The following is a 57671-nucleotide window of genomic DNA, read 5'->3' as shown; positions in this document are numbered from 1 at the left end:
GCAATTACAAACATCGCATTGGCATCATTCGGACTATATTTTAAAGCTTTTTTTCGGAAATTAATAGCTTCTATATAATCCGAATTTTGCGCAAAAGACAGACTCAATTTTTCATAAATAAATTCAGATTCTTCACCTAAATCAAGCAATTTCTGAAACCACACAATAGCATGTGTATAATATTCTTGATGATAATAAGCTTGTGCTTTTAAACTTATCAGTTTCACATTGTTTTTATAACTTTTTAAACCCCGATCTATATAACCATGAGCTTCTATAAAGTTCCGTTTTATTAAATGATGTTTCGCAATTTTAAAAATAGCTTTTTGATGCGTTTCATCTAGTTTATAAGCATCCATAAATTGCTCTAAAGCCGAGGTGTCTTTTTGCTTTTCTAGAACAATACCCAACTCGTAGTGATAATTAGGGTTTAAACTGTCTGAAGTAATTAAATTAGTGAATAACAAATTGGCTTTTTCATACTTTTTAGTACGTGCTAAAAGTTTTGCAAATTCATACTTTATTAAGAGATTATCTTCATTAGCTGTCACAGCTTTATCATAATAATCTAAGGCTTCATCATAGTTACCAATAGCAATATAAGCCTTAGCTATATCATCATAAACAACATCTAAATTTTTAAGAGATTTATAGGTCTCAATGGCTTTGGAAAAATTACCATTCACATAAAGATGATCTGCTTCCGCTTTTATATTTTGAGCATTTAAATGGATCACAAAAACACAACACAAGAACCCTAAAATTAATTTCATAAGCAGTAATTAGTCTTTTTTAGAATCATGAATTTGAAAAACAATGGGCACAGAAAAAGGCACTACAACCAATTTCCCTTTTTGTTTTCCAGGAATAAACTGAGGTAACATTTCTAAAACACGTTTGGCTTCTTCCTCTAATTCTGGACTTGGACCTCTAGCAACAATATGTTTAACAGTCCCATTGGTATCAATTTTAAACTGAACAAAAACACGTTTTCTCCCTTGACTTAGACTATCACCTATACTTGTATTAAAGTTTTTAGCAATGTGCTTATTCACAAAATTATTAAAACAGTTTTTTCGATCTTCATTGCTTTCTAAATCTTCACAATCTACAGTTGTTGGGCTTTCATCGACTACTGAAAATGGGACTTCTGCTATTTCGTACTTAATTACCTCTTCTCCCTCTTGTGAAATATAAGAATCTAACACTAAAGTTGACCTACCATCTGTAACCACTAATTTATTAAATGAATCATCGTTTTCTAATTGCTTCAAATAAGCATTATAGCGTTTAGTTTCTTCTTTTGTTTTATCCGCAACATCTTCAACAAATAATTTTAAAACTCCTTCTTGTCCATATAACTCCCAACGTTCTTTTTGTTCTTTTGTGTTTTTAAAAGCTTTAAATTCTTCATAAGTTTTGAATTTATCCATACTCATAAATTTTGATCCATCAATATCAACCTGAGTTAAAGTACCCCCTTCATATTTGTTTCTAATATCATCTTCTGAAAGATAAATCAAAAATGCTTTCATTTTCAAAAACTCTTTTTTTGACATTAAATATTTGATTGTCTTACCCTTACTAAATCCTGCATAATCTGAAATTTCAAAAAAGCTAGAGCCATTTTTTTTCATTGCTCCAAATTCATCATAATACTTTTTCACCAACTCTGCTTCAGTCAATTCTTGGTCAACAACTTGTTCCGTTGTTTTCTCCTGCGCTCTAACTTCAGTAGAGGTATAAATTAACATTCCAAATACCATAGGAATTAATAAGGCATACTTAATAAGATGAAGCTGTTTTGATTTTGTTTTTTGTAACATAACGATTCGTTTTTTGATTAATGATGTATTGAAAAATGCATTGGTAAAAGACACCTGATTAACATCTAAAACCTGATTGAGTAAACTTTTATAATATTCCGATTTCCCGCTTTGTTTTACAGCTTTGGCATCAGCAATATATTCGTGTAATTCTTTAATTCTATTTTGGTAGATATATACTAGTGGATTAAACCAAAATATGATGCGTAGCAATTCAAAAAATAATAAATCTAAAGAGTGTAGTTCTTTAATATGCACCATTTCATGTTCGTAAATGGTAGATTTTTCACTTTCAGAAATATGTTCTCCTAAAAATATAGTATTGAAAAATGAATAAGCTGCACTACTCTTTATTAAGTTAACAATAAGCACATTGCCTTTCCAACGCTTTGGGTTTTTATATTTCACCCAGTATAATTTGGTGATTTTAATAAGAAAAATGAGTGTTGCAATTCCAATTCCAAAAAGTGCTACAATTTGCCAAATTGGGGTTTTTGGTTGCTCTAAAATGATACCAACTTGTTCTGCTATTTGAATATCATAAGCCGTTGGTGTTTTAGCCCCTATAAAAACTTCGGGTAAATGAATTACCATATCTTTAGTGGCCAGTTTTTTCAATGTCGGGAACTTTACAAAAGGCAAAATGAGTGACAAAACGGAAGTCAACATTAAATACGCTCTATTATAATTAAAGAAGGTTTCTCGTTTTAAAAACAAATCGTAAACCAATAAAAACAAGGCTTGAAATGCAATAATTTGAAGTATCGTATAAAGCATAATTAGTTCTTTTTATTAATTTCATCTAATAAGACTTCTATATCTTTTATATCCACATCATTTTTCTGAACAAAGAAAGACACCATACTTTTAAATGAACCTTGAAAATAATTATCGACTAATTTATTAATGGATTGATTACTGTAAGATTCTTTAGCCACAACAGGAAAATACACATGCCCTTTTCCTTTTTTCTCATAGCTTACAAAACCTTTAGATTCTAAAATTCTAATTATGGTAGAAACAGTATTATAAGCAGGTTTAGGTTCTGGTAAAGTTTCTATAACCGATTTTACATTCGCTTTTTTAAGCAACCATAAGGCTTGCATAATCTCTTCTTCTGCTTTTGTTAACTGCTTCATATAACTAAGTTTTTAGTTTAAACCCACTACAAATATAACTAATTATTTAGTTTGAACTAATTTCATAGTTAATAATTGTAACAAATGCTTGTTTACAGCGTCTTATAAATAAATTGAACTTAATTTTATGGAACTATTTTTAGTCGTCATTGCTTTTCTATTAATGATTATTGGAATCTTAGGTAGTTTTCTACCCGTAATACCTGGACCATTGACAAGTTGGGCAGGTTTATTAGTCCTTCATTTTACAAAAGGTGTAGAAATGAGTCTGACCTTTTTAATAATAACCTTAATTGTTGCCATAGTTATTTATGTACTAGATTATATAATACCCGCTATAGGAACCAAACGTTTTGGAGGAAGTAAAGCCGGAATGATTGGCACAACATTGGGTTTAATAATAGGATTAATTGCTCCTATTCCCTTTGGTATCATCATTGGCCCTTTTGTTGGAGCACTTATTGGAGAAATGATGAATAAAAATGATTTTAACAAAGCTTTAAAGGCAGCATTTGGATCGTTTTTAGGTTTTATAGCTTCTACCTTTTTAAAATTTATCGTTGCTATAATTTACTTTGGCTTTTTTATTGCAAAATTGTTAGAACACAATGCAAGTTGGTATTAAACAGCTTAAATCAAAAAAGCCTAGTTACAATAAATGAAACTAGGCTAAATTTTCTTGCTATTAATTCAACAAAAACTTAATAAGGGATTAATTAACTCTTGCTGATGTTACAAATATATATATCACCTTTTACATTTTGCTGCGGAAAAACCGTATACCTTATATAAGATAGTAGATTCAAGCATATTTAAAGACTAAAAATATGCTTTTTTACGACTTTGTTTACAAATACCCCTTTTCTCGAGCTTCTTTTAATAAAGATTCATCTTTACTATCGTCTATACCAAATAAAATTTTAAGTTGCTTTTTTCTTTTTTCAATACCACTGGTAGAGATACCTATATATTCATTTAAACTTTTTGTTTTGACACCTTGAGATAATAAGTGTAAGATTTTTCGATTGATATCATCTACATAAATATCGCTGGAAATAGTTTTTTTAATATAATTTTTTACGGTACTACTATAATAGGGTGGTGATTTCATAATTTGTTGAAAACCATCAGCCAATTCCATAGAAGTTAAATCACTTTTAATAAGAAACCCATCTGGATTGATCTCTTTAATTATATTATGGATTCTGAAACTTTCATTAAACATCGTTAAAATTACAATCTTAGCCCTAGGCATTAATTTCTTTGCTAAAAGTGCCAGATCTTCACCCGAAAGATATTTACCATCCTCAGAACCAGGTAAACTAATATCAAAAAAACAGATATTATAGGGATACTTTTTTGAAGCTCGCTCTATCATTGTAACTGCAGTATCACAATTATTAGCAGTATCTATATATAAAGTTTCATCTTCTTTCTTAGTTGCCATTAACACATTTTGATAGCCTTCAATAATAATAGGATGATCATCTACCATTAAAATTTTTATGTGTTCCATGTGTAATTAATTTGAATAAGGAATTTTAACATTAACGCTTGTACCATTGCCTAATTTAGAAGTAAAAACAATATGACCTTGAATATCATCTACTCTAGAATTCATGTTTTTTAACCCAATTCCCTTCTTGCTTTTTAAAATATCAAAACCTTCACCATCGTCAATAATGTTAAGGCAAATTAAGTTTTTTTCCAGTAAAATACTAATTTGAATATGTTTTGCTTTAGCATGTTTATAAATATTCTGCATAGACTCTTGAATGATTCTATATATATTTATTTTGATTTTATTTGATACTAAATCCCAACTTATATCATCGGTATAATCAAATTCAGATTCTAGACCATATGCCGTAGATTGCACTTCTATAAGTTCTGAAACAATATCTATAAAACTAGAACCAGAAATAAAATCGATATTTAATTCATGAGAGATTTTACGAATATCTTGCTCTACAACTTGAAGTTGACTTATATATTTTGATCTAGATAACATAGCCTCTTTACCCTCTTTAAAGTTGATACTATCTAAGCTTAACCTCACACCAAAAAGTCGACCCAAAACACCATCGTGTAATTCTTTAGAGATTCTTAATTTTTCTTTAGCTCTAGCTTCATCAACTTTATCTTGCTGACCAAGCATTAAATTATAGATGTCTTCGTTTGCCGTCTGTTGAATTTGCATCAGCTCTAACTTTCTATTTTTTGCACGTTGAGAAATAACAATATAAACCAAGACAGCTGTTAGTAATATACCTACTGACAAGATCAGTAAATAAAGGTTTTCTTTTGATATTTGTTTGTTTTCGGCTTCGATTTGTTCTGTATCAAATTTTATTCTCGCAAATTTATTTCTAACTTTTCTATCTTCTGATCTAAGACTATCTGAGAGTTGGATATGTTCTAATAACAATGCTCTTGCCTTATAACCATCAACAGCCTTAGACATATTAAGTAAAGCCTGTAACCTAGTTTGATTTGAGCCCACTTTTCTTGCCATATTTAAAGCATTCTCACTGTATTTCACAACCGAATCGTTATACTGATTTTTCAAGTAAAACTCAGACAGGTCTAATGATAAGTGCATTAAAGTAATTTCATCATCTAAACTTTCTACAATTTCATAAGCCTCTTTGTAATCACTTTCAAGATCCTCAAAATCATACTTATCGGATTCAAATTTAGTTTTTATTATATTACTAAGAAGAACCGCATAAAACGTAGGATCTTCGTCTTCGTATTTTAATTTTAAAGGCAAGAGACTCTCGTATAAATCAATAGCCTCTTTATATTTTCCTATTTTACGATAAACATTTGCTTTGTTATTGATAGAATATATTTCATTAATAAATCCATTTTGCATCACTTTTGCATACTTAATCGATTCATCATAATACTCTATAGCTTTATTATAGTTTTCTAACTCATTAGAGTTCATAGCCAATAAGTTATAGAGACTCCAGTACATATCTAAGCGATATTCTGTTTTTGGTAATCTATTTAAAATTGAAAGTGCTTTTACAGCATCATCTTCAGCAGCGGTATAAATTTTTGCCATTTGCTGAAGGTCTGCCGAATAAAAGAGCGCATTTGCTTTTTTTTCTGAGACCTCTTTACTGCTATAAAATTTTAGTGCTCTAGAATAAAAAAAATAGGAACTATCGTTCTGTTGTGTATATCTATAGTACGACCCAAGATTAGAACCAGCCACTGTTACAGCTGAAGAATCATTAATTTTTTTCGCTAAATCTAAATTAGCTCTGTTTAAACTTACATATTTATCATATTCTTGTAAATAAAAATATTGGGTAGATAAACTCCTGTTTGCTTTTAAGACCATAGAGTCTATTTTAGCCTTCTTCGCTAGTTCAGATGCAGTACTCGCATATTTAAATCGTTCACCTAATGAATATGTATCGTCCTTAGATTTCAATATTAACGCATTCACCGAATCTACGACTTTACTTTGAGCATAAATGACATCAGTTGCAATCTGAATAATAAAAAATATAAAGAATATATGCTTCAACAAAGTTTAATGATTTGCATCAAAAATAGACTAAAATTAGAAATTACATAAAAATTAAAGCCCTCATAGTTATATGAGAGCTTATATTCAGTATTTGAAGAACAATATAATATTATCCTTGTGTTTGTAATTTCAATTTCTTTTTGTCAATAGCTAGTAAATCATTTGGACTATATTCTTTGTAAGTTGGTGCATCACTGCTTTTTTCAACACGGTCTGTTTTTACAACAGAAACTGTTAATAATAAAACTGCAACTAGAGATAAAGTAATTTTTAGGGTTTTCATAAAATATTTATTTAGGGTTAAAATTAGTCAATATCAAAATAGGTAAAGCTTACGCGATACACTGAGGGAGGGAAATGGATAATTAACTATTTTAGGGGTTACCCTAAAATGATACTAAAAATAAAACGAGGGATATTTTTAAAACATTAATTACATGCTTAAAGCACAATGATTAAATTGATCTTATTAAGCGTTACACAACACTCATAAGAAGTACAAATATATTATTTAAAATGAATTAAACAAACAAAAGCACGACAAAGAGAAACTTTTTACCGATAAAAAGAAAAAATACAGTTAATAACTCAGTTAACAACTTTAAAACACCGTTTGATTTTAGATAAATATAATTATAGTATCAGTAATAATAAACAAAAAAAAAGCTACGATTTCTCGTAGCTTAAATTTTCAATGATTAATAGCATTTATAAGACCTTATCTTTTTAAAAAAGTCACATTATTTTTTATTAAAAACTCCATAATAATAAAGCACTAACCCTATTGATTGTTCACTTCTTCAATATTTTCAAAAAATCGAACATCAAGACCGCTAAAACGATTAGAAAACAAATAACGAGTAAACATTATTGAACTACATGAAGACATAGATATTGAGTTATATTCTCCAAATACTATCATCCTCTCTAAAATTTAGCTTTAAGCTCTTAAATTACCCCAATAAACCTTAGAGACGTAATTTTTGATATTTAAATTAGGCAAGCAACAAAAGTCTTAGAAAGAAAATAAAGCAATACTCTTTACAGGATACCGTTTTTTAGAACAAAAAGGCTTAAAAACAAAAAAGCATCCCGATCTTCTTATTCAGAAAAAAGGAAAGCCTTTCATCGGTAAGTTCCTAAACCTAGTTAGGACTCTTACAACTACTCTAGGATATCTCCTAGAACAACACAACATCTTTATAGTCGCCAAAAAAAAGCCTCAATTTCTTGAAGCTTTAGATTTGCAATTTTAGCGGTCTGGACGGGACTCGAACCCGCGACCTTCGCCGTGACAGGGCGACATTCTAACCAGCTGAACTACCAGACCGTTGCGTTATTGCGAGTGCAAATATACAACCCTTTTTCAAACCCACAAGAAAAAAATGAAAAAACTTTAAATAAATTTTTGTCGCTCTATCATATAGGTCGTCAAAACACTATCAAAACCCGCATTAACATTAGCTTCTACGTACTTAATTCTGTATTGACCACATTTTATTTTCAAATCTGTAAAATATTTATTTACAGCCTTTTCATAGCTGTTTTTTATGTTATCTGCATATAAATTAATATAATCTCCTGTCTCAACATCAATAAAACGCTTAGGTCTATTATCAAAATCAAAATAAAGTTCTTTTTCTTTATCAAAAACATGAAATAAAACAACTTCATGTTTATTATGCTTTAAATGCCGTAATGCTTCAAATAATTTTTCATCATCTTCTGACGTTTGAAACATATCTGTAAATACAAAAATTAAAGATCTACGGTGAATCTTTTCTGCTATCTGATGCAAGTATTGGTAAGTTTCTGTTGTTTTGGTATCCGTTTTAGAAATCACAGCTTCACTTAATTTATGCAATAACATCTGATGGTGACGCTCGCTCCCCTTTTCTGGAGAATAAAAATCATATTTATCACTATAAATACTTAAGCCTACAGCATCGCGCTGTTTTTTAAAAATATACATTAATGAAGCACTTGCTAAAGCCGAAAACGCCACTTTATTAAGATTACCTAGAGTTGTTCCTGCCGTTTCAGGATAATGCATAGAACTACTATTATCTAAAATAATATGGCAACGCAAATTAGTTTCCTCATCGTAACGTTTGGTATATAAACGATCTGTTTTCGCATAGAGTTTCCAATCTATATGTTTTGTACTTTCACCTTGATTGTAAATTTTGTGTTCAGCAAACTCTGCAGAAAATCCATGAAACGGACTTTTATGCATCCCTGCAATAAACCCCTCAACAACCTGTTTAGCTAAAAATTCTAGATTTTTAAATCCACCCGTTTTATTCAGTTCTTTTTGTAAATCCATAAGCTATTTTAACTTTCCGCACTAAGAGATTAAATAATTTTACAGTCTAAGGATCATCCTCTCCATTAAACTCAAGAAGTAAAAGACATAAAACGTGTACAAACTAAAAAAGGTTTGCCATTTAGGCAAACCTTTTTTAATATCTTTTAGAATACAAACTATAAAAGTGCGTCAATAGCATCTGAATAAGCATTCTTAGGAGCTACACCAACTTGGCGACCTACTACTTCTCCGTTTTGAAAAACTAATACTGTTGGTATGTTTCTTACACCATATTTCGCTGCAAATTCTTGGTTTGCATCAACGTCTACTTTACCAACAACAGCTTTACCTTCGTATTCTGTACTAATCTCATCAATGATTGGTCCAACCATACGACAAGGTCCACACCAAGCAGCCCAAAAATCAACTACCACAGGCTTATCACTCTTTAATACTGTTTCTTCAAAATTTGCATCTGTTATCTCTAATGCCATAATATTTATTTTTTAAATGTATTGTACTTATCTTTCTTTTTCCATGTTTATATGGAATTACAAAATTAGTCAAAATATTCCGCAAACCTTACAAAGCCTGTATATGTTTTGATTATAGCGATATAGAGGCGTTATATGCTTACTGTTTTGGGCGCATAAACCAGGCTGTCCGTTATATCTTTTTTGCATTTAATGACAAAAAAGGATGCCACTTCCATCCTTTGCGCAAATTTGGTATAACAATAAACCTTTTCCTTTAATATAAATAGGCCACAACTATTTAACTCACTATCATATCTCAATCTTAGACAAAAACTCTAGAATAAGTTTTGCTATCTCTCTCGTTTTTTCTTCAGCTGCAAAATGACCTGCATCTAATAAATGTAACTCAGCATTGGGTAAATCTTTTAAATAAGCCTTCGCTCCATTAGCATTAAATTTCAAATCCTTTTTACCCCAAGTAATTAATGTTTTGGGTTGATTGTCTCTCAACATCTTTTGCCATTTAGGGTATCTAATCAAATTGGTGTTGTAATCTTTAAATAGCTGCACTTGGATTTCTCTGTCTTTTTGAGATTTTAGAAATGCTAAATCGTGTGTCCAAGCATCCGGACTTTGAATATTGATATTTGTAGTGTCTAAATCAAATAAATACTGCTTATTTATTATGGCATCTTCGCCTGTTAAGCTATATAAAAAATTATGCTTAGTTTGAGACGTATCTATTTGTGCGGTTATAAAAAAATCTTGTCGTTTAGGCGTTAAACCTTCCAAATAAGCATTGGCGTTCTGAACAATTAAAGCTTCTATTCGTTTTGGATTTTTCATCATCATTCGATATCCTACAGGAGCACCAAAATCTTGCATGTACATCACATAGTTTTCAATTTGAAGTGTATCGATAAGCTTTTCTGTATAAGTTGCCAACAAATCAAACGTATACGTTGTAGTTTCAGGATCTAAATGTGTGCTATAACCCGAGCCTAAATTATCTGGAGCAATAACATGGTAATGCGTCGCCAACATAGGAATTAGGTTTCTATATGAATGTGAAGACGATGGGTAACCATGTAGCAATACAATCGTTGGCTTACTTTTATCTCCTGCTTCTCTATAAAACAGTTTTACACTATCTATTACTGCATAATTATACGTTGTAGCTGGCGGTAAAAAAAACTGTTTTTCATTCTTTTCAGTTGTATCCTGACAACCAAATAAAGAGGCTATAATAATTAATGTTAGTGCAAATTGTTTCATTCGGTATGTCTATTTATTCAGGTTTCTCATGAAAACTCGCATGTTTTCAATAATAGCGTCACCATCTTCTTCTAAAGCAAAATGACCGGTATCGTAAATGTTGTAATCTATGTTTTTTACGTCTTTTTTAAACGCTTCGGCACCACTTTCAGGAAAAAAGGCATCATTTTTACCCCAAACGACTAATAATGGTGGTTGATAGTCTCTTAAATATTGTTGCCATTTTGGATATAGTTTTACATTATTCTGATAATCATAAAACAAATCTAAATTTACGGCATGTGCATTTGGTCTAGACAATCTTAAGAAATCTAAATTATAAGTATCCGGATCTACAGTTTCTATATCTCTAACACCATGTGTGTATTGCCATTTTAAACCTTCTAATGAAAAAGCAGGTAATAACGCATCTTCGGTTTCTTTAGTTCTATTTTTCCAAAGTGCTCTTATTCCAGACCAAGCTTCACCTAAACCTTCTTCATAAGCATTTCCGTTTTGGTTTATGATTGCTGTAATTCTTTCAGGATGAGCTGTTGCTAATCTAAAACCAATAGGAGCACCATAATCTTGAATCATTATCGCATAAGAATTAATCCCTTTTTGTTCTAAAAATGTATCAATAGTAACTGCAATATTATCAAATGTATAGGTAAACGTTTCCGCATCTGGAAAATCACTATTACCAAAACCAGGATAATCAGGTGCAATTAAATGAAACTCGTTAGAGAGTTGTGCTAACACTTTTCGGTATTGATACGATGATGCCGGAAAACCATGTAGTAAAACGATGGTTGGATTTTTAGGATTACCAGCTTCTCTATAAGCTATGTTTATTTCGTTTACAGCTAATGTTTTATATTTTAAAGTTGATTTTTGATTTTCACTAATCGCCAGTGAAGTGTTAGAACCTTTTTTCGTTTCTGATATTACCTGCTCTTTACAAGAGCTAAAAAGCAAAACGATACTTAAGGTTAGGACTACGTATTTCATAATTTAAATTTAAATCTCAAATTAATTTGAGAAAAGTTGAAAAGTCATAACCTGCATTCAAACAGCTTATGACTTATTTCTTTGTGTTTTTTAGTTTCTACCAGCCATAACACCACCATCGGTATCCCAAATAGCACCTGTTACCCAAGCAGCTTTATCTGATAATAAGAAGACGATACTATTGGCAATATCTTCCGATTCTCCAAAACGACCTATGGGATGAAAATCATTAAAGCCAACCAATGCTTCTTTCGCAGCTTCTTCACCACCAAAAACACCATGATACACAGGCGTATTTACTAATGCTGGCGATACGGCATTTACACGAATGTTATCGTCTGCTAATTCCATTGCTAAATGTTGAGTTAACGAATGTAAACCGGCTTTTTGCATAGAATAAGCCGTAGAAGGAGTTGCTTTTACCGCTTGTTTTGCCCACATAGAGCCCACATTTACGATAGAGCCACCTTGAGTCGCTTTCATTTTTTTAGCAGCACTTTGTGTGATAAAAAAGAAGCCTCTGTTTAAATCTAAATACGAATTATAGTCTTCCATAGTATGATCTAAAAATGGTTTGGGGCCAAAAATCCCTGAAGCATTTACTAAATAATCTAAGTTATCTAAACCATCAATTTTAGCTATTAAAGCATCAACTTCTGTGGTGTTAGATATGTTTGCTGTGTGTTTAATTAAGTTTGTTGCATCGGCAATTTTATCTATGTTTCTTCCTACAACATGTACGGTTGCACCGCCTTCTAACAACGCATTTGTTGTTGCGTTACCAATACCACTTGTTCCGCCAATGACTAAGGCTACTTTGTTTGCAAATTCTTTCATTTTATTTTTTATTTAAGTATTAATTAATTCCAATTTGGTTTTTTCTCTATTAAGTACCCGTCAGAAACAGTGCTTCCTTCGAGTGAATTTTCTTTGGCTTGTATTACAATAAAAGAGAAAAGTGAATCCGAGTTATTTCTGATTGCTCTTTCTGTATCTGTTGCAACTCTTACAACCGTTCCTTCTTTTAGATCTACATAATTATCATTGAGAAGTAATTGTCCTTTTCCTTTAACGGCGATATAGATTTCTTCGTTCTCTTTGTGTTTATGAAGTAGAGGAATTGCCGTATTCGATGCCATTGTATTAAACGATATTTCTGAGCTGGTTAATCCGAGCTCATCTTTTACAAACTTTTTTCCATCTAATTTAAAATCGGGACTTGGCTGAAATACATTTTTAGTCAAATTTGAGAATTCCCCTAATTCTAGTTTTGAGTAATCGCTTGATGTGTTATTTTCTTTCATAAATAATCTTTATTTAAAGACAGACAGGTCTGTCTTTATTTGTTTAAATTTTTTTAAGTTATTATTTTTTCACATAAATTTTTAGACTCAAGAATAGGCCAATCTTCTTGATGTAAGTAGCTTTCGCCTACAGCACTTTCGTATAGTAAATAGATTTGTCTTGCTAGTGAACTGACTTGCGCGCTTTTTATATGTTCTAGATTATTTGTAATGAGTTTGGTGATAAGTGCAATGAATTCGTTTTTTTGAGACTGAATTTCATGTCTAATAATGGCATTATCTTTTGGTATTTCTGAAACCGTTTTTATACACCAACACCCATTAAAATCTTTATCTTGATAAAATAATTGAAGGAAATCGAATATGGCTAGGATCTGATCTGTCCCTTTTGGTTTTGATGTGGTGAACTTTTCAAAATTTTCAATAAAATTGATATTCTTGTATTGAAGATAGGCCAAACAAATCTCTTCTTTAGATTTAAAATGACTGTAAAGCGTAGCCTTAGCAATGCCTGCTTCAGCTATTATTTGGTTTATACCCGTAGAATTATACCCGTTTTTATAAAATAAAAAAGAGGCTGTCTCCGTAATTCTATTTTTTACTTCACTATGTTTCATACTGCAAATATATAATAAAATATTAAAAACAGACAAGTCTGTCTGTTTTTAATATAAAATCAAGAATACTTAAGTTACAACTCGTGTTTATATATTATAATTAATAAGGCTAATTATCTAAGAGGTATTTAATTCAATTTATACTTCAAATCATGATCTCTAAGAGATTTTAATAACTCTTGAGAAATATTCACTTTATTTTTTCGGCTTGGCATTTGTACTTTGATCTTTTCGGCATTATCGTAAATCAAAAAACTTAAAGGTTTTGTGCCTTCATGTAACATAATTAAATCATGTAAAACATTAACTGTTTCGCTATCTAATTCTTTAATATTAAGCTGAATTGATAGTTTCTTTGCATAAGCATCCATGACATCATGTAACAACTGAAAACTATTAAACTGAATTCTAGGATCACCTTTTTTACCTGTATCTCTATTCACCCAACCTTCACGAACAAAAGCTCTTACATAAACAAAAGAATTTATAACAAAAAAGTGTCTGAATTTTAGGTAATCTTCTCCGAAAATTCTAAACTCGAAACTATCGGTGTAATCTTCAATTGTAAAAATAGCCCAACCTTTTCCTTGTTTACTTACACGATGTTGCACATCGGTAACCACACCCCCAAAGGTAATTTCACTATTTACAACGCTTTCTAAATTATTAAAATGAGCAACGACACCGTTACAAAACGATTTCATTTCAATTGAAAAATCATCGAGCGGATGACCAGAAATATAAATACCAACTACCTCTCTTTCTCGTGATAATTTCTCCATCGTTCCCCAATCTTCACATGGCGGCACTAAAGGTTCGGCAATTTGAACATCACTAGCCGCACCAAATAAACTCACTTGAGCAGAATTTTCATTTTCTTGATGTTTGGCACCATATTTAACAGCTTTCTCTAAAAAACTAATACCATCACCAACATCTGCAAAATATTGTGCTCTGTGAGTATTTGTCCAACAATCAAATCCTCCTGCATTTGCTAAGCCTTCAAAGGCTCTTTTATTGGCCGCACGTAAATCTATACGTTTTGCGAAATCGAAAATAGACTTATAATGACCTCCTTCTTTTCTGTTTTCTACAATCGTTTTAACCGCACCATGACCAACACCTTTTATAGCTCCCATTCCGAAACGCACAGCATTATCTTGGTTTACTGAAAACTTGTAAAAACTCTCATTTACATCTGGCCCTAAAACAGGTAATCGCATCCGTTTACACTCTTCCATAAAGAAGGTTACGGACTTAATATCATTCATGTTATTAGACAATACCGCAGCCATATATTCTGCTGGGTAATGTGCTTTTAAATAAGCAGTTTGGTAAGCAATCCAAGCATAACACGTTGAGTGAGACTTATTAAAGGCGTAACTTGCAAAGGCTTCCCAATCCTTCCAAATTTTTTCGAGTTTAGTTTTATCTAAACCTTTAGCTCCAGCTTGCTCAATAAATTTTGGTTTCATCTTATCCAAAACCGCAATCTGCTTTTTACCCATCGCTTTTCTCAAAACATCGGCTTCACCTTTTGTAAAATCGGCCAATTTTTGTGAAAGTAACATTACTTGCTCTTGATAAACTGTAATTCCGTAAGTCTCCTTAAGGTATTCTTCCATTTCTGGTAAATCGTAAACAATCTCTTCATCACCATGTTTACGCGCAATAAAACTTGGTATATACTCCATTGGACCCGGACGATACAAGGCGTTCATGGCAATTAAATCATCAAAAACCGTAGGCTTAAGATTCTTCATGTGCTTCTGCATCCCTGGTGATTCATACTGAAACACTCCAACTGTTTCTCCACGTTGGAATAACTCATACGTTGGCACATCATCTAATGGAAAATTCTCTGGATCTAGAGTAATATCATGTTTTGCCTTTACAAGTTTTACTGTGTCTTTAATTAACGTTAAGGTTTTTAATCCCAAGAAATCCATCTTCAATAACCCAGCACTTTCCACAACAGAGTTATCAAATTGTGTGACATACAAATCAGAATCCTTTGCTAATGCAACTGGTACGTAATTGGTAATATCCCCTGGTGTTATAATTACACCACAAGCGTGAATCCCTGTATTACGAACCGAACCTTCTAATATTCTAGCCTGGTTTAAGGTTTCGGCTTGTAAATCGTCACCATCAGAGATATTAAGTAATTCATTAATTTTCTCTAAATCCTCAGCTCTAAATTTACTTGCAAGTTCTTTTTCTGAAAGTCCAAAAATCTTACCTAGCTTAGACATTAAAGGAATCAACTTTGCAAGGTGATCCGCTTCATTTAATGGTAAATCTAATACTCTGGCTGTATCTCTAATTGAAGATTTTGCCGCCATTGTACCATAAGTAATAATCTGAGCTACCTGGTTAGCACCGTATTTTTCGATTACATAATCCATAACACGACTTCGACCTTCATCATCAAAATCAATATCAATATCGGGCATACTTACACGATCTGGATTTAAGAAACGCTCAAAAAGTAAATCGTACTTAATAGGGTCAATATTTGTAATCCATAAACAATAAGCAACCACAGATCCTGCTGCAGATCCACGACCAGGACCAACAGAAACATCCATTTTTCTGGCTTCGCGAATAAAATCTTCAACAATTAAGAAATACCCTGGATAACCTGTTTTCTCAATAACGCTCAGCTCAAAATCAAGACGTTCTTTAACTTCTGGAGTAATTTCACCGTAACGGATTTCAGCCCCCTTAAATGTTAGATGTTTTAGAAAAGCATTCTCTCCTCTCTTACCATTATCAACCTCATCTTCTTCAAATTTAAATTCATCAGGAATATCAAAGGCAGGTAATAATACATCTCTAGCTAACTCATAAGGCTCAATTTTATCTAAGACTTCTTGAATATTTACAATAGCTTCAGGAACATCTTTAAATAAAGCCTTCATTTCTGAAGTAGATTTAAAGTAATACTCCTGATTAGGCAAACCGTAACGATAACCACGACCACGACCTATTGGTGTCGCTTGCTTTTCTCCATCTTTAACACATAGCAAAATATCGTGAGCATTTGCATTTTCTTGATCTACATAATAGGTGTTATTTGTTGCAACTAGCTTAACATCGTGCTTCTTTGCAAACTGAATTAACACAGGATTTACACGATTTTCATCTTCCTGATTATGACGCATTAACTCTAAATACAAATCATCACCAAAAGTATCTTTCCACCATAACAAAGCTTCTTCTGCTTGGTTCTCACCAACATTTAAAACTTTACTTGGCACTTCTCCATAAAGGTTACCTGTTAAGCAAATAAGATCTCCTTTATATTGTTCAATTAATTTTTTATCAATTCTAGGCACATAATAAAATCCATCTGTAAAAGCGGCAGATGATAATTTAGCCAAATTATGATACCCTACTTTATTTTTAGCCATCAATACTATTTGATAACCATTATCTTTTCGGGTTTTCTCTTTATGATCTTCACAGACAAAAAATTCGCAACCAATAATAGGTTTTATAATTTTACCTTTCTTTTCTAATCCAGCTTCTTCTGCTGCTTTATGTTGCGCTTTTACACCTTTATTATGACTAGAAACCGCAGTTACAAAGTGAAATGCCCCCATCATATTTCCATGATCGGTTAATGCAACACCAGGCATACCTTGTTTGGCAGCTGCAGCAACTAAATCCTTAATACTGATGGTAGATTGAAGAATAGAATACTGTGAATGGTTATGCAAATGCATAAACTCCGCATCTTCTATTTGAGACGCTGCCTCTTTATCAATTGTAGTTGTCGTAGAAGCTGCTTGCTCTTTTTGTAAACGCGCATTAATCTTAGCACTTTCACGTTTTAGATTAATATGTTTAAGACCTATAAGCTGAATTTCAGCAGGATTTACTTCTGTAAAATTCTGAAAATAATCGGGCTGAACATCTAATTGCTCTACTGTATATTGTTCCTTTCTAATTAACTCGAAAAAACAACGTGTTGTTGCCTCAACATCGGCCGTTGCGTTGTGTGCCTCACCAAATGGCTTATTGAATAAAAACTGGTGTAATTCCGTTAATGTTGGTAATTTAAATTTACCATAGCGTCCACCAGGAATCTGACACAAACTCGCTGTTTGCTCCGTACAAGTATCTAAAACAGGTAATTCTTGAAGTTGATTTGCAAGATCTTCTCTTACAAATTCTGCTCCCATAATATTTAAATCGAACTTAACATTCTGTCCGACTACAAACTTGGTTTTTGAAAGTGCAATATTAAATTTCTCTAAAACTTCAGATAATGGAATACCTTGCTCTTCTGCTAATCCTGTAGAAATACCGTGAATTTTTTCAGCATCATAAGGAATATTGAAACCCTCAGGTTTTACTAAATAATCTTGATGCTCAATACAGTTTCCCATAGCATCATGCAATTGCCAAGCAATCTGAATACACCTTGGCCAATTATCCGTATCCGTAATTGGTGCATCCCAACGTTTTGGTAATCCTGTGGTTTCAGTATCAAATATTAAGTACATATTGCTGTTGAGTTGTTTTATTATTGAATTGTTTCTCTTGCAATCCTTCCTATCTAGTGTAGAACGCAAAGATAAACACTGTAATATAATTGTTTTGAATTCAAATTGTTTTACAATGAGACGCTAAGTGTAACGAAAATCATTATAAACATCGACTGAACAGTCTTTTACCTTCACACGAAGCAGCAAATAACACAATCAAAATCACCAAAATAATTAGCGTATAAAATTACATAGAATTTGAATTCATTTGAAAAGAAAACCTAAAGAGTTTTTAACACATAAAAAAAGCGTCAATCCTAAAGGAATGACGCTTTTAATATAAAATATTTTTATGTTATGCTTGTAAATAATCTGGAATACCATCGTTATCGGTATCTACTGCATCATCAGGATTACCATCTCCATTTGGATCCGAACTTTCGTTTATCGTTAAAATTAAATCTCCATCATCATCTGCATCTAAATAATCAAAATCACCATCGCCATCAGTATCTATAGGGTTTCCATCTGCATCTTTTGCTTCAAAAATGGTTAAAACACCATCTCCATCATCATCATCGTCTAAATAATTAGGAATACCATCTCCGTCCGTATCATCATCATCTAAATTACCATCGGTATCTCCATTAAAATTCTCAAAAACATTAGGAACGCCATCAACATCATTATCACTACAATCTAAACCATCTATTAGCAGTTGAAGACTTCCATCGTTATCACCACAAATATCAATTTGCTGTTGTAAATAAAATGCATACTGTGTACATTTTTCAATATAATTACCAATAGTTGCAGTGCTATATTGCAATTCTGCTTCAACTACATTTTCCATGGCCATTTCACAAGAAATCTCACAATCTCCAAAAGATTCAATGAATTCAAGAGATTCAATTAATTCTTGTAAAGTCCCATCTGGATCTCCACAAATTGCAAATTGCAGTGTCAAAGCTTCTGAATACGCATTACAAGCAGCAGCAAAAACATCACTATTTATAAAACCTAAATCATCTTCTACAGATGCAGCTTCATAAGCTAAAAATGCAGTTTGCACTGACATCTCTACATCAGTACATGTTATAGGATCTGTTGGTAATGTCCCAGAAATCAATGGAACTTTATAAAAAATACCATTTGTAAATCCAACCGAATTCATTCCTGAAGCATCAAAAGCTAAAAACCTATAAGTTCCTGTAAAGGTTTTATTAACGACATCTATTTCTTCAATAATAATTTTCCCTAGCTCAGGATAAACTGAAACACTTTCATCAGGAGTATTCGTTGTCGAAAATTCAGTTCCGAAACCATCAGTATATTTAGCTTCTACAACATCAATTTCACCAACATTAAATTCAGATTCAATTACAGAAGGCACTATAAGTTCAACCGTTTCATAATTGCTTGTTCCGGTAATGGTTAAATACCCATTTGCTTCAACACTTGCAGAAAATGCTTTAGCTCTCCAAAGTGCATTTTCACGATCTCCTTGAAAAGCGGGAGTATTAAACTTTACTTCATCACCACAGCTGAATGCGGTAAAAAAAACAAGAGATAGGAGGATTAGTTTTTTCATCATTTAATAAAGAATAGTTAACCTTTGCTTCAAATATAATGAAACAAGAGTCCCAAAAGTATAATAATTTTTCAGAAAGTAGCAAACTCGACATTTTCTTTTAGCAAAAATGTATTATCTAATTGAAAATTAAAAAATTATATTATATTTGTCGCCTCATTAATAACAGAGGTCGAGAACCTCATTAATTAATTATTATGCCTGTAAAAATTAGATTACAAAGACACGGTAAAAAAGGAAAACCTTATTACTGGATCGTAGCAGCGGATTCTCGCTCTAAAAGAGATGGTAAATACCTAGAAAAATTAGGTGCTTACAATCCAAACACAAATCCTGCAACTATTGAATTAAATGTTGACGGAGCTGTACAATGGTTACAAAACGGAGCACAACCAACTGACACTGCAAAAGCAATTTTATCTTATAAAGGTGCTATGCTAAAAAATCATTTAGCTGGTGGTGTAAGAAAAGGAGCTTTAACTGAAGAGCAAGCTGAAGAAAAATTCAATGCTTGGGTAGAAGAAAAAGCAATTAAAGTACAAGCTAAATCTGACGGTTTATCTCAAGCAGATGCAGAAGCTAAGGCTAAAGCACATGCAGCAGAAAAAGCGGTAAATGAAGCACGTATCGCAGCAGCAACACCAGTTGTTGAAGAAGTAGCGACTGAAGAAACAGAAGCTTCTAGCGAAGAAGAATAAAAAATTATTTTTTATACTTTTGAACCCAGACTATTTTATGGTCTGGGTTTTTCATTTTATATAACCACAGAATAGTTTTACAAAATGATTCTCATTAAGATGAGAATCTATTAAACATTTAAAATTAGCATTAATAAGATTTCCGTTTTAACGGAAACCATAAATACGAGATTTATTTTGAAAAAAGAAGACTGTTTTTATTTAGGTAAAATTGTATCCAAATACAGTTTTAAAGGAGAACTTTTAATAAAATTAGATACTGACGAACCTGATTTATACGATAACCTTGATGCTATTTTTATAGATCTGAGAGGGAATTTAGTTCCTTTCTTTGCTGAATCTTCTCAATTACATAAATCTAATTTATTACGTATAAAGTTTGAAGATGTAGATACTGAAGAAGATGCTGATGCTTTAATTAAAACAGATTTATACTTACCCATGGACTTACTTCCAAAACTAGAGGGTAATAAATTTTATTTTCATGAAGTCATTGGTTTCGCTATTATAGATTCAAATTATGGTGATGTAGGAATTTTAAAAGGTATTAATGATTCTACAGCTCAAGCTTTATTTGAAATAGATAAAGACGGAATTGAAATTTTAATTCCAATGAATGATGAATTTATTGTTAAGGTTGATAGAAAAAACAAGACGATAGAGGTTAACACTCCAGAAGGGCTGATTGATTTATATCTTGAAGAATAATGAGCTCACTTCCTTTTAAATTTAAACAATTTACAGTTGCACAAGATAAATGTGCAATGAAAATAGGCACAGATGGCGTATTACTTGGCGCTTGGGCCTCTGTTGACAACAATCCATTTTCTGTTTTAGATATTGGATCTGGTACCGGAGTACTTTCTTTAATGATAGCACAACGTAGTTTTGCAGAAAATATAGAAGCTGTAGAAATCGATGATAATGCATACGAACAATGTTCTGAGAATTTTGAGAGCTCACCTTGGGCTGATCGCTTATTTTGCTATCATGCTTCATTATTAGAATTTGTTGAAGAAGTAGAAGATAAATTTGACCTTATTATATGTAATCCTCCATTTTACTCTGAAGATTATAAAACCACAGACAAATCAAGAGATTTAGCACGATTTAACGATGCCATGCCTTTTGAGCACCTTATTTATGCCGTGGTAAATTTACTTTCAGAAAATGGTATTTTTTCAGTTGTAATTCCACATAAAGAAGAATCAAACTTTGTGGGTTTAGCTCATAATGCAGGCCTATTTCCTCATAAAATTCTTCATGTAAAAGGGAACCCTGATTCGGATATTAAACGAAGTCTCATAGAGTTTCGTTTTAAAGAAGAAAAGACAGAAACAACAGAATTAATCATAGAAACTGCTCGCCATCAATACACTAAAGACTACATAAATCTTACCAAAGATTTTTATTTGAAAATGTAACATTGCCTTTGTAAGCTGAAAACGAATTCGTTACTTTTGTTTGGAACTAAATAAACAACTATAAAACTTGAGCAATAGCGACAGTATTTAACAAGTTTATAACAAACAGAATTCTCAGATGAAACCAGATTTATTCGAAGCACCAGATTATTATAACCTTGATGAGTTACTTACAGAAGAGCACAAATTAATACGTGATGCCGCAAGAGAATGGGTAAAACGTGATGTCTCTCCTATTATAGAAGAATATGCTCAAAAAGCAGAATTCCCAACACAGATTGTTAAAGGCCTTGCTGAAATTGGCGCTTTTGGACCTTACATCCCCGAAGAATATGGTGGAGCAGGATTAGACCAAATCTCTTATGGTTTAATAATGCAAGAAATTGAACGTGGAGATTCTGGCGTACGCAGTACAGCTTCGGTACAATCCTCTTTAGTAATGTATCCGATATGGAAATACGGTAACGAAGAACAACGCAATAAATACTTACCTAAATTAGCTTCTGGAGAATGGATTGGCTCTTTTGGATTAACCGAACCAGATCATGGCTCTAACCCAGGTGGTATGGTTACCAACTTTAAAGATATGGGCGATCATTATCTTTTAAATGGTGCAAAAATGTGGATTAGTAATTCGCCTTTTTGTAACATCGCTGTCGTTTGGGCAAAAGATGAAAGCGGACGTATTCACGGTTTAATCGTAGAGCGTGGCATGGAAGGTTTTTCTACACCAGAAACACATAACAAATGGTCACTTAGAGCATCTGCTACAGGTGAGCTTATTTTTGATAACGTAAAAGTGCCTAAAGAAAATTTACTACCAAACAAATCTGGATTAGGAGCACCATTAGGCTGCTTAGATTCGGCAAGGTTTGGTATTGCTTGGGGTGCAATTGGAGCTGCAATGGATTGTTACGACACTGCTTTACGCTATAGTAAACAACGTATGCAATTTGATAAACCAATCGGACAATTTCAACTGCAACAAAAGAAACTCGCAGAAATGATTACCGAAATTACCAAAGCACAATTATTAGCTTGGAGACTTGGTGTAATGCGAGAAAATGGTACAGCAACTTCAGCACAAATATCAATGGCAAAGCGTAATAATGTAGACATGGCATTAACTATAGCTAGAGATGCTAGGCAAATGTTAGGAGGCATGGGAATTAGTGGCGAATACAGCATAATGAGACATATGATGAACTTAGAAAGTGTTATAACTTATGAAGGCACACACGATATTCACTTACTAATTACGGGTCTAGATATTACAGGATTAAACGCTTTTAAATAATCATATATTAAGTTTTCATTTACCATAGGCCTTATTATTTATATAATAACTGACATTTGACATATTTTAAACTTCTTATGAAAGCTAAATTTGTTTTTAGACTAAAACGCATTACAAACACTAAATCAATAGATTAAACGATTATGGATGAGGTAAGAAATGAACTAATTCAATTTATTAATTTACAATTAGCTTCTATAGGGCAACCTGTTTTTAGAGATAATGAAAACAGTAAAGAGAAGTTTTGTGATCCTAAATTTGAAGCACTAACCAAAGGATTAATAACAAGTATTCAAGAAAAATCAAGACTTCTCGGTAGCCACCATAGTCCTGCTGATTCTAGAATTCAAAATTTTATTGATGATTATTTAAAAGACGTAAACATCGATAAAGCTTGCGTAATTCCAAACAACACATTAATTCTATCAAAAAAAGGCCAAGCAAGAGAAGCTAGTTTACCACCTGACGGAAATGAATTTAAGAGCGATTTAATCACTACAAACAGAATAAAACAAGGGATTTTAAACAATCCTTTAAATGATAAACGAACCACAAAAGGAACTTTTCATATTGTAGAAGGCCCATTACCGGTTCCATTAGACAAAAAAGAAGTTCCAAAAATTGTTTTTGCGCATTTCTTAAATGCAGCTTTTAACCCATCAGATGATTTAAATATTTTACCATTTACATCAACTCAAAAGAACAAAGCAAAAACTATGGTTTCAATGCTTTTAAGACCTATAGTTTCTCCAGAAGTAAAAGGTGTTATTACCGAAAAATCATTAGATGTTCGCTTTTTCGCACCTGGTAATTTAGTGAGTAATTTAGATTTTGTTGAGTCTATCTTCGGCAATGCAGGAGATCCAAATTTAGCACACAATGATGCTGCATTAGACACGCAACATTGGACAGGTCACACAGGCTGTGTCGTTCTTGCTCCGCAATTAAAGTCATTAAAGAAAAAGGATTTAGGTCTACCACATTTTGATGAAGCTACTGAGCGTCAAAAAAATGATGAGATGTGTTGGAAAGACGAAAACGAATTATACAACGAAGGAAGTCCATTTAAAATTACATGTAGAGACGACAAAGGTGTTGTAATTACTCTTATCGCTGATAATTATTTTGGCTATTCTAAAAAAGAAATTAAAACACAGATTAGTTACTCTGCAAATCTACTAGGCTTAGCTGAAGAAGAACATTCTGGCGGTGCAATTGCTTTTGCCAGAAGAGTTATGGGAAATTCTCTAAATGGCAAAGATTATACTGAATTTCAAGGTAATAAGCACAGTTTTGAGCTAGTAAAAGAACTATTAGGAGACAGAATTGAGGTTCAGCCAGAAAATTATGCCATCGACAAAAAATACCCTAACCTTATTTACATTCCGGAGTTTGCTTACATAGACACAAATACAAATAGCATAACTTGGGAATATAATAACCAAACACAAAAACTTATCTTATCACCATATAAAACTTACATACACCCGACAGGAAGTAAGTTTAATTTAGAAAAGCATAACGCTATTGATTTATGGCGAATCATAGATACTTTTGCAGAAGGCGTTTACTGTCATAAACCCTGTACGGTATCTGGAGGTGGTAAATCTGAAATCTCTAAATCAATGCAAAATGCAATTACTTATAGTGCATTTAACATTCATGATATTGATGAAGACTTCAAAAAAGCAGACGAAATCATTGAATTTAATTATTCTACACGTTGGAAAGTAAAGGATCCAAATCGTCCAAAGTCTAGACATTTTTTAAGTGATAAACGAACCTTAAGTTCTGCTGTAAAACTATTAACACCTTCATCTCACAATTCTAATGAATTTAATGAGTTTTTAGCAAACATCCCTGTTCATATCCGTTCTCTTGTACTCTTTGTAAAACGTTTATACAGACAGGCACATGGAGATATTAACTGGAAAGACACCATGTCTGTAGAAATTATTAATGGTGAAAACGGAACAAGTTTATTGTATAATAACACCCCTGTTGTAGGTAGTTATGTTCGTATTGGTTTTAATCAAAAAGGAAATTGGATGCTCAATAAATTGCGTTCGGACTTTTCTGCTTGTGAAAAAATACAAATGGAAGATGATATTACGGCATCAATTACTTTATCTAGAAATCAGCTTAATGACTTAAATCCTGAATTTGACAATAAAAGTTTAAAAATCACAGCCAATTGTGAGGCTCATTTATTTCAAAGACCAGACGAAGCTATTGTAAGAGGTTACGATAAAAATGCCGAATTAGATATTGTTACTAACGGACGTTTCTTAACCAATTATGAGTTATTAAAAAAGGCAGATGCAATTGCCATTTACGAAGACACTATTAACTTTGACAAATATACACAACCCGTTAAAGATTTTATTAAAAGCATTGTAAATAGTGATAAAGAAGAAGAGTTTTTTGTATTACCATCTCACACCAGAATTGTAAATGGAGAGCCTACAAAAAACCCACGTTATTTAGAGCCTTACAAAAATGTTACAGAAACAGAAGCTAGTTATCTTGCAGAAGTTGGTGTACGTTTAATAAGACGAATAAAATCTGAATCGCCTGTAATTAACGTTGTAAATGCCGTTTTACCAGGACGAAGAAATAATCCGGTAGATAAAGCTGCAGGGATACGCCCGTTAGCCGTTTATAATCCTATTCACTACCAAGAAGCTCCAGAATTATTTATGGATTTCATCTGTAGTTTAACAGGTAAATCTCCATCAACAACAGGTGCAGGATCTGAAGGTGCATTAACAAAAGCACCATTTAATATGCTAACGCCGACAACAGATTTAAACAATGCTTTATTATCTCATATTCTAACAGAATCTAATGGCTTTAGTACAGCTGCGGGTTATATCGGTGCAGAAAATAAAATAGACCACGATGTTAGTTTATTAATTCCTGAAATATGGGCACGTTTAGAACCAAAATATAGAGATCCAAAACATTTAATAGAGAATGGTTCTTTAGAGAAAATTGAAGATTTTGAATTTCAAGGTGAAAAAATTCTCGCTAGTCGTTTAGGTTACAGAATTACTAACATATTCTCTTTAAGATGTTTAAATCGTTTATTTGATGAACCAACAGCGGTCTTTAATGAACGTATGTTAAAACCAGAATTACAAGGTTTAGATGATTATGTAGATGGAATAAAAAATATTGTAGAAGCACAACAAAAAGTAGCTTTACGTTATTTTGAAGATGGAAGCATCAACGCAACCATACCACCTTTAAAGATATTGTTACACATCATGGCCTATGGAACTTATGAAGGTAAAGACATTAGCGATCCAGAATTACGTAAATACTTCACTAGAGATTACGTTATAAATAGTGATTGGTACAAAGAACGATTGATTTTAAAACAACAAAAAGATATTCGTTTCTATGAGTCACAAATCACTTATTTAGAAACATTTATTTCTAACCCTAACAACAGTAATATTGTTTTAGAAATGAATTTAAATGAACGTTTAAAAAATGTGAAAGTGAATTCTGAAAAAGTGAATTCCGATGCTTATTTAGAAAGTCTTTATGGCACAATTGGTACAGATCCGTTATATAAAAAATAGATTAAAAGACTTAAATATTATAATTATGAAATGCTTCTCCTAACCGAGAGGCATTTTTTATTTAAATTTACAGCATGTCATCAAAAACAAGATTAGATCGCGCTTATAAAAATGCCAAACGGTTAAAGTTTAACGACGCTTCTAAACTTATATTATTTAGTGATTGTCATCGCGGCGACAACAGTTTTGCTGATGATTTTGCTAACAATAGAAACATCTATTTTCATGCGTTGAGGCATTATTATCTTGAAGGATTTAGCTACTGTGAAATAGGAGATGGCGATGAACTTTGGGAAAATATATCGTTCGAGTCTATATTTAATGCTCATAAGAATGTATACATGCTTATGAAACAATTTCATGATCAAAACCGACTACATATGATATGGGGAAATCATGATATGGTTTATCGTGATCCGAAATATGTAGAAAAATATTTGTATTCATTTTTTGATCCAAAAACAGGAAAAGACGAAGATTTATTTTGTGATATTAAATATCATGAAGGTATCGTTTTAGAACATTCTGAAACCAATCAAGAATTATTTCTTACGCACGGACACCAAGCCGATTGGTGGAATTATACTTTTTGGAAATGGAGTCGTTTTTTAGTTCGTGTCCTTTGGAAACCTCTAAATGTTATGGGTATTGCCGACCCAACAACGCCTGCAAAAAACTATACAGAGCTTATAAAAATAGAAAAACGCACCAAACAATGGATCACAGATAACAATAACTTAATCACTATTGTTGGCCACACACACAGACCACGTTTTCCTGAACCAGGAGATATTGCTTATTTCAACGATGGTAGTTGCGTTCACCCAAGAAGTATTACCGGTTTAGAAATTGAAAATGGAATGATTTCATTAATTAAATGGCAGGTGATAACCTCTGAAGATGGTAACTTAAAAATTGACCGTTTTTTATTGGAAGGACCAACAAAGCTTGCTGATTATAGAACAGAATAAACTATTATACAATAAAAACCTCGAAGATTTAAAAAGTCTACGAGGCTTAAATTGTTCTTTATTGTAAAAAATATCCCTGCTATTATTGCAGGAATTTATTAAGATTCCGGAGCTAATTCAATCTCTAAACCTTCCATTTCTTGTGTCATTTGTATTTGACAACCTAAACGCGAGTTATCTTTAACATTAAATGCCTCAGAAAGCATTGCTTCTTCATCGTCTTGCATTTCGGGCAATTCTGTATCACTTAAAACATAGCATTGACAAGATGCACACATTGCCATACCACCACAAATTCCAATGGTTCCTTCTGGAGCTAACTCGTATGAACGAACTACTTCCATTAAATTCATTGCCATATCTGTTGGAGCTTCTATTTGATGCTTAACGCCTTCTCTATCGATAATTGTAATATTAATATCTTGTTCCATTAGTATTTCCTGTGAAACCAGGATTTTGTATTTGTTACTCTGAATCTCTCAGAGTGAGATTATTTATTTCTATAAAAAGACCTCATAAGTTTCAGAAACCTATGAGGTCTAATGATATGCTAATTTATATAAAAAGCTATAAAATATTTGTAAGCATAAAAAAATATACTTTTGATTATTTATAGTTCAAAAATATTAAGCCTGTTAATCAATTGCTTTTACAACTGCTTTAGGAGCTTCTTTACGCGTACCATCAAAACCATCAACACCAGCAACTGTAGTATATTTTAAAACGTAACGTTTACCTGGATTAATAATTTTATATGCTGATTGACACATTAAAGTCGCTTCATGAAAACCACAAAGAATTAATTTTAACTTCCCTGGATAAATATTAACATCTCCAATAGCATAGATCCCAGGAATATTTGTCTGATAATCTAATGCATTATTAACTTTAATAGCATTCTTTTCTATTTCTAACCCCCAATTTGCAATGGGACCTAGTTTTGGCGACAAACCAAAAAGCGGTATAAAATGATCAGTTTCTAATAAAATTGGCTCTTCACCCTTTTTAGTGACTTCAACATTTTCAACTTTACCATTTCCGTTGATCCCTGTAATTTCAGCAAGAGTAATAAGGTTAATTTTTCCTTGATTCTTTAATTCCTGTACTTTTTCAACAGAATCTAAATGCCCTCTAAATTCATTTCTTCGGTGAATTAATGTAACACTAGAAGCAATATCACTTAAAAAGATACTCCAATCTAATGCCGAATCACCACCACCAGCTATCACAACTTTTTTATCGCGATAAAGTTCTGGCTCTTTAATCATGTATTCTACTCCACAATCTTCAAAATCTGTAATATTATCTAACTGAGGTTTTCTTGGCTCAAAACTTCCTAAACCACCAGCTATAGCAATGACAGGCGCTTGGTGTTTTGTTCCTTTGTTTGTAGTTACAATAAAACTTCCGTCTTCTTGTTTTTCAATAGTTTCAGCTCTTTCACCTAATGTAAAACCAGGTTCAAACTGTTTACATTGTTCCATTAATTTATGCGTTAAATCACCTGCTAAAATCTCTGGATAAGCAGGAATATCATAAATTGGTTTTTTAGGGTAAAGCTCAGAACATTGCCCACCTTGTTGTGGTAATGCATCTATTAAATGGCAATTTAATTTTAGAAGTCCTGCTTCAAAAACTGCAAAAAGCCCTGTTGGGCCAGCACCGATAATAAGTATGTCTGTTGTAATCATTTAATTCCTGCTAAGGCAGTAATAACATAGATTGCTACCTTATTTTTTTGGGTTAAAAAACCTACAAGGTTTTAAAACCTCGCAGGTTATTATATTTCTAATTAGAGAACAAAATTACTAATGTCATTTTAATCAGAATGTGATAAATATCACATTATTTTTCTACATTAATAACTTTATCAATTTGTGGAGCATACTTTTTAATCGTCATTTCTACACCAGACTTTAATGTCATCTGATTAACACTACAAGAAGTACAAGCCCCAACAAGTTGTACTTTCACAAATTTACCTTCATCAATAGATAATAAATTAATATCTCCGCCATCATTTTGTAAAAACGGACGAATTTCTTCTAATGCTTTTTCAACATTTACTCTAAGTTCTTCTGAGTTCATTTGCTTATTTTTCTTTATCCAATCTTAAAAAAACATTAATAAAATTGATGGACTATTATTTTTTAACTGCAGAACAACCTGCCATTGTTGTAATTTTAATTGCTTCAGTCGCTGGCAAAGCATCATTTCTATCTACAACTTGCTGCACAACATCTCTGGTTATAGCTTCAAAAGCTGCTTCAGTTGGTGTAGCTGTTTGTAATGCTGCTGGTCTACCGATATCTCCGGCTTCTCTAATACTTTGTACGATAGGAATTTCACCTAAAAATGGAACTTTTAAATCTTCAGCTAAGTTTTTTGCACCTTCTTGACCAAAAATATAATATTTATTATCAGGAAGTTCTGCTGGAGTAAAGTAAGCCATGTTTTCTATAATACCCAAAACAGGTACGTTAATACTATCTTGCTGAAACATTGCAACCCCTTTTTTAGCATCTGCTAAAGCTACATTTTGTGGTGTGCTTACCACAACGGCTCCTGTAATTGGGAGTGCTTGCATAATACTTAAATGAATATCACCTGTTCCTGGAGGTAGATCGAGTAATAAGAAATCTAATTCTCCCCAAGCGGCATCAAAAATCATTTGATTTAATGCTTTAGCTGCCATTGGTCCTCTCCAAATTACAGCTTGATCTGGTTTTGTAAAAAAGCCAATAGATAATATTTTAACGCCGTAATTCTCTACAGGTTTCATCTTAGATTTACCATCAACATTTACTGATAGTGGACGTTCGTTAGCAACATCGAACATAATTGGAATAGAAGGTCCGTAAATATCAGCATCTAAAACACCAACTTTAAAACCCATCTTAGATAATGTTACTGCTAAATTTGCAGTTACAGTAGATTTACCAACACCACCTTTACCTGATGCTACAGCTATTATATTTTGAATACCAGGAATCGCTTTTCCTTTAATTTCATTTTTAGATTCTGCCGCAGGTGCTTCAACTTTTATATTCACCTTTATTTTTGCTTTTTCATACACTTCTTTATGTATGGTTTGCAAAATTTCAACTTCGGTCTTTTTACGAGCCTGAAGACTTGGATTTTTTATAGTAATATCTACAATAACTTCGTCTGCAAAAGTTACAACATTAGTAACGGCTCCACTATCTACCATATTTTCACCTTCACCAGGTGCTGTAATGGTTTTTAGTGCATTTAATATATCTTGTTTAACTAGTTTCATACAATGTTAAAATTGAATAAGATAGAGCAACAAATTGACGCCCGATTCTTTCCTTATTAAGATTAATTCTAAAAGCAAAGATACTCAGAAAATGTTAGAATGTAAACTACATAAATTGAATTGTACAATTGTAAGATTGGGTTTAACAATCGTTCTAAAAAAGATATTAAGAACCGATTAATCCATAAATAAATGCGTTTATATAAGATGAAGTAATTCTAACGTATTAAAAAAGAATCTTAAAGCTCTTTTGCTGGATCCCAATAAATAGATTCTAAATTTTGAATCTGATTTTCGATAACCTCAACACCTTCATTTTCTAAAAGCTGCTGCATTAGATTAGTCCCTTCAAAATGATGTTTACCCGTTAAAAGCCCTTTTCTATTTACAACACGGTGCGCTGGTACATCTTTATTATGAGAAGCATTCATAGCATAACCAACAATCCTGGCACTTTTAGCAGCACCTAAATACTTTGCTATTGCTCCGTAACTCGTTACTTTTCCGTAAGGAATTTTTTGAGCAACTTCATAAACTTTTTCAAAAAAACTAAGAGTTTCTGGTTTCATTTGTTCTTATGGATTGCATTCAAAATAACCTCAACAGAAATCATGATTAATACTACTTTAAAAATCTTTTAAAATATTAAAAAGAGTTACTAATGCAATAAGTCCTGTGATGATACCAATACTTAAATTCATGCTTTTTTGAGACGTGAATTTTCGATCTTTAATTTTATCAAAAAAGAAAATATAGAAGTATAACATAACAAAAGTCCCTGTTGCGGCACCTGTGACATAGGTAAGGATACATGTTTTTTCAAAACTCATCCAGCCAAAAGACACCAAAGTGATGGTCATATATGCTTGGTAAGGAATAGGAAACACATTAAGGCTAGACAATAACATACCATGTAATAATCTACCATGTTTACTCTTTCTTTCTTTCTTCTTTTTAGGCTCTCCTTCTTTTGAAGCTAAAAGCAAAAAATAAATAGTAATTAGAACAAATATTACAAAAGCGACCCGCTTAAGTATAGCAATGATATCTGGGTGATTAGACAAATATCGAGCAAAAATAGAAGCTGCATAAGTTTGAATAAAAACAACTATACAAACCCCTGTAGAAAACATAATACCACGACTTGCACCTTCCTTTAGGCTAATTCTAGCAGCGGTCATGTTTAACAATCCTGGCGGAACAATCCCTATGAGCGCCACAAAGAATCCAAGAAAAAAAATGAAGGTTATATCCAAATTTATTTGATTTTGAATCTGATGTATGTAATCGCTTTGTCTTTCTCTAAATACTGATTTTCGTAAAATGTTTGAATTTCAGTAACTTCTTCCGGACTTCCCTCTTGTCTATACACATCATGATTAGCATATAAAACTTCGTGATTAGCACCATGCAACAAACCAAGTGTATAACCGTGCATAAACTCACTATCTGTTTTAAGATGCATTAAACCATCTTCTTTTAGGACTTTTTTGTAGCGCTCTAAAAAGCTCAAGTTAGTCATTCTATGCTTGGTTCGCTTGTATTTAATCTGTGGATCTGGAAAAGTAATCCAAATTTCATCGACTTCATTTTCTTCAAAAACATATTCAACAAGTTCTATCTGTGTTCTAATAAAAGCAACATTAGGAATATCTTCTTCAATAGCCGTTTTTGCACCACGCCAAAAACGAGCTCCCTTTATATCTATACCAATAAAGTTTTTATTTGGGTATCGTTTTGCTAAACCAACAGTATATTCTCCTTTACCACAACCTAATTCTAAAACTAAAGGGTTATCATTTTTAAAGACCTCTGATCTCCATTTACCTTTTAATTTATAAGTAGCATCAACTAACTCTTCTCTAGAAGGTTGATATACATTATGAAAGGTTTCATTTTCTCTAAAGCGTTTAAGTTTATTTTTACTTCCCACAGCTATTTTAGTTTGTCTTCAATATTAATAATTTGGTAAAATTAAGGAAACATTTTAGGTTTATCTTTGTTTAACACATTGATCTGTAAAAATAATATAACATTTGGAATCGATAACCCACAGAAAACGCATTTTAGTCGCTCCGTTAAATTGGGGTTTAGGCCACGCTACCAGATGTATTCCTATTATAAATAAACTAATAGCTCATAATTTTGAACCTATTATAGCTAGTGATGGTTTTGCTTTAGAATTATTAAAAAAAGAATTCCCTAATCTAAAAGCGATAGAATTACCTTCTTACAACATCACCTACGCCAAGAAAGCAAATAGTTTTAAATTAAAACTTATAAAAGACTCACCGCATCTTTTAAAAACTATTAAAAAAGAAAAAAAAGCGATAGAGAAAATAATTGAAACAGAACAAATTATTGGGATCATCTCTGACAATCGCTTTGGTGCAAGACATAAAAATATTCCTTCTGTTTTTATTACGCATCAATTACGCGTATTAAGCGGAAATACAACTTGGCTTAGTAGTAAATTACATCAAAAAATAATATCTAAATTTGATGCGTGTTGGGTTCCTGATCATAGCGGAACAAAAAACTTAAGTGGGAACTTAGGGCACGCTGAATCTTACACAACAGCTGTAAAATATTTAGGTCCTTTAACACGATTTAAAAAACTGGATTTAGAAATAAAATACCGACTCCTTGTATTATTATCTGGACCAGAACCGCAACGCACCTATCTTGAAGAAAAATTATTAAAACAATTAAAATCTTATAAAGGGCAAGTCTTATTTATTAAAGGACAGGTTGAGACAAAGCAGCAGATAGCAATTGAAGACAACATAACAATCTGTAATTTCATGACAAGTAAAGCGCTTGAAATTGCTATAAACGAAAGCGAACTGATACTAAGTAGATCTGGTTACACCACCATTATGGATTTAGCTAAACTTGAAAAGAAAGCCTTCTTTATACCAACACCTGGACAGTTTGAACAAATGTATTTAGCTAAAAAACTAGACTCTGAAGGCATTGTTCCGTGTTGTAAACAGGATAAATTTAAAATTGAAATGTTAGATAAAGCTAAAGATTACTGTGGTTTTAACTCTATAGAATCTGAAGTGGATTTTAATGAACTGTTTGAGATTTTTCGAGCGTAAAAGAAAATTCACTTCCCACACCAAGTTCACTTTCTATATAGATTTTCTCTTCATGTGCTTCAATAATATGCTTCACAATAGCGAGACCTAAACCAGAACCTCCTTCTTTACGAGAACCACTTTTATCTACACGATAGAAACGTTCAAATAAACGTGGAATATTTTGTTTAGAAATCCCTTCACCATTATCCGTTACTCTGATAATAGCTTTGTTTTTAATAAGATTTTCTATACTAACTTCAGTCGTTCCTTTATCTCTTCCGTATTTAATAGAGTTTACGATTAGGTTTGTAAGAACTTGTTGAATACGCTCTACATCTCCATAAACCATAATAGGTTCTTTATAATCTATATCGAAAGTTAGTGTAATTTTCTTTTTTGAAGCTTTCATCTCAAAAAGATCAAATACACTTTTTATCAACTCTACAATATCAAAATCTTCTTTGTTAAGACTTAGATCTCCTACTTCTAGCTTACTAATCATATCTAAATCTTTTATGATATAAATAAGACGCTCAACACCTGCACTTGCTCTAGCTAAATACTTGTCTCTAATTTTCTCATCGTCTTTAGCTCCATCTAAAAGCGTAAGAATATAACCCTGAACGGTAAATAATGGTGTTTTAAGTTCATGAGAAACATTACCCATGTACTCCTTTCTGTATTCTTCTCTAACTTTTAGAGTTTCAATTTCAATCTTTTTACTCCTTGCGTATTTATCAATTTCTCGTGTTAAGGTTCCCATATCTGTGGTTATGGGTTGTTGCCTTAAATTGGTAGATTCTAAAAGTGTAATATCGTCATATATTTTTTTTACGCGACGATAAATAAAATGTTCTACACGATATTGAATAATTGAAAAGCAAAGCGGAAAACAAATCAGTGGAAAAAATATAACTTCCCAACTAAATGTATGGTTGTAATACAAAAACATAACCACAAGACATGTAGTGAACATCGTTACGTATAACGATGTTCTAAAAGCAAATTTATAAGTTTTTTTTATGTTATTTTTCCGCATTAGTCCACAAACTTGTAGCCTACACCTTTTACGGTTTTAAAGGATTTGTCCCCAATTTTTTCACGAAGCTTTCTAATATGGACATCAATTGTTCGTCCTCCGACTACAACTTCATTTCCCCATACTCTGTCTAAAATTTCATCGCGTTTAAATACTTTACCTGGCTTAGTTGCTAGCAAAGATAATAATTCAAACTCTTTTCTTGGTAATGTAATTTCTTCGCCTTTATTGGTAATTTTATATTCATCTTTATAGATTACTAAATCACCTATCGTAACTATAGCATCCGTTGCCGCGTCAACATCTTTAAGTCTCCTTAATAATGCTTTTACTTTACTCACTAAAACTTTTGGTTTAATAGGCTTAGCTATATAATCATCAGCTCCGGCATCAAAACCAGCAACTTGAGAATAGTCTTCCCCTCTTGCTGTTAAAAATGTAATTATTGTTTCGTTTAAATCAGACTGTTCTCTAATACGCTCACAAGCTTCAATACCATCCATTTCTGGCATCATCACATCTAAAATAATTAAATGCGGTTTATGTTTTTTAGCTTTCTCAACGGCTTCAATACCATTTTCACCAGTAAAAACTTGGTAGCCTTCTGCAGATAAATTATAACCTACTATCTCTAAAATATCTGGCTCATCATCTACCAATAATATTTTAATATTTTTTTTTTTCAAAATTCAAGAGCTTTTTAGTTGGACAAATATATAGCATAACTACATTAAGATAATAAATATACAAAATTGATAACAATTCGCTAACATTAGATTTATAAGTCATTGACGTTAAGAAGCACCTGATTTTAATGATGTTAAGTAATTGTAAAATGACAACTATTAATGACTCTGATTCTTAAAACTCACTATTTGTTATTATATTTGTTGTCTAACTTTTATACAATTAAATTATGAAAAAAATTTACTTTTTATTATTTACTCTTCTATTTACAGCGGCGAGCTCTTTTGCGCAAGTTGTTATAAATGAAATTGATGTAGATACACCAGGTTCAGATACTGCTGAATTTGTAGAATTAAAGGCGGCACCTAACACATCGTTAGACGGCTATATTGTTGTTTTTTTTAATGGAGGAAATGATTCTAGTTATGGCGCTTGGAGTTTAGATGGAAAAACTACTGATGCTAATGGCTTTTTTATTTTAGCAAACACGAGTCTTGTTTCTGGAAGTGATATTGACTTACCTCCTGGAGGATCTGGATACATCCAAAATGGTGCAGATGCTATTGCAATTTATCAAGATGATATTGCTAACTTTCCTAATGGAACAGCACCAACAATGACTAACCTTATCGATGCTATCGTTTACGGAACAAGTGATGGTGATGACGCTGAGTTGTTAACAGGTTTAGGCGAAACAGTACAATATGACGAAGACCTTAACGGTGCTAAAGATACTGAATCTCTTCAGCTGAATGCTGCAGGAACTGCTTTCAATACTAAAGCTGTTACTTTTAGAGACTTTAACGATGCTGCGGTTTGTGCATTAAGTTTAAGTTCTACTTCTGCCGTATGTGACGCGTTCACTCCTGGTACAGATACTTACACTGCTACCGTTGATTTTTCTGGTGGTGGAACAGCATCTTACACTGTAACTGCTAATTCTGGTACGGTTGATTTTTCTGCTGGAGATCCTTCTACTGATGCAACAGGAACAATAACAGTAACTGGTGTTGCTGAAGGAACTGATGTAATGATTTCTGTTGTAGATGGTGCACTTTGTGATTTAAGTAGCACAGTAACTAGTCCTGAATGTTTACCTTCAAATACATTACCACTTTATGAAGGTTTTGATTACACCGTTGGAAATGACCTTGGAACTGAAGCAAATTGGAATAATTTTAGCGGATCAACAAATCCTATAGACGTTGTTTCTGGTAGCTTATCTTACACTGGTTTAGTAGCCTCTACTGGTGAATCTGTTTTCTTAGAAGGAGGTGCTATTGATTCTGAGCTTACATTTACACCTGTAACTTCAGGAGATGTATTTGCTTCATTTATTATCAATGTTAGCGATTTATCTAACATCACTGACACTACAGATGGTGGTTATGTTGTTATATTAGGTGATTTTGATGCTAGACTTTGGATTCACCCAGATACTGATCCTGTTGGAACTACTTATGACATTGCTCTAACAAATAGCAGTACTGGAGAAAACTTTTCTACAACTAAATACAATGTTGGTGATGATGTTTTAATCGTTATGAGCTATAATATTCAAACTGGTGCTATTAATGGATGGATCAATCCTGCTAGTACTGATTTCGGTGGTTCTGCACCAACAGCAACATTAACAGATACAGATACTTCACCAAGTTCAATTATAGATACTTTTGCTTTAAGACAAGATTCTACGGGTGAAACACCAGCTATGATTTTTGATGAATTACGTATTGGAACATCTTGGGCAGATGTTACACCAAGCACATTATCATTAACTAACGTTAATAGAAACGCATTTTCAGTTTACCCTAACCCTATAACTTCTGGGATAGTAAATATTTCTTCTACTAACAGTGAGGCAATTTCTGTTCAAGTATTTGATGTCTTAGGTAAGCAAGTTAAAAACGAAACTTTAACAAACAACACGTTAAATGTTTCTAACTTAAAGTCTGGTATTTACATCGTAAAAATCACTCAGAACAATGCGACTACAACTAAGAAATTAGTAATTAAGTAAGCATAATTCTTAATACATTTTTATTAAAGCGTAGCTCAAAAATTTGAGCTACGCTTTTTTATTTTCCATACTTTTGCAATATGATATCTAAAGACGACATTTTTAATATAAAATCTGATGCTGAGTTTGAAACTATAGCTTTAGAAGTTTTTAAATTTCAGTTTCAAAACAATAAAGTATACCGTTCGTTTTGCGACTTACTATACAAGCATCCTGCAGATGTAAAAAAAATTACTGATATTCCTTTTTTACCGATTGAGTTTTTTAAATCTCGAGAGGTTGTAAGTTCTTCAGAACCTATAGAAAAAACATTTTCAAGCTCGGGAACAACAGGAAGTATAACAAGTAAACATTTGGTAACAGACATAAAACTCTATGAAGAGAGTTACCTCAATGCTTTTAAACACTTTTATGGCAATATAGAAGATTATGTGGTTTTAGCTTTATTACCATCTTATTTAGAACGTGACGGATCTTCTTTGATTTATATGGTGAATGATTTAATAGAGAAATCTAAACAACCAGAAAGTGGATTTTACCTCAACAATCTTGAAGAATTAGCCGAAACATTAAAAACATTAGAAGCCAAGAAACAAAAAACATTATTAATTGGTGTTTCTTTTGCTCTACTCGATTTGGTGGAGCAATACCAACTGAACCTAAAACACACCACTATAATGGAAACAGGTGGTATGAAAGGCAGACGAAAAGAAATTATTAGACAAGAACTCCATCAAATTCTACAAACAGGATTTGGAGTCTCTGAAATACATAGTGAATATGGAATGACTGAATTATTGAGTCAGGCATATTCTAAAGGTAATGGTGTTTTTGAATGTCCGCCGTGGATGAAAATATTAACACGAGATACTGAAGATGCATTAACTATACAAACCCCAAATAAAACGGGAGGTATTAATGTTATTGACCTCGCAAATAAAAATTCTTGTTCTTTTATTGCTACTCAAGATTTAGGCAAAACCTTTGATAATAAACAGTTTGAAATCATTGGTCGCTTTGATAATTCAGATATTAGAGGTTGTAACTTAATGGCCTTGTAAGGAATTAAATTTGGCTACGACTTAAGTATAGCTATGAAAAAGTAAGATTTTCATGAATTGATTGATTGATTGATTGATTAAAATGCTCAATAGAAATATTGAGCATTTTTTATATAAAAAAAATCTCATTGATTATGAAACCAATGAGATCTTATAAAATGTTGAATTTATTTTTTCTTAAATCACTTCTAAAATAAAGTTCGTTTTCTTACCTCTACTCAAGATAATATATTTATCGTGAATTAAATCTTCAGACGATAACATATAATCTTCTTTTACTTTAACTTTATTAACTGCTACTGCATTTTCTTTTAAAGCACGTCTAGCATCTCCATTAGAACTTAAAAACTCAGTTTTTGCTGCCAAAGCACCAATCATATCTAGTCCTTCATTAAATTCAGCAATAGAAATCTGAGCATGTTTTACACCTTCAAAAACATCTAAAAATAAAGATTCAGACAATTGTTTAATTTCATTTTTAAAATCTTTACTAAACAATATTTTAGAAGCTTTTACTGCATTATCATAATCCTCTCTACTGTGTACAAAAACAGTAACTTCTTCTGCCAAACGTTTCTGCAATGCTCTAAACCCAGGATCTTCATTGTGTTCTGCAATTAAATTTTCAATAGTTTCTTTATCTAAGAATGTAAAAATCTTAATATATTTTTCAGCGTCTGCATCTGTAGTATTCAACCAAAATTGGTAAAATTTATATACGCTAGTTTTATCGGTATCTAACCAAACATTTCCACCTTCACTTTTACCAAATTTAGAACCATCTGCCTTTGTAATTAAAGGACAAGTCATAGCATATGCCTTTGCCTGGTCTTCACCATCATGCATACGTCTCACTAATTCAGTACCTGTAGTTATGTTTCCCCATTGGTCACTTCCTCCCATTTGTAATTTACAACCCATAGTTTTGTACAAATGATGAAAATCGTAACCCTGAATTAATTGGTAGGTAAACTCTGTAAAAGACATTCCAACATTACCTTCGTCACCACTTAAACGTTTCTTTACAGAATCTTTAGCCATCATGTAGTTTACTGTGATACGTTTACCAACATCACGAGCAAAATCAATGAAACTAAAGTTTTTCATCCAATCGTAGTTATTTACTAAAACCGGAGCATTATCATTTGTTGAATTAAAATCTAAAAAACGAGATAATACACTTTTTATTCCTGCTACATTGTGAGCTAAAGCTACTTCATCTAACAAGTTTCTTTCGTCACTTTTCCCTGAAGGATCACCAATCATACCCGTAGCACCTCCTACTAAAGCCACAGGTTTGTGACCTGCTTTTTCTAAATGAACCAACAAAATTATTGGCACTAAACTTCCGATATGTAACGAATCTGATGTCGGATCAAAACCAATATAAGCCGTGGTCATTTCTTTATCTAATTGCTCTTCCGTTCCTGGCATCATATCATGTACCATTCCTCTCCAACGTAACTCTTCTACAAATTTATTTGCCATTGCTTTTTTCTTTCAAAATTGATTTGCACAAAGATAAGTTTCCACACTTAAAGACAAAAGACAATTTTAACCCAATTTACTTCTTCATATTTATTAGAAGTAAAATCTTTAAAACAAAAAATGCCTCATAATAAAAGTCTGAAATTAATGTAACTTTGCCTTATGGTTTTAGTCACAGGAGGTACAGGTTTGGTTGGTTCGCATTTACTTTTTCAACTTTTGAAAAGTGATCAACCGATACGTGCAACTTATAGAAATGAAAAAACTTTAGAACGTGTAAAACATGTTTTCTCTTATTTTTCGGATAATGGTGAAGCTCTATTTAATAAAATTGAATGGATAGAGGCTGATATAAACAATATTCCTCAACTTCAAGATGCGTTTAAAAACATTACATACGTATATCATTGTGCTGCTATTGTATCGTTTGAACCTCATCAATATAAATTATTAAGAACAATAAATATAAAAGGCACTGCAAACATTGTTAATCTGTGTATAACTCATAAAGTAAAAAAACTATGCTACGTCAGTTCTATTGCTGCTGTTGGACAGCATAACAATCCCGAAAAACTTATTGATGAAAAAACCGAATGGACCCGAGAAGACGACAACTCCATTTATGCCATTACAAAATATGGTGCAGAACTAGAAGTATGGCGCGGTACACAAGAAGGTTTAGATGCTGTAATTGTTAACCCAGGAATTGTATTAGGAGCTGGTTATTGGAATGGTGGCAGTAGTGGTAATTTATTTAAACGTATTTATAAAGGCATGCCTTTTTATACCAAAGGAGTTACCGGTTATGTTGATGTTTGGGATGTTGTAAATGCCATGAAGAAACTTATGGAGAGTCCTATAAAAAATGAAAGTTTTATTTTAGTCTCAGAAAGTTTAAGTTTTAAATCTTTTTTTACAAAAACAGCAAATGCTTTAAAAGTTAAACCACCAAGCAAAGAAGCTAAACCTTGGTTATTAGCAATTGCATGGCGATTAGATTGGTTAACACACTCAATTTTAGGCAGACCTAGAACGCTTTCTAAGCAAACTTCAAAATCTGCTGTAAGTATTACTAATTATAATGCTTCAAAAATAAAAGACACTTTGGGTTTTGAATTCAAATCAATAGATAAAAGTATTGAAGAAGTCAGCGAATTATTTATTAAAGATACTAACAGTCATTAATTTTTAGTAATAACTGTTGTATCTATCACCTTTTTAATAGTATCCATTTTAAGTAAACTTTTCTTCATCACTTTTGGAACTTTATTAATTGAATCTTTTATGTTCTTTATAGAGTCTTTACGATTCTTTATAGAATCTCTTCGATTTTTAATGGAATCTGTTTCTAATTGTCTTAAATCATCAAAAACCTTCTTTTCTGCTTCTAATCGCTCTTTGGTTTTGTCTACAATCGCTTTATATACTTCTGGGTCAAAAGCGTAATAGTTATTGCTTTCGGCAAATCTTGTGCTATCTAAATTATACTTTTCGAGTATATAGGTTTCTGGATTAAAATTTTTCTCTTCTAGAAGTTTCCTATTTACTCCTTTTGCTGCACTAACAACATATAAGTCATAAAACAGATCAGACATTTGCGCTTTAGATATTAAATTATCTGGCTTTTTTGGTCGCTTAAGATCATCACAAGCTAAAACCAAAACACCTAAAATTATTATAATACTAATTTGCTTCAACATCTTAAATTCTATCTATCAAAAGTTAATCGTTCACCTGCTTTTACGTCTAAAACATTAAAATTGTTATAAACTAGTTTCCCATTTACAAACGTATGCGTAATTCTACTTTTAAACGTATTACCTTCAAAAGGAGACCAACCACATTTGTAAAGAATATTACTTTTATTAACCGTCCAAGGGCTTTGTGGATTTACAATAACCAAATCAGCAAAATACCCCTCTTTAACATAACCTCTTTTTTCTACATTAAATAATATAGCGGGGTTATGACATGCTTTTTCTACAATCTTTTCTACAGAAATCTTACCTTGATGATGTGCTTCCATCAATGCCATTAATGCATGCTGAACTAAAGGTCCACCAGAAGGTGCTTTTGTATAAGGATTAGTTTTTTCTTCTAAAGTATGAGGTGCATGGTCTGTAGCAATAACATCAATTCTGTCATCTAACAAAGCTTTCCACAACTGCTCTCTATCTTTAGTTGTTTTTACTGCTGGATTCCATTTAATATGACTCCCTTTTTTTGCATAATCTTCATCTGAAAACCATAAATGATGCACACAAACCTCAGCTGTAATCTTTTTGTCCTTTAATGGAATTTTATTTGAAAACAATTTGGTCTCTTTTCCTGTTGAAAGGTGAAATACATGTAATCTTGCTCCTGTCTTCTTAGCCAATTCAATTGCTTTTGAAGAAGAAATATAACACGCCTCTTCACTTCTAATTACAGGATGCAATTCCATAGGAATATCATCACCATATTGCGCTTCGTATTTTGCTAAATTTTCTTTAATCGTTGCTTCATCTTCGCAATGCACAGAAATTACCATGTCTGTACTAGAAAATATTTTTTCGATCACCTTTGGGTCATCAACCAACATATTTCCTGTAGAAGATCCTAAAAACAACTTTAAACCTGCAACTGTTTTTGGATCAACTTTTAAAATTTCGTCTAAATTATCATTTGTACCACCAAACATAAATGAATAGTTAGCGTAAGATGATTTTGCTGCAATCGCAAATTTTTCTTCTAGCTTTTCTATTGTTGTGGTTTGTGGATTGGTATTAGGCATCTCTATAAAAGAAGTAATTCCACCAGCAATAGCCGCTTTAGATTCTGATTCTATATTGGCTTTATGTGTTAATCCAGGCTCTCTAAAATGCACTTGATCATCAATCATTCCCGGAAAAACGTAATTCCCTTCTGCATCAATTACTAATATATCCGCAGATTTAACACTAATAGAACTGTCAATTTTTTTTATAATATTGTTTTCAATATAAATATCTCCTTCAACAATTTTTCCTTCGTTGACGATTCTTGCATTTTTAATAAGGGTATTCTGTATCATGTTCTTTTACTTCGTAAATAAACTTTTAATTTTTAAACTAATCACACCAAAAATAGCTTCAGTTATAATACCTCCACTCATTTTTGATTTTCCTTTTGTTCTATCTTTAAATATAACAGGTATTTCTACAATTTTAAAGCCTTTTTTATGCGCTTTAAATTTCATTTCAATTTGAAAAGCGTAACCAACAAATTTTATCTTTTTAAGGTTGATGGCTTCTAAAACAGTTCTATGATAACAAATGAATCCTGCTGTAGAATCCTTAACTTTCATTCTTGTTATTAATCTCACGTAACGCGATGCTCCATAAGATAAAAGAATACGAGACAAAGGCCAATTTACAACTGTAATTCCTTTTACATAACGAGATCCGACGGCTACATCTGCACCATCAACAGCACATGCTTTGTATAATCTTGGAAGATCATCTGGATTGTGTGAAAAATCAGCATCCATTTCAAAAACATACTGATAAGATCTTTCTAAAGCCCATTCAAATCCGGCGATATAAGCCGTACCTAAACCACTTTTTTCTTTACGCTCTAACAAAAACAATTGATCTTTAAATTCTTGCTGTAACTTTTTAACGGTCTCAGCTGTATGATCGGGTGAATTATCATCAACAATTAAAACGTGAAAATCCTTCTGTTCAGAAAACACAGTTCTAATGATTGATTCAACATTTTCAATCTCATTATAGGTTGGTATGATGACAATCGCGTCTGACATTAACTCACTTTTAAATCTACTTGTTCGTGGCCTTTTAAAATTTTAACAAAAATAAAGTTTTTAATATAAAAAATGTCGGAATTAACTTTTTTGATAGATATGAATTGGACACCTTAAATTAAGCGCATTTTTTATAATTTAGCGCCATGCGAAATTATATAACACATGAGTGGTTTACCATTTTTACAATCATTGGATTGTTTACCATTACTGTTGCTAAATACCTAAATTCACTTCGCTTTAAAGACTTTATGTATGTTATAGGAAACTCTAAATACCTTAAAATATACTCAAAAGAGCGAAAAAAAATTGATCTATTTGATAGTTTTCTATTTATAAATCTTTCATTATCATTAAGTGTTTTTATTTATTTCGCCTATTCTACATTTATAGAACCTCTAAATTTTGAATTAATTTCGTTCTTAAAATTAGTGTTTTTAGTCTTCTCTATTATCATTACAAAAATAGTATTAGAGCGTTTAATTGGAAGCCTCTTTGAAATAGACAGTCTAATAACCAACTATTTATTTCAGAAAACAACATTTAAAAATTTTTCCGGAATCCTGTTTTTAGTAGCAAATTTGTTTTTATTATATACAGATATCAACATTAGTATCGTCTTGATATCAGCATTCATAACTGTTTGCCTTGTAAACGTCATTGGTTTTATATCTTCATTCAAAACTCATCAAAAAACAATTAATCCTAATTTTTTGTATTTTTTATTGTACCTTTGCGCTCTCGAAATTAGCCCTTATATTCTTTTATATAAGCTAATTAGAGAATATAACGCTTAAAACACAAGCATTCCGTATGAAAGTGAAAACAATTTTAGTATCGCAACCAGAGCCTAAAATAGAAAACTCACCATACTTTGATCTGCAAGAAAAGCAAAAAGTTAAAGTAGACTTTAGACCCTTTATCCATGTTGAAGGTGTATGTTCTAAAGACGTGAGACAACAAAAAGTTGACTTAAGTAAATTCACAGCTATTATCCTTACAAGTAGAAATTCCGTAGACCATTTCTTTAGAGTCGCAGACGAATTGCGTTTTAAAGTTCCTGATTCATTGAAATACTTCTGCCAGTCTGAAGCTGTTGCTTATTATTTACAAAAATATGTGGTGTATAGAAAACGTAAAATCTATGTTGGGAAACGTACATTTGAAGATCTTATACCTTTAATTAAAAAATATAAAGACGAATCGTTTTTATTACCAACTACTGACAAAGTAAAACCTATTATTCCAGAATTATTAGATGGTTTAAAAGTCAATTGGAAACAAGCTACTTTTTACAGAACCGTAATTAGTGATTTATCTGATTTATCTAATGTAACTTATGATATATTAGTGTTCTTTAGCCCATCTGGCATTGAATCCTTATTTCATAACTTTCCAGACTTTAAGCAAAATGAAACTCGTATTGCTGTTTTTGGAAACACCACAGTTCAGGCAGTAAAAGAAAAAGGATTGCGTGTAGATATTTCTGCACCAACACCAGAAACACCTTCTATGACTATGGCATTACAGAAATATATTGATTCTGTAAACAAAGGAAAATAGTTTAATTACTATAAAACATAAAAAAAGCGATTCTAAATTTAGAATCGCTTTTTTAGTTCATATAAGTTATTTTTTAAAACGAGTAACGTTGTGGGCCACCACGTCTTACTTCTTCTGATGCATAAGACTCAAATTCTTTAAAGTTTTCTCTAAATGCATTTGATAATTTAAATGCCATAGTGTAATATGCTTTATCATCGTTCCATGTTGTTCTAGGACTCAACACTTCTGTTGGTACTCCAGGACAACTTCTTGGTTGTGCTACACCAAAAACAGAATGGATATGGTAATCCTCATAAGTGTAATCACCCAAATCACCATTTAAAGCTGCATTAATCATCGCTCGTGTATATTTTAATTTCATACGTGTTCCTACTCCGTAAGGACCACCTGTCCAACCCGTATTTACCAACCAAACATTTACACCTGCTTCTTTCATTTTTTCACTTAACATCTTAGCATATTCCGTTGGATGCAAAGGCATAAAAGGCGCTCCAAAACAAGCTGAAAAACTTGGCACTGGCTCTACAACACCTGCTTCTGTACCTGCAACCTTAGCTGTATAACCAGAAATAAAATGATAAGCTGCTTGACTTGGTGTTAGTTTAGATATCGGAGGCAATACACCAAAAGCATCTGCTGTTAAGAAAAATATATTTTTAGGATTTTCTCCTATTGATGGTTTTCTAATGTTATCTATATGGTAAATTGGGTAACTTACTCTTGTATTTTGTGTAATGGATGTATCTTCAAAATCAACATGACCTTTGTCATCCATAATCACATTTTCGAGAATAGCTCCTTTTTTAATCGCAGCAAAAATCTCAGGTTCTTGTTCTTGAGATAGATTAATCACTTTTGCATAACAACCACCTTCAAAATTAAAAACAGAGTTTTCAGCTGTCCAACCATGCTCATCATCTCCAATTAAACTACGATTAGGATCTGTAGAAAGCGTCGTTTTTCCTGTTCCAGATAGACCAAAGAAAATAGCCGTATCATCTTCCTTGCCAACATTTGCACTACAATGCATTGGTAAAGTGTTTTTAAACACAGGAAGAATAAAGTTTAAGGCAGAGAAAATTCCTTTTTTAATTTCACCTGTATAACCAGTTCCTCCAATTAAGGCAATCTTACGTGTAAAATCTAAAATGGCAAAGTTATGCTGACGTGTTCCATCAACTTCTGGATCTGCCATAAAACTTGGTGCATTAACAACAGTCCATTCGGGTGAAAAATCTTTTAATTCATCTTCCGTAGGACGGAGAAACATATTATAAGCAAACATATTACTCCAAGGATATTCATTGATAACTCTAATGTTTAGCTTGTAGTTTTCATCTGCACAGGCATAACTATCTCTCACATAAATCTCCTTATCAGATAAATAAGCAACCACTTTATCATATAACTTTTGAAACTTAGTACTCTCGAAAGGAATATTGATATCTCCCCACCAAATTTTGTCCTTGGTAATATCATCTTTCACAATAAATCGATCCATTGGTGAACGACCTGTAAACTCGCCAGTATTAACTCCTAGAGCTCCCGAAGACGACTCAACACCCTGACCTTTAGAGATAGTTTCAGCATGAAGTTCTTCTGACGATAATTGATAATTAACTTTTGCGTTTTTAATTCCATATTGATTTAACGAAATCGTTTTCGTAAACTGAGAATGGTTTGTCATAATATTAGTATTATTTAGTTATGTAAAACTAATATTATATTTTGAAACACCATATTTGGAGGCCATTAATTCCCTTTATTTCTAATTATACCAACTAATAAAAGTACCCAGCCAGTAATAAGTAATAAGCCTCCCAAAGGAGTAATGAGTGCAATAGATTTAAAATCGAAAGCTGAAAGTGTATTTGTTGCCAAACCATAAATAGACCCAGAAAAGAATATAACTCCGAAAAGTGTGAAATAAAAAATTAATTTTTTCATTTTTAAACTCACCATAGTTGTACTTCCTACTATGAGCAGAAAAAAAGCATGATAAAGCTGATAACGCACACCGGTTTCAAAAGTTTGAATAGCCGCTGTATCTACTAATTTTTGTAAACCATGAGCTGCAAATGCTCCTAAAATTATACCTAAAATCCCAAAAATGGTTCCCGTAATCAATAGTATCTTGTTCATAATAAGTATGCTTTACGTTTTTATTACTCTTCGATTCCTTATTTTCGTAGAACACAAATTTAGTCATTATGAGAAACATTTTAATTGTCGGAGCGGGTAAATCTTGTTCATACCTTATAAAGTATTTACTTGACCATTCTGAAACAGAAAAACTACACCTCACCATAGGAGATCTTAATGTAGAAAATGCTAAAAAACTCGTTGGCTCCCATCCTAACACAGAGGTTATTCACTTAGATGTTTTTAATACCGAATCGAGAACTGCTGCTGTAAAAAAAGCAGATATTGTAATTTCAATGCTTCCTGCTCGTTTTCATATCGAGGTTGCTAAAGATTGTATTACTTATAAAAAGAATATGGTTACAGCCTCTTATGTAAGTCCAGAAATGCAAGCCTTAGATGAAGAAGCCAAAGCCAACAATCTTATTTTTATGAATGAGATTGGTGTAGATCCTGGTATAGATCATATGAGTGCTATGCATGTTATTGACCGCATTAGAGATGAAGGCGGAAAAATGATCTTATTTGAATCTTTCACTGGTGGTTTAGTCGCTCCAGAAAGCGATAATAATCTATGGAACTATAAATTTACATGGAATCCTAGAAATGTTGTACTGGCCGGACAAGGTGGTGCTGCTAAGTTTTTACAGGAAGATAAATTTAAATACATTCCTTATAATCGCTTATTTAGACGTACGGAATTTTTAGATGTTGAAGAATATGGAAGATTTGAAGGTTATGCCAATAGAGACTCTTTAAAATATCAAGAAGTTTACGGTTTAGAACATGTAAAAACCTTATATCGTGGAACTATTAGACGTGTTGGTTTCAGTAGAGCTTGGAATGTTTTTGTACAATTAGGAATGACTGATGATAGCTACACTGTTGATGACAGTAATAATATGAGCTATCGCGATTTTGTAAATTCTTTTTTACCCTACAGCCCTACAGATTCAGTAGAACTAAAATTTAGACATGCGCTTAAAATTGACCAAGACGATATGGTTTGGGACAAGTTTTTAGAGCTCGATATTTTTAATCCTGAAAAAATGATAGAATTAGATAAGGCAACTCCTGCTCAAATTCTTCAGAAAATTTTAATGGATAGCTGGACGCTTAGTGAAGCCGATAAAGATATGATTGTTATGTACCATAAATTTGGTTACGAGCTCAATGGAGAAAAACATCAAATTGATGCGACCATGGTAACACTTGGCAAAGACCAAACCTATACTGCTATGTCTAAAACAGTAGGTTTACCTGTTGCTATTGCAACCTTAGCTATATTGAATGGTAAAATTAAAACTCCTGGTGTTCAATTACCAATTACTAAAGAAGTTTACACACCTATCTTAAAAGAATTAGAAGCTTACGATATTGTCTTTAAAGAATATAAAGTTCCTTATTTAGGTTATAATCCTTTAAATGTATAATATCAATATTTACACTATTAATTTAAAAAAGCGTTTCAATATGAAACGCTTTTTTTATCTTTCGATTTCAAATTAATAGTTTATATATTCATGAAAATTAACGATGGTGGTATTTACATAGATGGTATTGATAAAAAAATACTAAGAGCATTAATGGAAGATGCCAGAACTCCAATTCTCGAAATTGCTCGTAACGTAGGGATTTCTGGTGCTGCAATACATCAGCGTCTAAAGAAACTTGAAAAATCTGGACTTATTGCTGGATCTAAATTCATCATTAACCCTAAAGCCTTAGGATATACCACCATGGCTTTTGTTGGTGTGTATCTTGATAAAGCGATTAGTAATCCTGAAGCAGTAAAGCAATTACAAAAAATACCAGAAGTTATTGAATGTCACTACACCACAGGTAACTGGTCTATTTTCATTAAAATACTTTCTAGAGATAATGAGCATTTAATGCATGTCCTTAATTCTGAAATACAAAGTATCAAAGGGGTTTCTAGAACAGAAACATTTATCTCCTTACAAGAACAAATAAATCGTCAGATTAAGATCTAAAAAAAGCACGTATTTTCATACGTGCTTTTTTAATTTTGTTTATTTCAATATTATGGTGCTGGATTAGGAATCTCTGCATGCACCGCATTAATCGCTTTCATAACCTCATTCGATAACGAAATATTAATACTCTCAATATTTTCTGTTAACTGACTAAGATTGGTTGCTCCAATAATATTACTGGTAATAAATGGCCTTTCATTCACAAAGGCTAAAGCCATTTGTGCTAACGATAAATTATTATCTTCCGCAATTTTTAAATAGCGCTTAGTGGCCTCTGTAGCTTGCGCACTATTATAACGTGAAAATCTTGGAAATAATTTTAAACGCGCATCATCTGCAGCAGTCCCTTTAATGTATTTACCAGATAATACACCAAATGCCATTGGCGAATATGCTAAGAGTCCAATATTCTCGCGATGGGCAACCTCTGCCATATCACCTTCAAAAACCCTATTTATTAAAGAGTAGGCATTTTGAATGGTAATCATTCGAGGTAAACTATGCTGCTTAGATTCTTCTAAATAACGCATGGTTCCCCAAGCTTTTTCATTAGAAATACCAACTTGTCTAATTTTACCCGATTTTACAATGGCATCTAAACTGTGAAGAATTTCATTAAAATTATCTTCCCACTGATCGTCAGTATCAGGCGCATAATCACGTGTACCAAACGTGTTTGTATTACGTTCTGGCCAGTGCAATTGGTATAAATCTATGTAATCTGTTTTAAGGCGTTTTAGACTGTTTTCTACAGCTTCATTAAGGGCATCTTTACTAAAACCATTAGTTCTAATATGTGCTGTATAATCTCCTGTTCCTGCAATTTTTGTAGCTAAAACAACCTTATCTCTATTTCCTGATTTTGTGAACCAATTACCGATAATGCGTTCCGTTGCTGCATAGGTTTTTTCTTCTGCTGGAACTGGATAAAGTTCTGCACAATCAAAGAAATTAACACCTTTATCTAATGCTAAATCCATTTGAGAAAATCCTTCTTCTTGGGTATTTTGGTTTCCCCAAGTCATGGTTCCAAGACAGATTTTACTAACTTTTATATCGGTATTTGGTAATATTGTGTATTTCATAGTATAATTCTAAAAAAACAGGAATCTTATTTTAATTATTCTTTATAAAAACAAAAATCAATGTAACAATTTTATATTTAAAAATAGTAGACCTCACTAATTTCAAAATCAGTGAGGTGAATTAATATCACTTGTGTTTTAAATGATAAAGTAATCTACATAATTTGATTTTCTAATTCTACAAGTAACTTTGTTGTAAAAAAGTCTTGAGATAACAGTTAAAATTAAATATCGTTTAAAAGCTTAGAAATCTCATCTAACTTAGGTGTTAAAATCACTTCAATTCTTCTGTTTTTAGCTTTACCTTCTGAAGTATCATTAGTTGCAACTGGCGCATATTCACCACGACCAGCTGCCGTTAAATTTTCAGGATTAATAGCATCATTTTCTCTTAAGATATTTACAATTGCAGTAGCACGTTTTGCCGATAAATCCCAATTACCACTTAATTGTGCGTTTCCTTTATAAGGTACATTATCGGTATGTCCTTCAATCAAAACGGAGATTTCTGGGTTCTCAGCTAAAACACTACCCAATTGTTTTACAGCTTGTTTTCCTTGTGCTCCAACATACCAACTTCCAGATTCAAACAACAACTTGTTTTCCATAGAAATGTAAACTTTTCCGTTGCGTTGCTCAACCGTTAACCCTTTACCTTCAAAATTAGTTAAGGCTTTAGAAATCGCATCTTTTAATTTATGCATTGCAGCATCTTTACTTGCAATAACGTTTTCTAATTCAGCAACTCGTTGTGAACGGCTTTCTAATTCTTGTTTTAAAGCATTTAAACGTTCATTTTCTGCTGCTAATGCTTGTTCTTTTGCTTCTAATTGCGCTAAGAGCTCTCTATTTTTCTGTGAATTTTTAGCTATAGAAGCTGAACTATTTTCTTCTAAAGCTTGATAAGATGCTTTTAAAGTTTCTAAATTAGATTTAGCCGCAGCATAATCTGATTGCAACTTATCGCGTTCCGAAACAGCTTCGTTATAAGATTTTTCTAAATTATTTAAATCGTTAGTCAATTGTATTTTATCACTAGATAATGTTTCCAAATCATCAGATAAACCTCTATTTTCTTGTTTTAAATCGGCATATTTATCTTCAAGTTCTGTATATATTTTTTTAGACACACACGAGGTGAATAAAGTAATGGTTAAGGCTAGGATTGAAAGTCTTTTAATCATGATTCTTCTGTTAAATTGTTATTCTATTAATTATTGTTTGGGGTCTAATTTAATTTTAAAGATCGAGTTCTAATAAAATAGGACAATGGTCACTGTGCACGGCCTCGGTTAATATAACGCTGCGTTTTATTTTTTCTTGTAACGGTGTGCTTACCATCGCATAATCTAATCGCCAACCTTTATTATTTGCTCTAGAATTTGCTCTGTAACTCCACCAAGAATATTCTTGACGCTCTGGATGTAAGAATCTAAAACTATCTACGAATCCACTTTTTACAAATTCCCCTAACCATTCGCGTTCTTCTGGTAAAAACCCAGAAACACCTTTCATTTTAGGGTTATGAATATCAATTTCTTCATGGCAAATATTGTAATCGCCACAAACCACCAAATTTGGTTTTTCCGTTTGCAGTTCTATTAAATACTGTTGAATAAGGTTCATATATTCAAACTTATGAGATAATCTAGCAGCATTTGTTCCCGAAGGCAAATACATACTCATTACAGAAACCTCATCATAATCTACTCTAATATTTCGACCTTCAAAATCCATAGATTCTATTCCGGTTCCAAATTCAATATGCTTAGGTTCTTTTTTACATAAAACCGCTACACCACTGTAACCTTTTTTCTGAGCGCTAAACCAATAATTAAAATTATAACCTGCTTCGGTAAACAAATCTAAATCGAGTTGCTCTTCCATCGCTTTAATTTCTTGCAGACAAATAACATCGGGACCTGTGGCTTTTAACCACTCTATAAATCCTTTATTTATTGCTGCTCTGATACCGTTTACGTTATAAGAAACTATTTTCATGTATTTAAATTTATTGTTTATTAATGCTTACAAACTGTTTACTATTCATCACTCTTTTAGGTGATCAAACCTTAAACATGCCTGTTTCTTTTCGTCATTTTCAGATTAACTGCTAAATTAAATAATACTGTACTTTTACCCTATAATTTTATACTGCATTTAACGATAAAATATTTTTAGCTTTAAACAGTTATTATTCCACATGAAGTCTGCTCTACTTTTTATATTCATTCTATCTACGACCTTGGGTTTTTCCCAGGATCAGGATGGTAATTTTAGACAAAAAAAAGTCGCAGTAAATGATTCTATTCAAATTGATTCTGTAAGTATTAACCCTTCTCGTTTTAAAGTATTAACCACAGACAATAAAGTTATAGATTCTACTTTATATGAAGTTAACTTCGCTAAATCATTATTACGTTTTAAGCTTCCGACAGAAATAGACACCATTCAAATTGAATATTTACGCTACCCTAAATTCTTAACTAAAGTATATAAACAATTGGATGATGCTGTTGTTATAGACCGCTCTTCTAATGGGTATCGACAATTATATAGCTTACAAAATAACACAACGAACAACACATTTACCCCTTTTGATGGACTTACCACATCTGGGAGTATTTCTCGTGGAATTACGATAGGAAATAATCAGAATTCAGTTTTAAATAGCGAACTAGATCTACAGATTTCAGGAAAACTGAATGACAAAGTTACACTTAGAGCTTCTATTCAAGATGCTAACATTCCGCTCCAAGAAAGCGGCTATTCTCAGAGTTTAGATGAATTTGATCAGGTATTTATTGAATTATTTAGCGACGATTGGAATATTAGAGCAGGAGATATAGATTTAGAAAACACGAAAAGTTATTTTGCTAATTTTTCAAAACGTGTACAAGGACTTCTTGTAAATGCTAATTTAAGTGATAAAACCTCTGTTTTTGCTTCGGGTGCTTTGGTACGTGGACAGTTTACATCCACACAATTTACAGCCGAAGAAGGTAACCAAGGCCCATACAAATTAACAGGTTCTAATAACGAACTTTATGTTCTTGTAGTTTCTGGAAGCGAAACCGTTTACGTTAACGGAGTACCTTTAGAGCGCGGCGAAAACAACGATTATGTTATAGATTATAATGCTGGTGAAATAATTTTTAACTCTACATTTCCGATGACTTCAGAAATGCGAATTACAGTTGATTATCAGTTTAGCGAACGTAATTATTCTAGATTCACCGTTTTTGGTGGAGCTAATTTTGAAACAGAAACCTTAAAATTAAATGTTTCCGTTTATTCTGAAAGTGATGCTAAAAACCAACCACTACAGCAAAACCTGTCTACAGAGCAAACCCAAATTTTATCCAATGCTGGTGATGATATAGATTTAATGTCGGCATCTTCTGCATCACTCACAACGTATTCTGAAAATAGAATTTTATATCGAAAAGAATTTATTGGAACAGAAGAAATCTATGTCTATTCTAATGATTCTGAAGACGAATTGTACAGTCTAACCTTTACTTTTGTAGGAGCTAATGAAGGTAATTACATATTAAGCAATTCAAACGCGATCAATAATATTTATGAATATATAGCACCAATTTCTGGTGTTCCACAAGGAAGTTATGAACCTATTACGCAATTAATTCCTCCAAAACGTTTGCAAATTGCAACAATTAACGGGCAATACAACCCTAGTAAAAAAACGAATCTGTTTTTTGAATTTGCTGGGAGTAAAAAAGATGATAATTTATTTTCAAATTTAGATGATGATAACAATGATGGTTATGCTGGGAAATTTACTTTAAATCAAAATCTTATAAAATCGGATAGTCTTTGGAATCTTTCTGCTCTTGTTGATGCCGATTTTATTCAAAAAAACTTTAATACCATAGAGCGTTTATACAGAGCCGAATTTGCGCGCGATTGGAATTTAGACACCTCTGAAACTACAGACGAAACTTTAGATTATGGAAATCAGCTATTATTTACATCTGGATTAAGTTTATCACACGCAAAAAAAGGTAGTATTACTTATAGTTTTGAACATTTAAACTATTCTGAAAACTTCAACGGAAACCGACATAATGTAACTGCTAATTTAAGGTTGGGTGATTTCAAGGTTTATTCAAGCTCAAGTCTTTTAAATAGTAAAAATACTATTAATCGTTCTACATTTCTAAGATCATTCAATAGTGTTACTTATGGTAAAAACAATAAATGGACAGGTGTAAAATTTTCAACAGAAGATAATGAACAACGCGCTATAGAAACAGATTTACTAACAGAATTAAGTCAGAAATTTAAATCTTACGAAGCTTTTGTTGGTATTGGAGATAGCACCAAAGTTTATGCAGAAGTAGGCTACATTAAACGTTTTAACGACAGTTTACGCAGCAATAATCTAAAACGTGTAAATATTTCTAGTACTTATTATCTAAATTCTCGATTGATTCAAAATCAAAACACAAGTCTTCAATTATTTTTAAATTATAGAGATTTAAAATCGGAAGATAGCAGCACTGAAGACGAGCAAAGTTTAAATAGTAGATTGACTTTTAATCAGAAATTATGGAAAAACTTAGTTATTTTAAACACCAGTTTTGAAACAAACTCAGGAACTTTAGCACAGCAAGATTTTACGTATGTTGAAGTTGAAGCAGGACAAGGAGCTTACACTTGGATTGATTATAACGACAATGGCATTCAAGAATTAGACGAATTTGAAATTGCACAATTTACAGATCAAGGCAGTTATATTAGAGTCTTGTTACCGAACCAAGTTTATGTGCAAACCCATCAAAATAGATTCGGACAAACCGTTACAATTAACCCACAATCCTGGAGTGTTTCAGAAGAAAAATCGAAACAATTTTGGTCGCATTTCTACGAGCAAGCTTCCTTTATTGTAGACAGTAAAAAGTTTAAGGAAGATAATTCTTTTAATTTAGATCCGTTTGAAGCTTTAAAAGATGATTTAGATACGGAAGATTTTGTTGCCTTAAATTACAGCGTTAGAAATGTATTGTTTTTTAATAGAGGAAAACAACACTACACCACATCTTACACCTACTTAACTAATAAAAGCAGAAACTTATTGACTACAGGAATTCAACAAAATAAAACGGATAGTCATCAGCTAAATTTTAATCATAAAATTGACGTTAATTGGTTGTTTAACACCTTAGCGAGTTTAAGCAATAATGATAGTAAAAGTGAGAATTTTACGAGTAAGAATTATAACTTAGATGAATATCAATTTCAACCTAAATTAAGTTATTTATTTAGTGAAAATGCTCAGTTTGACATCTTCTATCAATATACTTCCAAAGAAAACACCATAGATAGTTTTGAAACTTTAATACAGAATAACTACGGGCTATCCTTTACTTATAATAACGCACAAAAAATAGCATTAACAGGAGAGTTCAACTTTTTTGAAAATGATTTTGAAGGCGATTCAAACACACCAGTTGCCTACCAAATGCTTGAAGGTTTACAAGCTGGAAAAAACTTTACATGGAGTTTATTAGCACAAAAAAAACTGACTAAATATTTAGATTTAAATTTGAATTATTTAGGACGAAAATCAGAAACTTCAAAAATGATTCATACTGGAACAATTCAGTTAAAAGCTTACTTTTAGATAAAAACATCTATTTTATATTCCGTTATAACTTGTATAAAACCTTTAAAAACGGTATACTGCGTAAAGACCAACAAAACTCATTAATGAAAGACTTTGTAATTGTAGGAGCTGCACAAGCAGGCCTTTCTATGGCTTATTTTCTTAAACAAAAACAGAAAGATTTTTTAATCATTGATAAAGAAAAAGAGGTCGGAGCTTCGTGGCTTAAACGCTGGGATTCTTTAAAACTATTTACACCTACCGAGTTTAACCACTTAATAGGAATGGATTTTCCGGCCGCAAAAGGTCATTATCCAGACAAATATGAAATAGCTTCTTATTTTAAGCAATATGCCGAAAAATTTGAATTCCCTATTCAATTAGAAACTCTAGCTGAAAGTATTGAAAAAATTGATGATGGTTTCCTTATCAAAACCAATCAACAAGAAATCACTTGTAAACAGGTTATCATTGCTACAGGTCCATTTCATATTCCTTTTATACCTAAATTTCACAAAAACCTTTCAGATACTATATACCAAGTTCATAGTAATTATTATAACAGTCCAGAACAATTACAAAAGGGTCCGACTCTTGTTGTTGGTGGCGGAGATAGTGGATTTCAAATTTTAAACGAAATATCGAAGAACACAACCGAAACCACATATTTTTCGGGTAGCACAGACATAAGAACACTTCCTCAGGAGATTTTAGGAAAAACCCTTTGGTGGTGGTTTACTAAAACAGGATTTTTAAGTTTTAGTAAAACATCGTGGATTGGTAAAAAGATCAACCAATCTAAACAACCTATTATTGGTACGGATGTAAAAAGCATTATAAAACGTGATAATGTAGAAGTTGTTGGACACACACTTGACACCGAAGAAAACACTATAAAAACAGCAACCAAAGAACTAAACAATATTAAAAACATTATTTGGGCTACAGGCTACAAACCAAATTTTAAATGGATAAAAAATATTGAACTTTGTAAAAATGGATATCCAATTCACCAAAGAGGAATTAGCACTACAAAAGGACTTTATTTTATAGGATTACCCTGGTTGCACACAAGAGGTTCTGCAACTCTAGGCGGCATAAAAAAAGATGCAACTTATTTAGCGGGTAAGATTTTATAAATAGCTAACAAAATAAAAATATTTAAGACAACTATTTGCTTTAATCCATGTAACCTTTATTACATAAACACGCCTAAAAGTTTGTATCTTCGTGGTGTTATGAGCAAGCTAATCGCTTTTAC

The 57671-nt window shown here is 32.2% G+C and carries 51 protein-coding genes and 1 tRNA gene (2 of these 52 only partly in view); 18 read left to right on the top strand and 34 right to left on the bottom strand.

All coding sequences use genetic code 11. The features are described from left to right. The 3 genes in view from H0I32_RS09630 to H0I32_RS09620 are tightly spaced (at most 9 nt apart) and all read right to left on the bottom strand, a layout consistent with a single transcriptional unit that may run on beyond the window. On the bottom strand, positions 1–773 hold the 5' portion of the coding sequence (locus H0I32_RS09630; RefSeq protein ID WP_179313519.1) for a tetratricopeptide repeat protein. The gene continues 358 nt to the left of window position 1, outside the view; 773 of the gene's 1131 nt are visible here — the first part of the coding sequence; its start codon is at positions 771–773; its stop codon lies off the left edge, out of view. 9 nt (positions 774–782) lie between these two features. Further along, positions 783–2603, bottom strand: a complete 1821-nt coding sequence (locus tag H0I32_RS09625; RefSeq protein ID WP_179313520.1) for a M56 family metallopeptidase — start codon at positions 2601–2603, stop codon at positions 783–785. 2 nt (positions 2604–2605) lie between these two features. Then, positions 2606–2965: a BlaI/MecI/CopY family transcriptional regulator gene (locus tag H0I32_RS09620; RefSeq protein ID WP_173586282.1), complete on the bottom strand. Its 360-nt coding sequence runs from the start codon at positions 2963–2965 to the stop codon at positions 2606–2608. 127 nt (positions 2966–3092) lie between these two features. Between H0I32_RS09620 and H0I32_RS09615 the strand changes: the two genes are divergently transcribed. Then, positions 3093–3590 carry a DUF456 domain-containing protein gene (locus H0I32_RS09615; protein ID WP_179313521.1) on the top strand — a complete coding sequence of 166 codons (498 nt, stop codon included), beginning with the start codon at positions 3093–3095 and terminating at the stop codon, positions 3588–3590. Positions 3591–3812: 222 nt separating this feature from the next. Here the strand turns inward: H0I32_RS09615 and H0I32_RS09610 are convergent, their stop codons facing one another. The 13 genes from H0I32_RS09610 to H0I32_RS09550 form a co-directional block, all read right to left on the bottom strand. After that, positions 3813–4481: a response regulator gene (locus tag H0I32_RS09610; protein WP_179313522.1), complete on the bottom strand. Its 669-nt coding sequence runs from the start codon at positions 4479–4481 to the stop codon at positions 3813–3815. 6 nt (positions 4482–4487) lie between these two features. Then, positions 4488–6512, bottom strand: coding sequence for a tetratricopeptide repeat-containing sensor histidine kinase (locus H0I32_RS09605; protein ID WP_179313523.1), 2025 nt, complete (start codon positions 6510–6512; stop codon positions 4488–4490). Between the two features lie 109 nt (positions 6513–6621). Further along, entirely contained in the window at positions 6622–6795 is a 174-nt protein-coding gene (locus H0I32_RS09600; protein WP_173586278.1) for a hypothetical protein, read from the bottom strand. 973 nt (positions 6796–7768) lie between these two features. Beyond that, positions 7769–7842: transfer RNA gene (locus H0I32_RS09595), tRNA-Asp, on the bottom strand. A 66-nt stretch (positions 7843–7908) separates the two neighbouring features. Then, positions 7909–8838 (bottom strand): DUF58 domain-containing protein, encoded by a 930-nt coding sequence (locus tag H0I32_RS09590; protein WP_179313524.1) that lies wholly within the window; start codon positions 8836–8838, stop codon positions 7909–7911. Between the two features lie 158 nt (positions 8839–8996). Further along, positions 8997–9314 (bottom strand): thioredoxin, encoded by a 318-nt coding sequence (trxA, locus tag H0I32_RS09585; protein WP_173586276.1) that lies wholly within the window; start codon positions 9312–9314, stop codon positions 8997–8999. 291 nt (positions 9315–9605) lie between these two features. Next, positions 9606–10571 (bottom strand): alpha/beta fold hydrolase, encoded by a 966-nt coding sequence (locus tag H0I32_RS09580; protein ID WP_179313525.1) that lies wholly within the window; start codon positions 10569–10571, stop codon positions 9606–9608. Between the two features lie 9 nt (positions 10572–10580). Further along, positions 10581–11561 carry an alpha/beta fold hydrolase gene (locus H0I32_RS09575; protein WP_179313526.1) on the bottom strand — a complete coding sequence of 327 codons (981 nt, stop codon included), beginning with the start codon at positions 11559–11561 and terminating at the stop codon, positions 10581–10583. A gap of 90 nt (positions 11562–11651) precedes the next feature. Continuing rightward, positions 11652–12398: an SDR family NAD(P)-dependent oxidoreductase gene (locus H0I32_RS09570; RefSeq protein WP_173586273.1), complete on the bottom strand. Its 747-nt coding sequence runs from the start codon at positions 12396–12398 to the stop codon at positions 11652–11654. A gap of 23 nt (positions 12399–12421) precedes the next feature. Beyond that, positions 12422–12865 carry a cupin domain-containing protein gene (locus H0I32_RS09565; RefSeq protein ID WP_179313527.1) on the bottom strand — a complete coding sequence of 148 codons (444 nt, stop codon included), beginning with the start codon at positions 12863–12865 and terminating at the stop codon, positions 12422–12424. A 53-nt stretch (positions 12866–12918) separates the two neighbouring features. Then, entirely contained in the window at positions 12919–13482 is a 564-nt protein-coding gene (locus tag H0I32_RS09560) for a TetR/AcrR family transcriptional regulator (protein ID WP_173586271.1), read from the bottom strand. 128 nt (positions 13483–13610) lie between these two features. Continuing rightward, positions 13611–17996 carry a DNA polymerase III subunit alpha gene (gene dnaE, locus H0I32_RS09555; protein ID WP_179313528.1) on the bottom strand — a complete coding sequence of 1462 codons (4386 nt, stop codon included), beginning with the start codon at positions 17994–17996 and terminating at the stop codon, positions 13611–13613. A gap of 337 nt (positions 17997–18333) precedes the next feature. Beyond that, the gene (locus tag H0I32_RS09550) at positions 18334–19569 is read right to left on the bottom strand and encodes a DUF6252 family protein (RefSeq protein ID WP_218747067.1); all 1236 of its coding nucleotides are present in this window, start codon (positions 19567–19569) and stop codon (positions 18334–18336) included. A gap of 197 nt (positions 19570–19766) precedes the next feature. On the opposite strand from H0I32_RS09550, the gene H0I32_RS09545 reads away from it, so the two are divergent. The 6 genes from H0I32_RS09545 to H0I32_RS09520 all read left to right on the top strand — a co-directional run bounded on the left by H0I32_RS09545 (position 19767) and on the right by H0I32_RS09520 (position 27549). After that, entirely contained in the window at positions 19767–20267 is a 501-nt protein-coding gene (locus H0I32_RS09545) for a 30S ribosomal protein S16 (RefSeq protein ID WP_173586268.1), read from the top strand. 177 nt (positions 20268–20444) lie between these two features. Continuing rightward, positions 20445–20975 carry a ribosome maturation factor RimM gene (gene rimM / locus H0I32_RS09540; protein ID WP_173586267.1) on the top strand — a complete coding sequence of 177 codons (531 nt, stop codon included), beginning with the start codon at positions 20445–20447 and terminating at the stop codon, positions 20973–20975. 56 nt (positions 20976–21031) lie between these two features. Continuing rightward, complete coding sequence (locus tag H0I32_RS09535; RefSeq protein ID WP_246293598.1) at positions 21032–21691, top strand: tRNA1(Val) (adenine(37)-N6)-methyltransferase; 660 nt, start codon at positions 21032–21034, stop codon at positions 21689–21691. 118 nt (positions 21692–21809) lie between these two features. Beyond that, on the top strand, positions 21810–22988 hold the full coding sequence (locus tag H0I32_RS09530; protein WP_173586265.1) for an acyl-CoA dehydrogenase family protein: 1179 nt from the start codon (positions 21810–21812) through the stop codon (positions 22986–22988). A gap of 143 nt (positions 22989–23131) precedes the next feature. Then, positions 23132–26578: a hypothetical protein gene (locus tag H0I32_RS09525; protein ID WP_179313531.1), complete on the top strand. Its 3447-nt coding sequence runs from the start codon at positions 23132–23134 to the stop codon at positions 26576–26578. 74 nt (positions 26579–26652) lie between these two features. Then, on the top strand, positions 26653–27549 hold the full coding sequence (locus H0I32_RS09520; protein ID WP_179313532.1) for a metallophosphoesterase family protein: 897 nt from the start codon (positions 26653–26655) through the stop codon (positions 27547–27549). 98 nt (positions 27550–27647) lie between these two features. Here H0I32_RS09520 and H0I32_RS09515 read toward each other — a convergent pair whose 3' ends face one another. From H0I32_RS09515 to trmB, 7 genes are all read right to left on the bottom strand, one after another. Next, a complete protein-coding gene (locus H0I32_RS09515; protein ID WP_179313533.1) occupies positions 27648–27980 on the bottom strand; it encodes a 2Fe-2S iron-sulfur cluster-binding protein in 333 nt (110 codons plus the stop codon). Positions 27981–28184: 204 nt separating this feature from the next. Next, on the bottom strand, positions 28185–29240 hold the full coding sequence (locus tag H0I32_RS09510; RefSeq protein ID WP_179313534.1) for an NAD(P)/FAD-dependent oxidoreductase: 1056 nt from the start codon (positions 29238–29240) through the stop codon (positions 28185–28187). Positions 29241–29394: 154 nt separating this feature from the next. Continuing rightward, positions 29395–29637, bottom strand: a complete 243-nt coding sequence (locus H0I32_RS09505; protein WP_179313535.1) for a NifU family protein — start codon at positions 29635–29637, stop codon at positions 29395–29397. Positions 29638–29692: 55 nt separating this feature from the next. Continuing rightward, positions 29693–30829 (bottom strand): Mrp/NBP35 family ATP-binding protein, encoded by a 1137-nt coding sequence (locus tag H0I32_RS09500; protein WP_173586259.1) that lies wholly within the window; start codon positions 30827–30829, stop codon positions 29693–29695. A 239-nt stretch (positions 30830–31068) separates the two neighbouring features. Then, a complete protein-coding gene (locus H0I32_RS09495) occupies positions 31069–31398 on the bottom strand; it encodes an MGMT family protein (RefSeq protein ID WP_179313536.1) in 330 nt (109 codons plus the stop codon). Positions 31399–31455: 57 nt separating this feature from the next. Then, positions 31456–32085: a LysE family transporter gene (locus H0I32_RS09490; RefSeq protein WP_173586257.1), complete on the bottom strand. Its 630-nt coding sequence runs from the start codon at positions 32083–32085 to the stop codon at positions 31456–31458. Between the two features lie 2 nt (positions 32086–32087). After that, on the bottom strand, positions 32088–32762 hold the full coding sequence (trmB, locus tag H0I32_RS09485) for a tRNA (guanosine(46)-N7)-methyltransferase TrmB (protein ID WP_179313537.1): 675 nt from the start codon (positions 32760–32762) through the stop codon (positions 32088–32090). 103 nt (positions 32763–32865) lie between these two features. On the opposite strand from trmB, the gene H0I32_RS09480 reads away from it, so the two are divergent. Next, complete coding sequence (locus tag H0I32_RS09480; RefSeq protein WP_218841344.1) at positions 32866–33933, top strand: glycosyltransferase; 1068 nt, start codon at positions 32866–32868, stop codon at positions 33931–33933. On the opposite strand, the gene H0I32_RS09475 is transcribed toward H0I32_RS09480, so the two are convergent. Beyond that, positions 33902–34954 (bottom strand): sensor histidine kinase, encoded by a 1053-nt coding sequence (locus H0I32_RS09475; RefSeq protein ID WP_173586255.1) that lies wholly within the window; start codon positions 34952–34954, stop codon positions 33902–33904. The two genes, H0I32_RS09480 and H0I32_RS09475, sit on opposite strands and share 32 nt — an antisense overlap. Then, positions 34954–35640: a response regulator transcription factor gene (locus tag H0I32_RS09470; protein WP_179313538.1), complete on the bottom strand. Its 687-nt coding sequence runs from the start codon at positions 35638–35640 to the stop codon at positions 34954–34956. The genes H0I32_RS09475 and H0I32_RS09470 overlap by 1 nt, the downstream gene beginning before the upstream one ends. Positions 35641–35870: 230 nt before the next feature. Here H0I32_RS09470 and H0I32_RS09465 point away from each other — a divergent pair, with 230 nt between their 5' ends. Next, complete coding sequence (locus tag H0I32_RS09465) at positions 35871–37661, top strand: T9SS type A sorting domain-containing protein (RefSeq protein ID WP_179313539.1); 1791 nt, start codon at positions 35871–35873, stop codon at positions 37659–37661. An 80-nt stretch (positions 37662–37741) separates the two neighbouring features. After that, positions 37742–38722: an acyl transferase gene (locus H0I32_RS09460; RefSeq protein WP_179313540.1), complete on the top strand. Its 981-nt coding sequence runs from the start codon at positions 37742–37744 to the stop codon at positions 38720–38722. A 177-nt stretch (positions 38723–38899) separates the two neighbouring features. Here the strand turns inward: H0I32_RS09460 and tyrS are convergent, their stop codons facing one another. After that, a complete protein-coding gene (tyrS, locus tag H0I32_RS09455) occupies positions 38900–40210 on the bottom strand; it encodes a tyrosine--tRNA ligase (RefSeq protein ID WP_173586251.1) in 1311 nt (436 codons plus the stop codon). A 162-nt stretch (positions 40211–40372) separates the two neighbouring features. On the opposite strand from tyrS, the gene H0I32_RS09450 reads away from it, so the two are divergent. Next, positions 40373–41395 carry an NAD-dependent epimerase/dehydratase family protein gene (locus tag H0I32_RS09450; RefSeq protein WP_179313541.1) on the top strand — a complete coding sequence of 341 codons (1023 nt, stop codon included), beginning with the start codon at positions 40373–40375 and terminating at the stop codon, positions 41393–41395. Here the strand turns inward: H0I32_RS09450 and H0I32_RS09445 are convergent. From H0I32_RS09445 to H0I32_RS09435, 3 genes are read right to left on the bottom strand one after another with little or no spacing between them, the layout of a single operon-like run. Continuing rightward, complete coding sequence (locus tag H0I32_RS09445; protein ID WP_179313542.1) at positions 41392–41910, bottom strand: DUF4296 domain-containing protein; 519 nt, start codon at positions 41908–41910, stop codon at positions 41392–41394. The two genes, H0I32_RS09450 and H0I32_RS09445, sit on opposite strands and share 4 nt — an antisense overlap. Before the next feature lie 8 nt (positions 41911–41918). Next, entirely contained in the window at positions 41919–43259 is a 1341-nt protein-coding gene (locus H0I32_RS09440) for a dihydroorotase (RefSeq protein ID WP_394366307.1), read from the bottom strand. A 9-nt stretch (positions 43260–43268) separates the two neighbouring features. Then, on the bottom strand, positions 43269–43991 hold the full coding sequence (locus tag H0I32_RS09435; protein WP_173586247.1) for a polyprenol monophosphomannose synthase: 723 nt from the start codon (positions 43989–43991) through the stop codon (positions 43269–43271). Positions 43992–44137: 146 nt separating this feature from the next. Between H0I32_RS09435 and H0I32_RS09430 the strand changes: the two genes are divergently transcribed. After that, positions 44138–44788: a DUF4271 domain-containing protein gene (locus H0I32_RS09430; RefSeq protein WP_179313544.1), complete on the top strand. Its 651-nt coding sequence runs from the start codon at positions 44138–44140 to the stop codon at positions 44786–44788. A 16-nt stretch (positions 44789–44804) separates the two neighbouring features. Continuing rightward, positions 44805–45554: a uroporphyrinogen-III synthase gene (locus H0I32_RS09425; protein WP_173586245.1), complete on the top strand. Its 750-nt coding sequence runs from the start codon at positions 44805–44807 to the stop codon at positions 45552–45554. A 73-nt stretch (positions 45555–45627) separates the two neighbouring features. Here the strand turns inward: H0I32_RS09425 and pckA are convergent, their stop codons facing one another. Next, entirely contained in the window at positions 45628–47244 is a 1617-nt protein-coding gene (gene pckA, locus H0I32_RS09420; RefSeq protein ID WP_179313545.1) for a phosphoenolpyruvate carboxykinase (ATP), read from the bottom strand. Between the two features lie 65 nt (positions 47245–47309). Further along, entirely contained in the window at positions 47310–47699 is a 390-nt protein-coding gene (locus H0I32_RS09415) for a DUF423 domain-containing protein (protein WP_179313546.1), read from the bottom strand. A 68-nt stretch (positions 47700–47767) separates the two neighbouring features. Here H0I32_RS09415 and H0I32_RS09410 point away from each other — a divergent pair, with 68 nt between their 5' ends. Together H0I32_RS09410 and H0I32_RS09405 are read left to right on the top strand one after the other, a co-directional pair. Continuing rightward, positions 47768–49132, top strand: a complete 1365-nt coding sequence (locus H0I32_RS09410) for a saccharopine dehydrogenase family protein (protein WP_179313547.1) — start codon at positions 47768–47770, stop codon at positions 49130–49132. Positions 49133–49222: 90 nt separating this feature from the next. Further along, positions 49223–49693 carry an Lrp/AsnC ligand binding domain-containing protein gene (locus tag H0I32_RS09405; protein WP_173586241.1) on the top strand — a complete coding sequence of 157 codons (471 nt, stop codon included), beginning with the start codon at positions 49223–49225 and terminating at the stop codon, positions 49691–49693. Between the two features lie 50 nt (positions 49694–49743). Here the strand turns inward: H0I32_RS09405 and H0I32_RS09400 are convergent, their stop codons facing one another. The 3 genes from H0I32_RS09400 to H0I32_RS09390 all read right to left on the bottom strand — a co-directional run bounded on the left by H0I32_RS09400 (position 49744) and on the right by H0I32_RS09390 (position 52782). Continuing rightward, on the bottom strand, positions 49744–50781 hold the full coding sequence (locus H0I32_RS09400) for an aldo/keto reductase (protein ID WP_179313548.1): 1038 nt from the start codon (positions 50779–50781) through the stop codon (positions 49744–49746). A gap of 224 nt (positions 50782–51005) precedes the next feature. Beyond that, complete coding sequence (locus H0I32_RS09395) at positions 51006–51965, bottom strand: flagellar motor protein MotB (RefSeq protein WP_179313549.1); 960 nt, start codon at positions 51963–51965, stop codon at positions 51006–51008. Positions 51966–52020: 55 nt separating this feature from the next. After that, positions 52021–52782: an exodeoxyribonuclease III gene (locus H0I32_RS09390; protein ID WP_179313550.1), complete on the bottom strand. Its 762-nt coding sequence runs from the start codon at positions 52780–52782 to the stop codon at positions 52021–52023. 202 nt (positions 52783–52984) lie between these two features. On the opposite strand from H0I32_RS09390, the gene H0I32_RS09385 reads away from it, so the two are divergent. The 3 genes from H0I32_RS09385 to H0I32_RS09375 form a co-directional block, all read left to right on the top strand. After that, positions 52985–56428, top strand: coding sequence for a hypothetical protein (locus H0I32_RS09385; protein WP_179313551.1), 3444 nt, complete (start codon positions 52985–52987; stop codon positions 56426–56428). Positions 56429–56514: 86 nt separating this feature from the next. Further along, positions 56515–57549, top strand: a complete 1035-nt coding sequence (locus H0I32_RS09380; RefSeq protein WP_179313552.1) for a flavin-containing monooxygenase — start codon at positions 56515–56517, stop codon at positions 57547–57549. A 99-nt stretch (positions 57550–57648) separates the two neighbouring features. Then, positions 57649–57671: the start of a hypothetical protein gene (locus H0I32_RS09375; protein ID WP_173586235.1), read on the top strand. 370 nt of this gene lie beyond the right edge of the window; 23 of the gene's 393 nt are visible here — the first part of the coding sequence; the start codon lies at positions 57649–57651; the stop codon falls past the right edge of the window.

This window comes from Winogradskyella sp. HaHa_3_26, assembly GCF_019278425.1.
GTDB lineage: Bacteria > Bacteroidota > Bacteroidia > Flavobacteriales > Flavobacteriaceae > Winogradskyella > Winogradskyella undariae.
This window is presented reverse-complemented; position numbering and strand designations above follow the sequence as displayed.

Coding starts and splice junctions, on each gene's coding strand:
- H0I32_RS09625 (WP_179313520.1), bottom strand. CDS start 2,603: ATGCTTTATACGATACTTCAAATTATTGCATTTCAAGCCTTGTTTTTA.
- H0I32_RS09620 (WP_173586282.1), bottom strand. CDS start 2,965: ATGAAGCAGTTAACAAAAGCAGAAGAAGAGATTATGCAAGCCTTATGG.
- H0I32_RS09615 (WP_179313521.1), top strand. CDS start 3,093: ATGGAACTATTTTTAGTCGTCATTGCTTTTCTATTAATGATTATTGGA.
- H0I32_RS09610 (WP_179313522.1), bottom strand. CDS start 4,481: ATGGAACACATAAAAATTTTAATGGTAGATGATCATCCTATTATTATT.
- H0I32_RS09600 (WP_173586278.1), bottom strand. CDS start 6,795: ATGAAAACCCTAAAAATTACTTTATCTCTAGTTGCAGTTTTATTATTA.
- H0I32_RS09590 (WP_179313524.1), bottom strand. CDS start 8,838: ATGGATTTACAAAAAGAACTGAATAAAACGGGTGGATTTAAAAATCTA.
- trxA (WP_173586276.1), bottom strand. CDS start 9,314: ATGGCATTAGAGATAACAGATGCAAATTTTGAAGAAACAGTATTAAAG.
- H0I32_RS09580 (WP_179313525.1), bottom strand. CDS start 10,571: ATGAAACAATTTGCACTAACATTAATTATTATAGCCTCTTTATTTGGT.
- H0I32_RS09575 (WP_179313526.1), bottom strand. CDS start 11,561: ATGAAATACGTAGTCCTAACCTTAAGTATCGTTTTGCTTTTTAGCTCT.
- H0I32_RS09570 (WP_173586273.1), bottom strand. CDS start 12,398: ATGAAAGAATTTGCAAACAAAGTAGCCTTAGTCATTGGCGGAACAAGT.
- H0I32_RS09565 (WP_179313527.1), bottom strand. CDS start 12,865: ATGAAAGAAAATAACACATCAAGCGATTACTCAAAACTAGAATTAGGG.
- H0I32_RS09560 (WP_173586271.1), bottom strand. CDS start 13,482: ATGAAACATAGTGAAGTAAAAAATAGAATTACGGAGACAGCCTCTTTT.
- dnaE (WP_179313528.1), bottom strand. CDS start 17,996: ATGTACTTAATATTTGATACTGAAACCACAGGATTACCAAAACGTTGG.
- H0I32_RS09550 (WP_218747067.1), bottom strand. CDS start 19,569: ATGAAAAAACTAATCCTCCTATCTCTTGTTTTTTTTACCGCATTCAGC.
- H0I32_RS09545 (WP_173586268.1), top strand. CDS start 19,767: ATGCCTGTAAAAATTAGATTACAAAGACACGGTAAAAAAGGAAAACCT.
- H0I32_RS09535 (WP_246293598.1), top strand. CDS start 21,032: ATGAAAATAGGCACAGATGGCGTATTACTTGGCGCTTGGGCCTCTGTT.
- H0I32_RS09530 (WP_173586265.1), top strand. CDS start 21,810: ATGAAACCAGATTTATTCGAAGCACCAGATTATTATAACCTTGATGAG.
- H0I32_RS09525 (WP_179313531.1), top strand. CDS start 23,132: ATGGATGAGGTAAGAAATGAACTAATTCAATTTATTAATTTACAATTA.
- H0I32_RS09520 (WP_179313532.1), top strand. CDS start 26,653: ATGTCATCAAAAACAAGATTAGATCGCGCTTATAAAAATGCCAAACGG.
- H0I32_RS09515 (WP_179313533.1), bottom strand. CDS start 27,980: ATGGAACAAGATATTAATATTACAATTATCGATAGAGAAGGCGTTAAG.
- H0I32_RS09510 (WP_179313534.1), bottom strand. CDS start 29,240: ATGATTACAACAGACATACTTATTATCGGTGCTGGCCCAACAGGGCTT.
- H0I32_RS09505 (WP_179313535.1), bottom strand. CDS start 29,637: ATGAACTCAGAAGAACTTAGAGTAAATGTTGAAAAAGCATTAGAAGAA.
- H0I32_RS09500 (WP_173586259.1), bottom strand. CDS start 30,829: ATGAAACTAGTTAAACAAGATATATTAAATGCACTAAAAACCATTACA.
- H0I32_RS09495 (WP_179313536.1), bottom strand. CDS start 31,398: ATGAAACCAGAAACTCTTAGTTTTTTTGAAAAAGTTTATGAAGTTGCT.
- H0I32_RS09475 (WP_173586255.1), bottom strand. CDS start 34,954: ATGCGGAAAAATAACATAAAAAAAACTTATAAATTTGCTTTTAGAACA.
- H0I32_RS09465 (WP_179313539.1), top strand. CDS start 35,871: ATGAAAAAAATTTACTTTTTATTATTTACTCTTCTATTTACAGCGGCG.
- H0I32_RS09460 (WP_179313540.1), top strand. CDS start 37,742: ATGATATCTAAAGACGACATTTTTAATATAAAATCTGATGCTGAGTTT.
- tyrS (WP_173586251.1), bottom strand. CDS start 40,210: ATGGCAAATAAATTTGTAGAAGAGTTACGTTGGAGAGGAATGGTACAT.
- H0I32_RS09450 (WP_179313541.1), top strand. CDS start 40,373: ATGGTTTTAGTCACAGGAGGTACAGGTTTGGTTGGTTCGCATTTACTT.
- H0I32_RS09445 (WP_179313542.1), bottom strand. CDS start 41,910: ATGTTGAAGCAAATTAGTATTATAATAATTTTAGGTGTTTTGGTTTTA.
- H0I32_RS09435 (WP_173586247.1), bottom strand. CDS start 43,991: ATGTCAGACGCGATTGTCATCATACCAACCTATAATGAGATTGAAAAT.
- H0I32_RS09430 (WP_179313544.1), top strand. CDS start 44,138: ATGCGAAATTATATAACACATGAGTGGTTTACCATTTTTACAATCATT.
- H0I32_RS09425 (WP_173586245.1), top strand. CDS start 44,805: ATGAAAGTGAAAACAATTTTAGTATCGCAACCAGAGCCTAAAATAGAA.
- pckA (WP_179313545.1), bottom strand. CDS start 47,244: ATGACAAACCATTCTCAGTTTACGAAAACGATTTCGTTAAATCAATAT.
- H0I32_RS09415 (WP_179313546.1), bottom strand. CDS start 47,699: ATGAACAAGATACTATTGATTACGGGAACCATTTTTGGGATTTTAGGT.
- H0I32_RS09410 (WP_179313547.1), top strand. CDS start 47,768: ATGAGAAACATTTTAATTGTCGGAGCGGGTAAATCTTGTTCATACCTT.
- H0I32_RS09405 (WP_173586241.1), top strand. CDS start 49,223: ATGAAAATTAACGATGGTGGTATTTACATAGATGGTATTGATAAAAAA.
- H0I32_RS09400 (WP_179313548.1), bottom strand. CDS start 50,781: ATGAAATACACAATATTACCAAATACCGATATAAAAGTTAGTAAAATC.
- H0I32_RS09395 (WP_179313549.1), bottom strand. CDS start 51,965: ATGATTAAAAGACTTTCAATCCTAGCCTTAACCATTACTTTATTCACC.
- H0I32_RS09390 (WP_179313550.1), bottom strand. CDS start 52,782: ATGAAAATAGTTTCTTATAACGTAAACGGTATCAGAGCAGCAATAAAT.
- H0I32_RS09385 (WP_179313551.1), top strand. CDS start 52,985: ATGAAGTCTGCTCTACTTTTTATATTCATTCTATCTACGACCTTGGGT.
- H0I32_RS09380 (WP_179313552.1), top strand. CDS start 56,515: ATGAAAGACTTTGTAATTGTAGGAGCTGCACAAGCAGGCCTTTCTATG.